The sequence below is a fragment of the Emticicia soli genome (assembly GCF_037860775.1).
Taxonomy (GTDB): domain Bacteria; phylum Bacteroidota; class Bacteroidia; order Cytophagales; family Spirosomataceae; genus Emticicia; species Emticicia soli.
Genome location: NZ_JBBEWC010000012.1, coordinates 1 through 57,671 on the forward strand (window position 1 = coordinate 1; position 57,671 = coordinate 57,671).

Genomic DNA, 57,671 nt, shown 5'->3' on the forward strand with positions numbered 1-57,671 from the left:
GTCTTTAAATACTCTAAGTTACAATAGTATTCTCAAAATATTTATATCACACAAATCTAAAAGCGGCGGCCGCCGATATATCGTCCCTGACGGGACTGTAAAATATTGATGTGTAGTATTTTATTCTCTATTGTGCCTATCTCATTTCTCCGGCAAATGAACCTCGGCCATCATGCATCTGGCAGAGCCGCCACCACAGGTTTCAATGATATTCAAATCGAAATGGGCTATATCGGCGTATTCTTCCAGTAGTTTTTTCTGGTCGGCAGTCAATGAATCATAGGCACGGGTTGACATTACCAGAATTCGGTGTTCTTTCTGATTGGTAACGAGCAACATATTTCCGGCAAATTCATTCATTTGTTCCAGGGTAATCTCAATTACGTTTTTACCCGTGCTTTCAAGGCTTTCTTTCACCATTAGCCTTTCGTCAAGGTCAGCGATTGATTGCAGGCAAACCACGGCAAAATTATCGCCGATGCACATCATTACATTGGTGTGGTAAATCTCTTTTTCATTGGCATCTACGGCTCTGAACTTTACAATTTTGTAGCCGTTCATCTGTTCTTCCCAGGCTGTCAGTACTTCTTCGTTTGTACGAGGCGAAAGACAGGCATAGGCAATGCGGTGCATACGGTCGAGCACAAGGCTGCCTGTTCCTTCCAGAAATTTACCCTCCTGCTCAAAGCTGGTCAGGTCTATTATTTTTTCAACATGGTAGTTGGCACTTAATTCCTCTATAATATCGGTTCGGCGTTCCAGGCGGCGGTTTTCGGCCTGCATAGGGTAGAGGCAAACCTTACCACTATGGTGAAATGACACCCAGTTGTTCGGGAAAATACTATCGGGTGTATAGGGCTTTGGGGTATCGTCATATACCAAAACATTTACGCCAATGGCACGTAGTTGGCTTACCATTACATCAAACTCTCTTAAAGCATTTTCTTGCGTAATAGTAACATCTAATGCCTGAGAGTCGGTGTCCTGAAAAGCGTTACTTTCAGCAGTTTGCAGATTGAAAGCAAAATTTACAGGACGAATCATCAAGATATTTGAAGTGGTTTGGGCTTGCATGAAGTGTAAATTTTAAGTTCGCAAAATAAAAGTCTGGTGAGGTAGTCTTGAACTTTGATTTAGCGGTCCGCCGCCGCGGCTGATTTTTTTGATTTCACTGATAAATTGATTTTAATCATTAATAATATCATATTCAAATCAAAATCACTTTAATCAGTTAAATCAGGTAAATCAAAGTTCAAGACATATTCCTTACGCCATTTCCAGTTCTTCTTTTCTGATGCGGTGGCCGTCGAGGAAGAGCCTGATACGGCTGGAAGCTGTTTCGAGTTCTTCGGCCGATGGCAGAAATACGATACGGAAGTGGTCGTTTTTAATATAGTTAAAGCCTGTTCCTGATACAACCAGTACTTTTTGTTCTGAAAGTAAGTCGAAAACAAACTGTTCGTCGTCTTTTAATGAGAATTTCTTCAAATCGATTTTCGGGAATAAATACAAAGCACCTTTAGGCTTCACACAGGTAATGCCCGGAATATCGGTCATGCGGTAGTGAATCAAATCACGTTGTTTGCATAAGCGGCCATCTGATGCTACAAGGTCGTTGATACTCTGGTAGCCACCCAAGGCCGTTTGAATGGCATATTGCGTTGGCACATTGGCGCAAAGGCGCATACTAGCCAATAGGTTAAAGCCCTCAACAAACGATTTAGCTTTATGTACAGCACCGCTCAGAATCACCCAACCGCCACGAAAACCAGCCGCACGGTAGTTTTTAGAGAGGCCGCCGTAGGTCATGATAAACACATCGTCGCTCAGTGATGCAATCGGAATATGCTTCGTTCCATCATACAGGATTTTATCATAAATTTCGTCAGAGAACACAATCAGGTTGTGTTCGGCTGCCAATTTCACAATACCTTCCAATACTTCTTTGCTATAAACTGCTCCGGTTGGATTATTGGGGTTAATTACAACAATACCCTTGGTTTTACGGGTAATTTTACGGCGAATATCATCTAAATCGGGGTTCCAGTCTGACTCCTCATCACAGATATAGTGCACAGGCTTACCGCCAGAAAGCGCTACTGAGGTTGTCCAGAGCGGATAATCGGGCGATGGTAACAGAATTTCGTCACCTTCGTTCAAGAGTGCCTGCATGGTCATCACGATAAGCTCGCTTACACCATTGCCGATAAAAATATCATCAATCGTTACGCCATGAATACCCAATTGCTGGGTATAGTGCATAATGGCCTTACGGGCCGGAAAAATACCTAAATGATGTGAATACCCTTGTGCATTGCGGATATTCATAATCATATCATATATAATTTCGTCGGGAACATCAAAACCAAATGGTGCAGGATTACCAATATTAAGATTGATAATTTTTTGCCCCATGGCCTCTAATTGCTGTGCTTTGTCGAACACTGGCCCACGGATAGCATAACTGAGGTTATTGAGGCGATTGCTTTTATTAATAGACTGTTGCATACGCTTATTAAGATAAAATTGTGTGTAAAATTAGTTAAAATTTATCCGTTTTTAATGCAGTTGTTTAGGATTATTCCTTCATTTTATTTTAAAATCTGTACAACTTCAATAACAAAAAAACACAAAAAAGGTCGAGATGCAAGCATTCTCGACCTTTTTGTAGCATTTGTAACGCTTTTGCGCTACTTTTTTATTAATTGCGTAGTTTTTCTATCAATTTTTTGTTGAAACTCTGTTCTGTGCGTTTCAACTCGGCATATTGTTTTGGCGTAATTGTTTTGAGCAATTTGGCCATATATTCTTCATCAAGTTCTATTTCTTTCTTTCTGATAGCTAGTGCCTGGCGGTGCGAGCTAATCACTTTGTCGTCGCCGGTGGTGGTGGCATTAGCTTCATCAAGCGCACGTTTGATGCCTTTGCGTAGATCAAACTTTTTGCTTTGATACTCGTTGTAAACCGACCAGAACTGAGGTGCCTGTTCGGTTGTCAGGCTCAGGTTTTCGGTAATCAAACCGATTTTAGCGGTTTGTATTTTCTCGAATCTTTCGTCTCGCAAGCCTTGTCGGTTCTGGGAGAACGAAAACATCGGGATTATTAAAATGATAATTATTAATTGTTTCATAACTGTTGGTTTTTCATTTAGTTTATTGTGTCACGGCTATTCTAAATATCTTCTAAATCCTGGCTTTCCAGGTGTTCTATTATATCTTTTTTGTTAATCTCTAAATCGTCCATCATTTTGGTTTCAATGCCCTGTGGTAATGGGGTTTCTTTAGATGCAGCTACTTCGTATTCAACATAGCTCAGGTCTGTTGTTGAAAGATAAGAGCTTATGTCTTCCTGGCTCAATGCCGCAAATGCAGCCTCAGATTTAGATTGTGAGAATTGCGGTATAGCCAAGCCCACACCAATCATGAGCACAATACTTGCGGCGGCTGTCCATAGTACCCGGCCTTGTTGCCACCAGTTTACCTTTATTACCTTAGGTTCTTGTGTTTTGCTAAGAATACGGGCAGGCAGTTCGTCGAAATAATTGGCGGGTACTTCAAAAATGTTTTTCCGCTCAATACTTTCAACCGTTGCGTGGGCTCTGATGCTTTCTGCGGCATTCTCAAAATAGCCTTCTGGTACTTTAAACACATTGGCCTTTGGTAGTGTATTGAGGCTAATTGCTGTTTGCCCGATGCTGGCAATCCGATTCATGATTCTTGACGAAAGTGTATCGAAGTAATTGTCAGGCACACCAAAGTTTTGTTTTTTGCCGAAATTCACCACTGGCTCTTCTGAGAATGTTATCCGTTCCTGAATAGACATAGGCAAAGTATCGAAGTAGCCCTCGGGTACTTTGAATACGTTTACTTTAGGAAGTTCGGTTATTTTGATAATCTGTTTCATTCTGTTGTAGAGAGCGAGTAGCGTTATCCGCTCTTTTTAAGCCTTTTAACTATTTTCTTATTAATTGTTTTTTTGACAAGTTAATTTTTAAAAGGTTTAAATAATTATGACTCTTTATTTAAAAATTCTTCAATTTTTTTCACAGCCAGGTGATATGAGGCTTTAAGCGCCCCTACAGAAGTGCCCGTTATTTCGGCAATATCTTCGTACTTCATGTCTTCATAATACTTCATATTAAAGACCAGACGTTGTTTGTCAGGAAGCTGCAACAATGCCTTTTGAAGTTTTAGCTGTATTTCGTCGCCCGAAACGTAATTCTGTGAAATAGAATTTTCTAAAGTATTGAGTAAGTCCAGGCTGTCGTCGTTTTCGAGCGGCACATGGTTCTGGCGGCGTTTCTTTTGTAGAAAATTTAATGATTCGTTGGTGGCTATGCGGTATATCCAGGTATAGAGCTGGGCATCGCCTCTGAAATTCTGTAAGCCCTGCCATACTTTTATAAATGTTTCCTGCACCACGTCGTCGGCGTCGTCGTGGTCAATTACCATTTTACGGATATGCCAATAGATTTTTTGCTGATATTTTTTTATCAGTTGTTCAAAGCCTTTCTGGCGGTTCTCAGGGTCTAGTATTAATTTTACTAATTCTGGGTCTGAAATCTGCATTTTTCAGTAAATAAGTTGAACGTGTGGTATAACCCCACCCCGTTCCCTCCCCAACTGTGGGGAGGGTGTTAAACCCTTCTTTTAGAGACGGAATGTCTGTTAGAGAAGAATTTGGAGCGACCTGACGGGAGGGGAGATGATTCGCTCACGAGTATTTAATATAATAAAACAACACAGTTGTTTTATTGTTTTCTTTGAATTGCTTTCAGGGCTTTTTCAACGATATTTTTTGCTGAAAGACCGTATTTCTCCATCAACTGAGCAGGTGTACCTGATTCACCGAAAGAGTTGTTTACTGCTACGTACTCTTGTGGTGCCAAGAAATTCTGAGCCAAAGTTTGAGCTACCGCATCGCCTAGGCCACCATTTGCCTGGTGCTCTTCGCAAGAAACCACACATTTAGTTTTACGAACGCTCTTTAAGATAGCTTTTTCGTCTAAAGGTTTAATGGTGTGTATGTTCAGAATCTCGGCGCTGATGCCTTGTGCTTCCAGTATTTCGGCAGCCTGAATAGCTTCCCATACCAAGTGGCCAGTAGCTACAATGGTTACATCTTTACCTTCGCTTACCATCCATGCTTTACCGATTTCAAAAACTTGGTCGGGCGCTGTGAAAACAGGCACAACCGGACGGCCAAAACGCAAGTAGATTGGGCCTTTCCAGTTAGCTGCTGCAATTGTAGCGGCTTTTGTCTGGTTGAAATCACAAGGGTTGATAACCGTCATGTTTGGCATGGCACGCATCATGGCCAAATCTTCAAGAATCTGGTGCGTAGCACCGTCTTCGCCAAGCGTAAGCCCTGCATGAGAAACGGCAATCTTAACGTTTTTATCTGAATAAGCTACCGACTGACGGATTTGGTCGTAAACTCTACCCGAGCCAAAGTTAGCAAAAGTAGTAGCAAACGGAATTTTACCGCCAATAGTCAATCCGGCTGCTACACCAATCATGTTGGCTTCAGCAATACCGCATTGGATAAATCTTTCAGGATTTTCTTTAATAAAAGTATCTATTTTCAGAGAGCCAACAAGGTCGGCGCAAAGCGTTACTACATCGGGGTTAGTTCTGCCTAATTCGGTCATACCTGCACCAAAGCCCGAACGTGTATCTTTTTTCTCGGTGAATGTGTATTTTGTCATAAACGCTGATTAATCTTTAATGAATTTTACTTAATGATTGTAATTTGTTTATAAAATATTTGGCACTCGGGCAGTTTGGGTGTTTTGCTGCGTTTTCGATAGAAAAGCCGTATTTTAGCATGATGCCAGCAAATATCAGTTTATCACTAATGCCTCTTTTTCGAATTTCTAAACTTTTGGTTTTTAAAAATTGAAAAGGCTTATCAATGCTTTCAGGCGAATCATGAGAAAAATTTTGTCCGAAATAAGTAGTTAATGTATCGTTATCAGCTATGAACCAAGATTCGATGGCTTTCACAACAATAACCTTAACAACTTCATCAGCTTTAATTTCGTCTCTCGCTTTTATTACGCAATCTAAGTCTTCTAAATCACGGATAATGAAAATATGCTCAACGCCTTTATCTTTTAAGATATTGATATAAGCTTTAACCTTTTCGGCATCTTGAAAAATATCTTTTCCTCTTCCTCCTTTGGGAGGGAAAATATCTGCGGCAACCTCAATATTATTTCTGTGACAGAATTCTTTGAAGTTATCAGATGCGATAATTTTCTTTTCAGTATCGCCTTCTACCAGAAAGCCCACTTTTACCATGGAGTACCCCCTCCTAAAGCGCCGGATAACCAAAGTTCAGACATATCAAGACCATGTAAATCCATGCCCTTAAATTGCTTAACCTGAGTTTCACCATTTACTTTATCAACCACAATTAATTCTTCTGGTTTAAGGCTTTCAACTAGAGTTTGTGAATGAGTATTAAGCCATATATAATGCCCTTTTTCTTCACAAGACTGTCTGAAAAAATCAACCAGTTTTCTGATTACAAAAGGATTTAAACCATTTTCAGGCTCTTCAATACATAAAAACTGAGGTTCATCTGATTGAAGCACTGCTGTTAGTAAGCATAGAATGTTATATGTGCCATCAGAAATTAACTCTTTATTGAAAGGTTTGTCATAGTGTTTCTGATAGATTAATAAATCTTCATTACTACTAAATTCACTTTTACGGACTTCAATATTCTCAAATTCGGGCAGAAATAAAGAAAGCCATTCAAAAATTTCCTCTTTTATTAGGCTATTTTCTAAAAGTCTTTTCAGTACTTTCTCTAAATTATCTGCATCAGTATTAAGTTTTTGGGAGTCAATAAAGTTTTGTCTATTTTTATTTTTTGTACTAGGGAAAATTCTGCTAAACTCTGTGAAAAATTGTTTATACTCAGAATTGTTCTTAAAATCAGAAGGATTTTCCTCAGAAGCAAAAGGATAGAGAGAAAACTTAAAGTTTTTAGTTATATACGATCCATTTCTTCTGTAATGGAAGATAAAATCTTTACCTACTGTCGCCCCTTTATTAGTATTGGAAGAGAAATGATTATCTCCTCCCTGATGGACTTTTAAACTAGAATTTAAGCTTTGAAATTGAACTTCAAACCCAAAATCAAATCCTTTAAGATATTTCCCTTTAAAGAGTTCAGAGAGATCAATACCTCTGGTATCTAAGTATATGTTTTTATTGACAAACTGATTTTGTCCACCAAATAGACTTTCAACAGTTTCGAAATCATTTTTAGAGTAGTAAGAATATAACTCCAAAGCCTCAAAAATATTAGATTTTCCGCTTCCATTGGGGCCAACAAAAACCGTAAAGGGGTTTGGCTCGTTGATGGTTATATCAACAATGGATTTGAAATTCTTGATATTTAAAGAAGTGATTTTCAAACGAATACTCTGGTTAAATCAATTGCTAATTCTGGAAATATAATAGAATACAAAGTTTCGTCTTCTATGAAAGGACGATGCCCAATGAACTTACCTTGCTGGTCTAATGTATAAACCAATACTATTTTATCGGCTATATCAACCATCCAGTATTCCCGAACACCTGTTTCTTCATATATCTCAAACTTTTCTTTCATTTCCTTTTTGGTATTACCCGGAGAAAGAATTTCTACAATTAAATCAGGAGCACCAATACAGCCACGTTTGTCTAATTTTGCTTCATCACAAACAACGCATATATCAGGTTGAACAACGGTATATACTTCTTTATCGTTTTTTTCATCGAACCGAGGTAGCCTCACATCAAAAGGAGCATGGTATATTTCGCATGGTGTCCCATAAAAATACTTATCCATTTCTCTTTCTAAATTCCATGAAATTTTCTGATGTTCTCTGGAAGGAGCCGACATTCTCATGATATAGCCCTTGATTAACTCCAAACGCTCACTTATCTGCCATTTTAAATAATCGGCATAGCTGTATCGTTTAGAAAAATCAAGTTGTTCGATGCTCGTTATCATTGTGTCTATCTATCAATAATCTCCGATAGTACCAGTAGTTACCAGTTGGTCAAGTGCTTTTTGTAATTGTTCGTCGTTTGGTGCTACGCCGTGCCATTTGTGGCTGCCCATCATGTAATCTACTCCTGCGCCCATTTCGGTTTTCATGAGTATCATAATTGGTTGGCCTTTACCTGTCAGACGTTTCGCTTTGCGAAGTCCGGCTACAACTTGTTCCATGTCGTTGCCGTCTTTTATTTCCATTACATTCCAGCCAAAAGCTTTGTACTTAGCTTTCAGGTCACGGTTGCTCATTACCTTTTCGGTTGGTCCGTCAATCTGTTGGCCGTTCAAATCTATTACTGCAATCAGATTATCTACTTTATGGTGAGGGGCCGCTTGTGCTGCTTCCCATACTTGTCCTTCTTGTTGTTCGCCATCACCCATTAAGCAATAAACCAGGTTTTTATCACCATTCAGGCGTTTTGCCAGGGCTGCGCCGATGGCTACCGAAAGCCCTTGACCTAACGAACCCGATGCAACACGGATACCCGGAAGGTGCTCGTGTGTAGTAGGGTGGCCTTGTAGTCTTGAGTCAATCTTACGGAATGTTGCCAGTTCTTTTACGTCAAAATATCCTCTACGAGCTAAGGTTGAATAAAAGACAGGCGAAATATGGCCGTTTGAAAGAAAAAATAAATCTTCACCTTTTCCGTCCATATTAAAAGATAGATAAGTGTCTTTACCTTTTCGATTGTTGATTTTCATTTGTTGAAAATATAGCGCAACAAATAAATCGGCACAACCTAGAGAGCCTCCCGGATGGCCGGACTGGCAGGCATGCACCATTCTAACAATATCCCGGCGTACTTGTACCGCAATGTCTCGTAATTCTTGGGTTTGCATTTAAAAAGATTATTAAGTGTCAAAAAAACAATTAATACAAAAGTAGTTAAGAAAATGATTAAATTGTGGTTTTGTATTAATTTTTACAAAAGTACATAATACATCTTGGTTTTTATATAAAGTATTGTCTTAAACTTAACGTTTATAGGGGAAAATAACCGTTTTCAATCAGTTTTTATCAAAATGCTATAATAATAAGCTCTCGGTTGTAGCCAATAAATCAGTCGGTCGTTGTGCTTGGTGTTTAAGAAAACAGAGATTACATAATTTATCTATGTGCCGATTCGGGTCGGCACATAGATACAATCTATAACCTGAGAGTTTTGTAGAGGCTATCTGATAGAGTAAAGCCAGTTTTAATCGGCATGATTATTAAGAAATAGGCATGAAGAAATGCCTGATATCGTCTACTAGTAAATCAGGAACTTCCATAGCCGGGAAATGACATCCTTTATCATAAAAAGACCATCTGTCAGGTTCACCCATGAAAGAAGTGAGCTTTCTGAGCAGGGTTTCATCTTCTTTTTTACCAAAACACGCAATGGCCGACGGAACCTTAGGTGGTGTCCATTGATTGGCCTCTTGTGAATTTTCTTCACCCCAGTTAAAAGCCATATTCATATTTTCGGAGAGGATTTCAGCACTTGACGCACCCAATTGATTGAACCAGTACAAAGATACATTGGTTAACATTTGGTCAAGCCCAATAGCATCTTCTGGTAGTTCTTTGTCTTTATCGGTCCACTCTTTATATTTTTCAGCCATCCACGCCAGTTGTCCTACCGGGCTGTCGGTCAAGGCAATACCTATTGTATTGGGTCTGGTAGCTTGTATTTCCAGATAGGCCGTACCATCTTTTTTGTATTGTTTCATTTGTTCCAGCCCGATTTTTTCGGCATCTGTCAAAGATGAATCATTGGCAGGAAACATGCCAAGCCCTGCTACTGCAAAAAAGTCGGAGTTAATATGTGTGCCTATCAAGTTATAGGGAGCAATGCCTGACATAATGCCGGCGATACCAGCACCCATATCGCCTCCATGCACAGCAAATTTTTTGTAGCCCAGCTTATCCATTAAGGTAGCAAATGTTGTAGCAATTTTGAACATATTATAACCTTTAGCTACAACAGGCACCGAAAAACCAAAACCCGGAATGGAAGGAATAACAAGGTCAAAGGCTATTTGGCTGGCATCTTCAGGATTTGTAAGAGGCTCAATAATGCTAATGAAATCGGCGAATGAGCCAGGCCAGCCATGAATCAGCATCAGGGGAACTGCATTTGCTTTGGGCGATTTAATATGTAAGTAATGAATATTCTGCCCTTCAATTTCGGTAATAAAATGTGGGTATTTATTCAGCATAACTTCCTGTTTTTTCCAATCAAATTTATTCAGCCAATAGTCGGTGATATGTTTCAGGTAATCAATCGGAACGCCCTTTTTCCAGCCGTTTTGTACGTTTTGCATTGGCCATCGGGTATTGGCAAGTCTTTGGTTGAGGTAAGCAATGTCTTTGTCGGAGATTTGAATTTTGAATTGTCGCATGATTTTGAATGTTGAATGTGAAACAGATAACATTACAAAGGTCGGCACCATGCATCCGACAGACGATAACAATTGTTAATAAATACTACCTTCTGTTTCTGATTCTACTCAGAGAAACCGAGGTGATACCCAGAAAAGAAGCAATGTAATGCTGGGGTATCCGTTGGAGAATTTGAGGGTGTTGTTCCAGCAATTCCTTGTATCTTTCTTCGGGGCTATTTTTGATTCGAGAAAGAAATAGTTTTTCGACCGACAGTAGCCTTTGAACTGTCTGCTCTTCCAATGCCTCCTTAATTAAGGGCGAAGCTGCGATAATCTCGGAATAGTCTTTCTGGGTGAGCGTATGTATAATGGAAGGCTCAAGGCTCTCGATTGAATAAAGACTTGGTTGGTTGTAACGGAAACTTTCTGCCGAGGAAATAGCCTCGCCTTCGAAGAAAAACTGAAAAGTAATATCTTTGCCATCTTTATTGAAAGAGAGCCTGAGGCATCCTCTTTCAATAAAGTAAACCTTTCTGGCAACTTCGCCCTCATTGAGCAGTACTGTTTTTGCAGGTATTTCCTGCTGCCTGAACAAGTGGCTGAATTTACCCCATTCAGCCTGTATAGATTGGTCTGTCATGAATTTTGTTTAATTCAAACCCAATTTACTTCAATATCTGCTGAGTGTGGTTTTTTGAATCAACTTTTGAGATTATTTCTTCAATAATACCGTTTTCGTCAATGATAAAAGTTGTACGAAACACGCCCATATACTTGCGCCCATACAATTGTTTTTCGCCCCAAACGCCAAAATCTTCGGCTATTTTATGTTCGGGGTCGCTTAGTAAATCGAAAGGCAGATTATACTTTGCAATAAATTTCTGGTGCGATTTCTCGCTGTCTACACTTATGCCTAGCACCACATAACCTTTTGCCAGAAGTGCTTCATAATTATCTCTTAAATTACAGGCTTCTGCGGTGCAGGTGGGGGTATTGTCTTTCGGATAAAAGTATAAAACTATTTTTTTGCCTTTAAAATCGTTCAGGTCAATTTCATCGCCGTTTTGATTTTTTGCCTTTAGCTGCGGAGCCGGATTTCCTACGTGCAGGTGCATGTGTCTTTTTTGGTTTGTTTGTTTGTTGTTTAATATACTCATCAATATTAACCTGATAAGTACCTACATTGCCTACATTATCTGTAACCTCTAATCTTAAGTTTCCACTAAATGTTTGCTCTGGGTCGAGCTTGATAGACCATATTTTGTTGCTTTTGTATTCATAATCCATCAGCACCCATTGGTCGTTTACATAGCAATTGAAGTTCTTGATACCTGAGAGGTTATCTGAAATAAGGAAACTCAGGTAATCGGAACTAATACGGGACGGGCGTATGGTTGGTGCTTCGTTGTCGCTGATTAGCTGAAAAGCACCCAAGCGACGGGTTTTAAACTGAATAGCACTGCCAACCCATGTGCCGCCCAGATAAGAGCGACCGCTGCTAATATCGTAAACCCCTGTTTTAGGCGACATTGAGATGCCAGAGGGTGTCCATAAGACAGTAATCATATCTTTCAGCGGCGTTTTTTCATTGTTAATCGCCAGGCGAGTGCCGCTTAATGAGGTAGAAAGATAGAGCGTATCGTATAATGCATTATTGAAATCAATGCGTAGGTTAGGCTCGGTATAAAACTGCCCTACTTGCGGTAATACCTCTTTTTTGATACCAATCAGTGCCGAACTGTTATCAACCTGTGCAAAGTCGGCAATGCCCTTGTTTAAATCATACAAATACACGGCTTCTTTGCTGGCAATGTACGATAATGGCACTTTGGTCGGAACACCCTTGTTCTGTAAAACCGCAAACGGTGCAGTAGTATTTTTAGCCCTGATAGCCAACGTATTTTCGGTAATAGAAGTTGAAATATTGCCTGCAAAAACGCTCTCTTCAGCTACAGATGTGGCCTCGTCGTTTTCCTGAAGAACAGCAGGTGCGCCTTGAATAGAAAACGAGAGTGTTGATGTATTGCCGTAGGTGTCTCGTACCTTTACATAGACGCTGTGTAACTGATTATCGTTGATAAATATTTTACCGTTGTTTACATCGGTTTCGTAGATAGTGATGCGGTTACCATCGGCTACATAACACTTATGAATGCGCACACCGTTGGTTTGCGACAACTCGTAATCTATATGCACGTTAATATCTTTCGAAACATCGAAAGGCATTTTTTCTAGGTTGAATTTATAGGTGCTTTTACCGTCAACCTCTACTTCGAGCTGGGTAATTCCGAGCCTGAAAGGAGACGTATTACTGCGGTCGTAGGTATTGAGTTCAAGACCGATAATGCCTTGTGCTTTTACGATGGCAGGCAACACATAGTCGCCACCGGCCGAGCGTTTGGGTGTCATAGAAACCCTGCCAAATTCGCCATTTACCCGTGAATAAGCATTTAGGGTTTTTAGTACTACTTTTTCTATTACTGGGGCTTGTGAGTCTACAATTTCGGGGAAACCGAATTTCATTGGGTTAATGGCATTTTCAAGCGCATCACGGATTTCGAAATGTAGGTGAGGGCCACCCGATGCACCCGTATTACCCGAAATAGCCACCACTTCGCCCTTGCGGACTTTTATTTCATTTGGGCCGGGCGTGAGTTCTATTTCCCATACTTTCTGGCTGTATTCACGCTGGCGCACATACTCTTCAATAACCGTATTATAATTTTTTAAATGGCCGTAAACAGTAGTATAGCCATTTGGGTGGGTTATGTACAACACATTGCCATAGCCGCCACGCATTACCCTGATACGAGACACATAGCCATCGGCAGCGGCATAAACACTCAGCCCCTCGGCTCCACCAGTGCGGATATCAAGCCCTGCATGGAAGTGGTTGGTACGGAGGTCGCCAAAACCACCTGACAGAGAAGCCTGCTTGCCCGGTTGTATCGGAAACATAAAGTAGCCTTTCGGGAATTGCTCTTTGGCTGCGGCATTGTTGTCTCTCTGGGCATAAGAGCTCGTAAGAGAAGCATCCGAAACCAGATAAACAATCAATAAGACTGCACTTAAAACTCTTGTGATAATCATGGATTTATTATTATTCATCACGTATTTGTAAGGGTTTGGTGGATATGGGCATACAACAATGCCTGTTGAATCAATAAACTCTAATTAGCATGGATTGTTCGATATGATAAACAGGCGGTGTTCGTCTTTTTTAAGATGAACGCTGGGGAGGATATATTAATAATTGCGTTATTGACGAACAATAATTAAGATAAGTGATATTATAAAAAAAGACCCCATCCCCAACCCTTCCCCAACAGTGGGGAAGGGAGATAAAAGCTCCTCTATATACTGTCAGTAAAGAAGAATTTAGCGGTATTAGCACCAAGTAATATTTTGTATACTTTTCTTTTAGAATTTCTACTTTTTGCTCCCTTCCCCACTGTTGGGGAAGGGTTGGGGATGGGGTCTTTTTTTAACAGCCTCCTTTATAAATAGTATATCTTCCTGCCAATGCTTATATCTTAAAAAACAATTGTCTTTTTCGCTTATTCTTACTCTTATTTTACTTCAAACTCAAGCATTTTTTCGCCTTCAATAAAGGCACTTAGTTTGTCGCCTACTTTTACAGGGCCAACGCCAGCGGGTGTGCCTGTAAAAATAATGTCGCCAGTTTTGAGGGTAAAATATTTTGATACAAACGAGATGATGTAATCGAACGAAAAAAGCATCAAAGACGTATTGCCTTGCTGACGAGTTTGTGTCTCACCGTTAGCGTCGGTAACATCCAGATTGAAATTTAGATTTTTTAAATCAGCAAACTTCGATTTAGATACAAACTCCGAAACAGGTGCCGAGCCGTTGAATCCTTTGGCTAAATCCCACGGTAAACCCTTCGCTTTTAGCTTCGATTGTAGGTCACGGGCTGTGAAATCTATGCCGATACCTATTTCGTCATAATATTTGTGTGCAAATTTTTCCTCAATGTTTTTACCCATTTTGTTGATTTTAAGCAAGATTTCAACTTCATGATGAATATCTTTCGAAAAATCAGGATAATAAAAAGGCTCTCCGTTTTTAGAAACAGCCGTATCGGGCTTTGTGAAGATTACCGGCTCATCTGGACGTTCGTTATTTAATTCTTTGATATGTTCGGCGTAATTTCGGCCAATTGCGATAATTTTCATACGATAAAAGCAGACTCTAAAGTTTAGATTTTGGTTTGAGTTATTTAATTTTTCTGTACTTTTGGGGCTCCCAACATTACGGAAATTTTACAAAAATAGGCAATTTTACTATTTCGCTTACAGATAATGGTCTGATTTTTTAGACTTTATCTGAAAATAAATATTTGTGATTTCGTTATATTCTCAACTATTTACGTCTAAAAAAAACGAGAACTAAATTTACTATAATACGATGAAAACCTTATTGAAATCTTCGGTAGCTGCTTGTTTATTATTCACATTAATCTGGTCTTGCCAGAAAGTACCACTTACCGGCCGTAACCAGTTTGTAGGCTTGGTTTCAAACGACCAGATGATACAAATGAGTTTTGCCGAGTACAAGGGCTTTATGGATACCTCGAAGGTAGTACCTGCCAACAATAACGATGCTGCAATGATTGCCAGAGTGGGCGGAAGAATAAAGACTGCTGTTGAGAATTATTTGATTCAGAACAATTACAGCGAGGTAATTAACGGTTACCAGTGGGAGTTTAAACTGGTACAAAGCAAAGAAGTAAATGCCTGGTGTATGCCGGGTGGCAAGGTTTGTTTTTATACAGGTATTTTGCCAATCTGTAAAGATGAAGCAGGTGTAGCAGTAGTAATGGGCCACGAAATTGCCCACGCTATTGCGAGCCACGGCCGTGAGCGTATGAGCCAGGCAATGGCCGCACAAGGTATAACAGCAATTGGTGCCGCAGGTGCAGGAATCTATACCGGAAACCAACAAGTGATGGATCTTGTAGGACAAGTATTAGGGGTAGGAGCAACTGTTGGTTATGTATTGCCTAATAGCCGTAAACAAGAGTCGGAAGCAGATAAATTAGGTTTGATTTTTATGGCAATGGCCGGCTACGACCCATCGAATGCAGTGGCTTTCTGGCAAAGAATGGCTGAGGCTGGTAAAAACTCACAAAAACCACCAAAATTGCTTTCAACCCACCCTGCTGACGAAGACCGTATTGCAGACTTGAAAAAGCAATTGCCACAAGCACAGAAATATTATACTTCGTATGCAAGTAAAAGATAATTGTTGATTTTATAAATCATCATAATAGAAGGGTACTGATTTTCGAGTCAGTACCCTTTTTTGTTTTTTAATAATTAAGGGAGTAGAGCCTGTTTTCTAGATCGTACACGTAGAGACAGGGCACTGCCCTGTCTCTACCCAATTGAATATTTTTTAAACGATTATTATCTAATGTATCCTAAGGGAATTGTATTTCTCTGAAATAATTATTCTACAAAGCAGAATTAAAATCATGCTACAAAAAAATTTGTAAAGATTTTTTCTTTCATTACTTTTGCTTGTATAGACAAGTTGCTTGTTTGATTGATTAAACGTCGGTAAAATAAGATGCTAAGAAACAAGAAAATAGTTATTATTGGTGGCACAACGGGCCTTGGTTTATCGGCTGCCAAAGCCTTTGTAAAAAGTGGGGCAAAAGTAGTAGTAGTTGGTCGGAATCCTGAAAGTTGTGTGGCTGCCGAAATAGAACTGGGCGAAAATGCACGGGCCATGAGTGGCGATGCCGCCAACCCCGATACCGCTACCAAAGCCATAGATTTAGCTATACAAGATTTTGGCGGTTTTGATGGACTTTACCATGTAGCAGGCGGCAGCGGACGCAAATTTGGTGATGGCCCACTACACGAAATATCTTTAGATGGCTGGAACAAAACCTTTGAATTGAATCTTACTAGCCTGATGCTTTCAAATCAGGCGGCTATCCGTAAGTTTCTGGAACTCGGTAAGGGTGGTACTATTCTTAATATGGGTTCGGTGTTGGGTGTTTCGCCATCGCCGAAGTATTTTTCAACCCATGCTTATGCTGCTACTAAATCGGCAATTATTGGGTTTTCTAAATCTATTGCGGCTTATTATGCGCCCGATAATATCAGAATAAACGTATTGGCTCCGGCTTTGGTAGAAACGCCTATGTCGCAACGAGCATCAAAAGATGAAGTAATTCTGGATTTTGTGAAAACCAAGCAGCCTTTAGATGGTGGGAGAAACGGACAAGCAAGTGATTTGGATGGTGCTGCCGTGTATTTTATGTCTGATAGCTCAAAATTCACTACGGGACAAGCGCTTTTTGTTGATGGTGGTTGGGGAGTGAGTGAGGGGCAGTACTAATTTGACAAACTATTTTATTTACCACGGAGTAACACAGAGTAATCGCACGGAGTTTCACCAAGTTTTGCACTGATTTACTCCGTGAAACCCCGTGCAAAACTTGGTGAAACTCTGTGGTAAACTCCAATATTCGAAAATCGACAATAAATATGGCATACGTAATTGGTATTGATTTAGGGGGTACAAACATAAAAGGTTTGATAATCAACCAGAATGGGGAGGTGTTGAAACAACATTATATTCCGACCAAAGATACAGAAGATGGTTCTTGGCGTGAGAATGTGAAGGAAATGGTTGAGTACCTGAAAAACTATCTGCAACAACCTATTCTGGGTATTGGTTTGTCTGCTCCGGGCTTGCCAAATGAGCAAAACCAATGTATTGCTTACTTACCTAATCGACTGAAAGGCTTAGAGAATTTTATGTGGGGCGAGTACCTCGGCGATGCTACCTATGTGCTGAACGATGCTCACGCCGCACTGATGGCAGAAGCAAAATTTGGTGTAGCCAAAGACAAACGCAATGTGGTGCTGCTGACACTAGGCACGGGCGTAGGAGGGGGCATTTTAATCAACGGACAATTGTATCAGGGGCTTTCGCAAATGGCGGGGCACATGGGGCATATCTCACTCAATAGTCACGAAGAAACCCAGAGTATTGTGGGCATGGTGGGTAGCCTTGAGTACGCCATTGGCAATTATTCGATTGAAAAACGGAGTCATGGGCGTTTTACTTCAACCTGGGAGTTGGTAGAAGCCTATCGCAAAGGCGATTATTTTGCTTCATATTTATGGCTTTCGTCGGTCAGGAAACTGGCTATTGCCATCAGTTCTCTTGCCAATCTATTATCGCCCGAAATGGTGGTGCTGGCAGGTGGCATCACACTAGCCGAAGAATCACTTTTTGAACCGCTGGCTTCTTTTATGGAATTATACGAGTGGAGACCCGGCGACAAAAAAACGATAATCGAGCAAGCCTATTTTGGCGATATGGCAGGGGCTATTGGTGCTGCCAGTTTTGTATTAGCTAAATAAAATCAAACAAGAAATTATAGAAATGAGTGTTATACAAGATTATCTGAATAAATGTGCGGCAATTGTTGAAACCGTAAAGCAACAGGAAAACGAAATTCAAACAGCAGCCCGATGGTTTGCCGATTCGATTCTGGCAGGCCGTATGGTGCATGTCTTTGGCTCTGGGCATAGCCGTATCATGGTCGAAGAAATGTGGCCTCGCTATGGGTCTTTTCCGGGTTTTAATCCTATTGTAGAACTTTCGCTGACATTCCATAATCTGGTAGTAGGGGCAAACGGACAACGCCAGGCCATGTTCTTAGAAAATGTAAGCGGCCTTGCCGACCGTATTTTAAGAAACTTCGATTTTTCGACGCTTGATACGGCCTTAGTAATCTCGTCGTCGGGTACAAATATTGTTCCTGTCGAAATGGCTGAAATTTTTCAGCAAAGAGGTATTAAAGTAGTGGCATTGGTAACTAAAGAACATCTGGAAGCCAGTATTACCAAGCGTGCCGACCATAAAAAACTGTCTGACTTTGCCGACCTCGTGTTAGACACAGGCGCACCCGTTGGCGATTCGATGGTGTATGTGCCCAATCTTGATACGCCCGTATCGCCGGGCTCAACCGTAGGTGGGGCTATGATTATCAATAGTATTAAAGCACAGGTGGCCGACTACCTCACGCAAGCGGGGCATCCGCCAAAAGTACTTACGGCAGGGGCATTGGTAGGCCCACAAAAAGCCACCGAATTATTTGAAGCTGCCTACGACGAACACGCCCACCGCATAGCCAAGATGTATGCCAAGCTGGGAGTACCGAGTTATGTGTCAGAAAACAAAACCCAGAACGATTAACAGATTGTCAACCTATTTACTTTAACCTATGAAAAAGATTTTTTACCAATTGGCGTTGGCTGCATTGAGCCTCGGCAGTTTTGCGCAGAATTTTAAGGTACCTAAAACTACCGAGGTGTGGGAGCCTCTCCCCAAAATAGTTACACCTGCCACAACACCCGGCGGAGCACCTTCTGATGCTACTATACTTTTTGATGGCAGCAATATGAACGGCTGGCAGCATACCAAAGACAAGTCGGCATCGAAATGGCTTTTGAAAGATGGAGCCATGATAGCCAAAAAAGGTACGGGCGAGTTGATGACCAAACAGGAATTTGGTAGTTTTCAGCTACATGTTGAGTTTAATATGCCGCTTGATTCTAAAAAAGTGGGGTATCCTGACGGGGGTAATAGTGGGGTGTTTCTACATGGCAAGTACGAGATTCAGATTTTTGATTCCTACAATAACGAAGTGCCCATCTACGCCAATGGTATGGCGGGTAGTGTATATAAACAGGTGATTCCGATTGCGAACGCCATGCTGAAGCCAGGCGAATGGAACAGCTACGACATATTTTTTACTGCGCCAAAATTCAGATACAACGGCTCGGTTGAAACCCCTGCCTATGTAACGGTATTGATGAATGGCGTGATGGTGCTGAACCACTTCGAGATTCAGGGAACAATACAGTATATCGGCATTCCATCGTACGAATATTATTCGGGCAAGGGGCCGATTGCCTTGCAAGAACATGGCTCAGAAGTAGCATTCAGGAATATATGGATAAGAGACTTATAAGCACTGTGATAGAACTAAAACAAATACATGCAATTGAGACCTGGGGGCTGCGCCATAGAGTGATGTGGGCCGATAAACCACTCGACTTTGTGAAGCTCCCCAACGATGCACAAGGGCTACATTATGGGCTATTTGAAGACAGCAAACTGGTATCGGTTATTTCAATGTTTGTGAATGGTGAGCAGGCGCAATTCAGAAAATTTGCTACTGACATGAGCCGCCAAGGAAAAGGCTATGGCTCAAAGTTGTTGAATTTTATGATTGATGAAGCACAAAAGCAAGGTATAAAAGAACTTATCTGCGATGCGAGGGTTACGGCCATTGGTTTTTATGAAAAATTCGGAATGCAGATAGATTCAGATGTATTTCAGAAAAGTGGGAAGGATTATGTAAGGATGCGTTTGAAGATTTGATGATGAGTGTTTTTGGGTAATAAAGGTATTGCACAGCAAGCAGTAGCTTCGGTGAGGTAATTGATAAAAATAGGATAAGTTGGAAGGTTAAATGATAGATACTAATGAAAAATATATACTAATAAGCAGTCCAGTAAATCATGAGAATTTTGGGAGTAGGATTGTATTATTGGTAGTGTTGTTTGGCGTAAGCCTAACTTTTTTCTTTTTGGGTTTTTCACATGAACCATATATGGCGTTTGGGTATGTCATTTTGGGCTTAATATGCCTTATAGTTACCCTAATTGTTCTAAGGAGGGTGCTTAATTTGGAAATTTTAAAAATAACCAAAATAGCCATATTTTGGGAAAGTATTAGAGGGAAGTCAATAGTTATTAATAGAGAAGACATTGTCTCATTTCATGAAAAACATTTAGAGGAAACATCAAATAAGAGAGTAGACAAATGGGATGAATTATTGCTTTTTACCAAAGACGACTATATAACAGTATCTTCCAAAATACATCCAGACTATAAAAAGGTAAAACTCACTCTAACGGCGGGTTTAAAAGATTTCCTTAATGATTCTTTATATAGAACCTGTTTAAACTTATTTCTTTTGCCTGCAAATGATGCTTTTTCGATTATATTTCAGAGAAAAATTTCGAACGTAGTTCTACTACGTCCTCAACTTTTCCCTTCATCTAATCAAAAAATCATTCATTTTCGTCATTAAATAAAAAGTTTAAACAGGTTCATAGAAAAAAAAAGAAAATTAGAGAGAATCCTAGATATTCATTGAAACTATTTTTATTGGGGTTTTTATGTATTTCTTTTCCTTTTTTAAAATTCTTTTATTTTGAATATGCCGCTTCTGATATGAAATATAACCAATTAACGGAGATAAAGGGGAAAATAAGGCCTTATTCTGATGTAATAACAGAAAGCAAACCTAAAAAAGAAATTGGTTTGAAGTTTGAGTTAAATGAATATCCAAATATGGAGTTTAAATTATATAAAGAGTATTTTAAGGATATTGATTATAAAGATTTCAGCAACGCTTTGTATACAGATAATGAAGTTATTTTAAGTATTTCTTCAGATGAATACAGGAAAAAGTTTTCAGAGGAAATCCCCATAAAGTTTATGGATAAATATTTTAATTCTATCCAGGTATTCGGTGCTAAATTTGGCAATATAGAAATAAAGAGAATAAAAATTAGGCCAGCTAATAACTCTAAAAAAAATGAATTTAGCTATCTTGATGGTGTTAGCTCATATCTATTAATTGGTATATCGGCTCTTTTTATTTATTTAGGAACTCAACATTGGAGAGAATATAAGAAGTTGTTAGATGAGGATAAAGAAGCTTAGAAACTGTTTGAGTTAATCTTGTTGAATTGAAAAAGGCGATTTTTGTTCAATACTTCGCTCTAAAAATCCTCATTTAGCTCTGCTAAACTCCGGTTTTTAAATCTCGTCTTGAAGCAAAAATAGCTCTTTTCCATTTTCAAAATTTAACTCAAACAGTTTCTTAAAAACTATAAGTATTTTTTTAACAGAAATTAGTAGTGCCTTGCTTGAGACAAAAGAACAAATAATTCTAGTAAGTAACCCATTCAACATTAAAAGCTTTCTCAAACCGCTTTTACTATTGATGATTTTATTTGGTGCTGCTATTATATCTCTGCTAATAGGGTTTTGTGAGTCATCCGAAGAGGGCATTCATTTAATACTTGGGCCAATTTGTCTGGTTTTATTTTTGATAGTTTTTGTATATACACTTAGTCTTAAGGTTTTAACAATTACAGACCTAAATATAAGAGCCAAAGGTAAAGTAGGAAAAGAATTTGTGATAGAAAGGCAAAGGATAGTATCATTTGATGAAGAGCATTTCAAAACAGTATATAGACCACGGAAAGAATGGGATGAGTTGGTTTTATACACAGATAAAGGGTTTGTGAAAATTACATCATTTTCGTATGATGACTACGAAAAAATAAAGGAAATTCTAACACATGATTTACCCAAGCGTATAAACAAAGAGATAAATCTAAAAAACAAGAGTTTAAATGAGGCTTTGATTGAATCAAGAATATTAATAACCTTAGGAATTGCTTTTGCTCTTGGGCCAATGCTGGTTGTGGTTGATGTATTAAGCCATTTCTTTGAAGGAAATACACAAATATATAGATTACACGAAGCGAGTTTTTACTTATTAACTTTAAGTTTTGTGGGTTTTGCTTATGCAGCATACAAGCGACGGAGAAAATACAAAAGTTTATTGAGAGAAATGGGCGTAAGAGCGAAATTTTAATAAATCAGATAATGAAACAATCACTAATCAAACTATTAGACAGAGATTTACTAAGACTTAAAACCGAAATTGAAGCTTATACCGACGAAGCGTTGTTATGGGAAGTAAGCGGAGAAATCAGTAATTCGGCTGGAAATTTGTGCCTGCACCTGATGGGAAACCTGAATCATTATATAGGTGCGCAATTGGGTAATACAGGCTATGTACGGAATCGTCCTTTGGAGTTTTCGGATAAAAACGTTCCAAGAGCCACCCTGATTCAGCAAATTGAAGATACAAGAGAAATGCTTAAAGTGGTAATAGCTAACCTGAGCGAAGAAGACCTGGCAAGAAACCATGTAGAAGAATTTCATAGAGGCCAAGAGAGCAACGAATTTTTTCTGATTCATCTCTATGGGCATTTCAATTATCACTTAGGCCAGATTAATTACCATCGGAGACTTGTTAAATAATTTATGTAAACGTCTTGAACTTTGATTTACCTGATTTTATGATTTACTATGATTTAACTATATGTAATCATTACAAAATCAAAAAAATCAGTTTAATCAGGTAAATCAAAGTTCAGACAATTCACTCAATAAACACCTATTCATATGCAACCTATACCTATCAGAACAACCGTTGTAGGGAGTTATCCTTTTCCGGGTTGGCTTGAATTTTCTTCTATGAACCTCGATAAGTTTGGTGCGGCAGATATAGAAGAAATGATTGAAGATGCTGTGATTGCAGCTATTCACGACCAGACTACAGCAGGGCTTGACGTGATTACTGATGGCGAACAAACCCGCCTTGACTTTAACTTATCGTTCTACGGCTTTATTAAAGGGCTTGAACCTAATCATGCCGAAACCCGTAAGTTTGGGCCGCCTGCGCACGACCAACGGGGCAAACATTCAATTGTTGAGCCATTGACAGCCCCGAAAGGACTAGGGGCTGTGAAAGAATACCAGCGTCTGGCAAGGTTAGCTCCGCAAGGGCATACGCTCAAGGCATCGGTACCGGGGCCTTATACATTATCGGGACGGATGCTGCCCGATGGCAAAATCTACAAAGACCGCTTTGAGGTTACCGAAGGGCTTTTGCCTTTTGTAAAAAAAGAACTGGAAGATTTAGTGGCTGCGGGTTGCACCGAAATTACGGTCGACGAGCCGTCTATGTCGTGCTATGCCTATAAAGAAGACACCAAGCGCTTTGTTGATATTTTTAACCGTACTATTGAAGGCGTAGTGGGCAAAGCCCGGGTTTCAACACATTTATGCTTTGGTAATTTTAAGGGCCGTCCGGTGGGGTATCGGAAATTGCACCCGATGTTGCCCGATTTTCTGGATATGAATGTCGATGAGATTCATATCGAAATGGCAAATCGTGAGTTTGATGAGGTAGAATTATTGGCCGAGTTTGCCCAGAAAATGGACGTAGCCGTGGGTATTATTGATGTAAAAAACTATTACTGCGAAACAGTAAAAGACGTAATAGAGCGAATAGAACTTTGCCTGAAATACGTTCCGGCAGAAAAACTGGCAGTTGCACCCGACTGTGGCCTGAGCCAAACAGCCCGCTGGGCCTCTCGCCAAAAACTAAAAGCCATGTGCGACGGTGCAAAGGCGGTGAGGGGAAGGTAGTCTTGAACTTTGATTTACCTGATTTTTCTGATTTACCTGAGTTCTACGATTGTATTATGATTACTTCTGGTTTAATCATTAAAATCAGGTTAATCAGGTAAATCAAAGTTTAAGACTAAAAATCACTCAATTCTTAAGCAATCCTTCCGCTATTTTTTTCGGAATTTCTATTACGCTGCCGTGTCTCATGCCTTTCGGGAAGCGCATTTGTGCCGAAACCTCCTGCCAATCGTTTAAATCTTTTGAGCGATAAGCACCATAATAATGCGGCTTAGTGTAGTGGTCGAAATAGACATAATAGTAATCAGCGATTTTAATGGCCGATGGCCCTTCTACCCAACTGATGGTAAAAGGCTCTGTTACATTTTTGAATGGGCCGGCAGGGGTATCTCCAACTGCTATTCTAAGATTTTTCTTTACAGGTTTCAGGCGTTCATCTTTCAGAAACATATAAAACTTGCCTTTTTCTTCAAGCAAAGTAGCATCGATACAATTGAAGCCCGGGTCATAATAAAGCTTGGTTTCGCTGAAATTTACGAAGTCTTTGGTACGCACATAATAGAAGCGATGGCTGTATTTGCTTTCGCTCAGATTGGTGGTGTCTTCTGCATATTTACCTTTGACGGTCGACGACCAGAAAATAAGCCAGTCTTTTTGTTTTTTGTCGTAAAATAATTCAGGTGCCCATACATTCCGCACATTATCTTCGTTTTCCATTACCGGAATCGCCTTTTGGGGTGTCCAGTTGATGAGGTCTTTTGAACTCGAATACCCAATTATTTTACCATTATCTCCGTTCCATGATACCGTCCAGACCATGTGATACGTGCCGTCAGGGCCTTGTTTAATGGCCGGGTCACGCATCAGATTATCGGGGTGGTTAATCTGTGGTTTCAGAAACGACTGGTCGTTTTTGAGGGCTTGCCAATTGTAGCCATCTTGGCTTAGTGCCAGATGCAGGCCATCTTGCCCGTTGTCTCTGAACGAAGTAAATACATAATAAGATTTTTTCTGTGCAAAAACCTGCGTTGCGCCAAGCAGTAAGAAGAGTAAGAGGGTGTTTTTCATTAAATAGTGGTAGGGTGTTAAATTATTATACTCCCACAAAAATGCCACCTTTAGCGTTGCCTACCAAAATTTGAGCTGAATAATTTAGTGTAGCATACTTGATTTGAATTAGCCTGAGCCATAAATCTACGGCTCAGACTAAAAATATTTCTATATCACGTTCTCTCGCAAAATCGGTAAACTCATGCAATGCGAGCCACCTCTGGCTCTTGAAAGCTCGGCCGATGGCAGCATGATGATTGTATTGGTGAGTGTTTCGGGCGATAATTCGTTGTTTTCGAATTTCTGGAGCAAATCAATGGCATTGATTGTTTTGAAACCTGCGTTTCTGAATGCCTCGGCGGTGTGGTCGTTGCGGTCGTAACCTATGGCAACGCCTTCTTTCAAGGCCAGCAAATTACAAGAGTCAGTCCATTGTTCACGAGCACCATACGGGAACTGGTTATTGCCCGAATAAATAAATTTGATGTCATCATAACAATTCAAATCATCTCTCGTGATTGAGGTAAGTAAGTCTTCCAGATTATCAAAATCTTTGATTTTAACCCCATCAGCTTTATCGATGAATTGCTTAATGATAAGCGTTTCATAGCTTGGTTTCTGGCCGAGTTTTTCCCAGGTTTTCTGTTTTTCAGCTTCTTCTTTTACACGACCCAAAGAGCCTAGCAAAACCCATACATTGCATTTGATTTGTGTAAAAATGGTGTCAATGTGCATATAGTCCCGTTTTTGCGGAATCTTGATGATGGTTACTTTTTTCACAACTTTGCGTTCAAAAAGTAAATCAATGGCTTGGCGTGCTGCTTCCACTGATGTTCGCTCGCTTACGCCTATTAACAGATGGTTAGGTGCTACCATCATTACATCGCCACCTTCGAGGGTATTTAGTCGGTCTTCCTGTTCGTCTTCCGGCAGCAGAAAATGGTTTTCGTCTTCTGTTACTTCAATAATCTTGTTTCTTAAATCAGCAAAAATATCGTGGTTGAAAAATATGTATTTAGCCAGTAATGACTCCCTCGTGCGGGCATATTTGGCTGGTTTGTTAAGCAGCAGGTGGTCGTTTACCACAATACCAATATCACGGGTAAAAATGAGGTTTGGTATCGGTGGGAAGAGCATTTTGTTGTTGGGCATTGTACCTGTAATAAGCACCTTTGCCAGGTCAATCACAGCCATATCGGCCAGTTCTTTCTGAAACCCGAACGAGCATTCTTCAACTGCGCACACGGCCGCTATCAATTGGGTGCGCACTTCGGGCATAGCCAGAATATCAGCCAGCAGGGTTTCAAACTCTATTACTTTATCTGACCTGAAATAGTTTTTGTTTTCGGGCTTGTAGAAATCACGGCTTGTATCGGCATCAATTTCGTGTAGTTTGCCTTTTACTTTTTCGGGGTCAAGAAAATATAACAAAATCTTTACATAATAGTCGTACTCATCACGACGCATGGTTTCAAGGTGCACAATGTCTTCAAAAAGCCAGTCCTGGGCTTTAGATGGTACTACTTTGCCCAAACCACTATCAGGGCTATGGATAATCAAACGGCGTAATGTGCCTACTTCGGACGAAACAAATATATTTTGCATGTTTTTTACTGAACTAATGAGTGAATGGTGATTGAGCGATTATTTGCTTTACCTGTATTTATGTGAATGTCATAAGTGCCAGCGAATAAATTCGCCGTCTAATGTAACAAAGGTATTTTTTTGTATAAAACGCCGGACTTAAGCGACCGACGCCCGGTCCGGCTCACATATTAAAACATTCCTTTGTTTAATTAGGCACCGAATTCATTCGGTGTTAAACAATTGCATTGCAATGTTCAATACATCAAAACAACACAAACAGGCATTAACCTATATGCAATCACTAAATCGGGTTAAACTAATGAAGAAATATGCCATAAAGGCGTGCATAGCGCAGCGCATTAGTAAAACCCAAACTGTGCCATAAAGAACAATAGCTGAAAAAATGCTACCAGTATGGGCTGGGGTTTTGAGAAATGACACAAGCAGTTTTTCAGCGCAAATCCGTAGCCATTATCGGGGCGATAGTGCTTGTTTTTGGGTAGTGCGATATTTTCGTTGAAAAGTGCCATTTTATTTTGCAATAATACAAGTTATATCAAAGATTTCAAAATTGCCGGTTTTTTCGTGGCTCTTTCTTGGTCTCAAATTCGGAAACTTAATAAATCTTTAAAAAAACATTCCTAAATTGCGTAGTCCATTCTTAAAATACAAATGGTTGAAACTAAAAATATGAGTGGCATAGCCCAGACAGACGAACGCCCTAAAGAATCAAGACTGCTTATATTGTTTTTCCTACACAATTTCTTTATTAGTTTAGGAACCGTGTTAGTATACGTATCTGCGAACCTAATTCTGCTCGAACATCACCCTGAAGTATCGCTTCCTATTGCTTATATTGTTTCTACTTTTGCCATGATGGGCGTAGGGAAAATCTATGAGCATTATGAGCATAACCTGGTGCTCAAAAAGCTCAGTGTGCGGGTTTTGCTGGCGGTGCTGGTGTTGTCGGTTATTATGGGTACAATTTTGTTTTTTAATCACTCAACCATTGTAGCCATTGGTATCATGGTAGGGTTCAGAGTGATTTATTTGCTCGTAAATCTTGAGTTCTGGGGAGTTTCGGCTTTGGTTTTTGATGTGCGGCAGAGCAAGCGGCTCTTTAGCGTAATTGGTTCGGGCGATGTGCCTGCCAAGGCTATCGGGGCTATTCTGGCGGCATTAATCCATTCTACCTCGGTGCTGGCAATATTGGTGCTTGTGGCCTTTTTTACGTTTTTGCTGGCATTTTTAACACAAAAACGTACTTTTGAATTAACCGAGATTCCGAGCCATCATCAGAATAAAGTGCGCCGCCATACCGATTCCAAGATTGTAGAAACACTATTCGGTGGTAGCCATCTGGTTTTCGAAATGTGTATCGGTTTGGTTGCCATAGCGGCCTCGGCTACTTGGGTAGAGTATAATTTCTTCGTAAACGTAAAGTATAAATTCCATCATCAGCACGATGTAATTCAGTTTGTGGGCTATTTGCTGGCCATTACTTATACTATTTCTACTATTGTTAAATTAGTTTTATCGAGCAAAGTAATTGATAAGTTCGGGCTGAAAAATGTGCTTCTTTTATTGCCGATAGGTACATTGCTGATGTCAGTGTTGTTGGTCGGAATGTCGTCTTACCAACACGACGATAGCTCTTTACTCTGGGATTTCAGCGCGGCTTATTTGTGTTTTGAGGTATTAAGACGTACCGCCTTCGACCCCGTTTTTCTGGTTATGTTTCAGCCTTTATCAACCCAGCAAAGGCTTAAAGGGCATACTCTGGCCAAAGGGTTTTATGAGCCACTTGGTATGGGCTTGGCAGGTATATTGTTATTGATAGCCTATTATGCGCATTCTACGGCCATCTGGATAGCCTTTTCGTTTACGGTGGTGTTATCGTTAGTGGCTTTGTTTTTCCTGAATAAAGCCTACAAACGCTATATTATAGAGTTGAAAAATGCTTTGAGCAAGCGATTCCTGAAAAGCAACGAACTGGTTGTGCAAGGCGATGCCGTAGGTATTATACTGAAAAACCTCACGAGCGATAAGCCAGAAGAAGTAATCAGCGCCATTGACTGGATGGTGAAGTTTGAACCTAAGGTTATTCAGAATCAGGTATCGATATTGCTAAAGAATAAATCAGATAAAGTAAGGTTACATATCCTGACGGTTGTCAGAAACAGGCATTTGGTTTTAGATGAGCAGTTTTTAAAGATTTTCAACGAAAATGAGCCTAATCCGCTGGCTCGTCGTATTTCGGCCGAGATAGCCTGTACGTCGGCCACGTCGTCAGAACAACGCTCGTTTTACCTGAATTCTAAAAATATTTATACGCTCGAAGGGGCAATTATAGCCTGTTGGAAAATACAACGCTCTGAGGCAAAGGCCAAGCTGGATGAACTTTGTGAAAGTACAGAAACATCACGCTTGATTGTAGCACTCGAAATTATTGAGTTTTTACGCCTGAAAGAATACGAAACCTTTGTGCGGATATGCCTTGAAAAAGAGACCGGAGCCGTAAAAGAAAAAGCCATAGAAGTAGCAGGAGCCATTGATTCTTCGGTTTTAATAAAAGGGCTTGTACACTTATTAGAAGACCGTATATGGGGCAAGAAAGCCATTAACAGCCTGATAAAATCGGGGGGTAGGGGCTTTGCCGAGGTTGAGGCACTATCGAAAGGGGTTGATACGGGCTTGTTGCAGAAAGTGGTTTTGTTTAGCGAAAAATACCAGAGCCTTTCGAGCGAACGCTTGTTGATACGCCTGGTACAGAATGAGTCGCTTATTGTAAGACAAATGGCACTGAAAGTACTAAGCCGCCGCAATAATGCCGAAGATTACGAAGCACTATTTGAAAAACTTCTGGAGGAGGAACTGGCGCACGCTTACCAGGTATTGAATGGTTTTGGTGTGCTTGAAGATACCTTGTTACAATATGAATTGGGGCAGTCGTCGAACCGCATTTTTTATTTGTTGATGCTGCTTTATGACAAAGATATGGTGCAAGATGCCATGTTGGGTGTTGAGCATTCGTCGAAAGAGAAAAGAGCTAATGCGCTTGAGATTCTGGATAATATTATTCCGAGGTCTATTTATAAGTGTCTGCATGCGATACTCGACGAGTCGGAAATCGATAAGAAAAGAGCTGTTTTTGAGGCCTATTTCGATAAAGATATTGAGCGGATACCAATTGTGCAATATGTGCTCGACAAAGGAAGCCTTGCTTTTGGCGACTGGACAATTGTAGCAGCTATGCGTAAGTGGGATTTTAAGGCTAATAAAAATCATACACTTTTTGAAAAATATGTGGGGCATCAGAAAAAGTTATTTAATGAAGCCAGCAGAGAAATAATAGTAAAAGAAGCGAGTTTAACAGAAAAATATAAAGATATTTTAGCTATGCATCACGGACACCACGAAAACGAAATATCGGAGCTGGAGCGTGTAATTGTATTGAAAAACACACCATTGTTTTCTGAAACGCCAGAAAACGTGCTCACATCGATTGTGCCGATTATGAATGAGGTAACGTATCATGAAGGAGAGGAGATTTTTCAGAAGGGAGCAATTGGCAATTGTATGTATGTGATTTACTCGGGCGAAATCGGGATTGTTGACCACGAGGTGATTTTTGCCACAATGGGCAAAGGTGATATTTTCGGCGAGTTGGCTCTGCTCGATTCTGAACCTCGTTCGGCTACGGCTTTGGCAAAAACCGATGTGCTGTTATTCAGAATAGACCAGGACGATTTCTACGACCTGATGGAAGAGCGTGACGAATTGCTGCGCAGTGTGTTACGTATCTTGTGCCAACGCATTCGTCTGCAAAATGATAAATTGAAGCGATTGTCGGTACACTGAAAATTATTGTCGAATTTCGATTGCAGATTGTCGAGTTGGGGAAATTAGACCTTATAAAATAAGCATTTACTTTATCATTCCCTTCAATTCTTCAATACGCTTTAGTTTGTTGGGTTGGCGCCATTGTTGGGCGGTTTTGGTCCAGTATTGGTGGTTTTGCAGAAATTCTATCTGTAGTTTGTTCCAGGTATCGGTGTCTGTTACGAGTTCACGTTTGTTGAGTTCCTGATAAAGCGAATCTGAAATAGGCCAGAAATCGTCTCTACCCAGATAATCAAGGTCAGCATCGGCCAGAATCTCTTCTAAATGATTAGCAGGGGCTTGTGGTACTCTTGTAGCCATTATCAGGCCGCATATTTTCTCAATCTGTTCGTCGGTATAATCAAAATTCGGCAACGATACCCGTGCAAGGCGGCAGCCTTCTTCTTCGTGGCCTTTGTAGGTGCTTATAAAGCCCAGGTCGTGGTAAAGTGCAGCGGTTTGCAGTAGCAGCAGGGTTTCTTTATCGTGTATTCCCTCGGCTATGGCTATCTGTAAGGCGGCATTGCTTACATCAACAGTATGATGCACCCCATGATAAAACAGGGTATCTGATAAACTCTCTTCAAGTTTTTCAAAAACGTATGCTTCAGCCGCTTCAATATTCATCTGTCTGTTGGTTTTGCCTCTTTAATTTTACTTTTGGTTTCAGAGTGCAAATATTATCACAAATTTTATTCAAATAATTCTAATCAAGCGGTTTTTTCTGTTGAATTAAAGAAACAGGCTTCTGCGAAAGCCTTAAAATTGTATTTTGCAGGATTCTTCTCTATTTTTGGTTGAAAATGATTTAGTAGCTGTTGGATGAAGTTAAAAATATATTATCCCTACGGGATACAGATTTTGTGAACTTTTATTTTCTACCGATATACCATCCCTACGGGATATGAAATTTGAAATTTTTTAAGTTCCAGAGGAACGTTATATCGGTAGATAAATTATACATTTTGAATGTATGTATCCCGTAGGGATAATATATTTTCAATTTTAGTTAATAGATATGATTTATTATTACACAGCCAATTAAAACACTTAACTCTATTACTCCGAGAGCAATATGAAAGTTGATTACAGCGACATGGTAGAAAAGGGTCTTTTTACGTTTTTCGTGATACGTTTCCTCAGAATGTATTACGATACTCCCAAGCGATTTCCGGAGCAAGATAAACTACTTAAAAAAACATGGCTTTTTGTTATTCCGTTGTTTTTGGTGGCAAATATACCCGGCCTACGGTTTATTAATGATTGGTACTACCAGGTTTTTATATTGGTGGGGGCGTATTTTATCTACCGAGCCCGATACAACCGCAATACCCGTGTGCTGTTTACGGCTGTGCTGCCTGTTGTAATCATGATAGGTATCAACACTTTCTTTAAACTTATTTTTCCATCGTTTCATAAAGAGTACGACGAAATATTTGGTTCGGCGTATGGCTTTGCTTTCTTCTGGATGATTGGTTTTGGTTTTTATGCCCACAGGCAAAATAAAGAAGAGCAAACGCAAAGGCAAAAGGCAGAAGAAGAACGATTGAGAAGTGAGGCTAAAAAGCAGGAATTGGAGTATCAGGTAGCAGAGCGAACAGCCGAGCTGACACGCCAGAAAAACGAACTGGAAGAAACCATTGCCGAGTTGAAATCGACACAAAACCAGTTGGTGCAGGCCGAAAAAATGGCTTCATTAGGAGAACTGACGGCAGGCATTGCCCACGAGATTCAGAATCCGCTCAACTTTGTAAATAATTTCTCGGAGTTGAGTGTAGAACTAGCCAAAGAGCTACAAGAAGAGCTCGACCGTGAAGACCAGGATAAAGATTTGATTGTTGATTTGGTAAGTGACTTGGTACAAAACCAAGAGAAAATAAACCATCATGGCAAGCGTGCGGCAAGTATTGTAAAAGGTATGTTGCAGCACTCACGTGCCAGCACAGGGCAAAAAGAAGAAACTGACATGAACGATTTGGCTGATGAATACCTGCGCTTGTCGTATCACGGGTTAAGGGCGAAAGACAAAACTTTCAATGCCGACTTCAAGACACACCTTGACCCTAAAGTGCCAAAAGTTAGCATAGTGCCGCAGGATTTCGGGCGGGTATTGCTTAATCTCTTTAATAATGGCTTTTATGCTGTGCAACAAAAGGCCAGAATGGGTATTGAAGGCTACAAGCCATTGGTAGAAGTAAGCACCGAATTTGTAGAAAAAGACCAGGAAATTGTGATAAAAGTAAGCGATAACGGCACCGGAATCCCCGAGAGTGTAAAGAACAAGATTTTTCAGCCTTTCTTTACTACCAAGCCAACAGGGCAGGGTACGGGGCTGGGTTTATCGTTGGCTTATGATATTATCGTAAAAGGGCATAATGGTACCTTAGAAGTAAACTCAAAAGAAGGCGAAGGCACCGAGTTTGTGATTGTAATACCTGTGAATTGAGAATATCTTGAACTTTGATTTACCTGATTAATCTGATTTTACTGATTCTAGTTATTGAAGTGCTAAATTTCTCCGTGCTTGATTTCTATAATTCGCTTTACTTTAATGATGTCAATTATGAATTTAGAAAATAATAAATCATATTAGGTCAGGTAAATCAGTAAAATCAGCTAAATCAAAGTTCAAGACTAAAAGACATTACTCAAATAAAGACACTTACCAATTTAATGAAGCATTTTTTAGTTGTTTTTATACTTCTTTTAAGCTTTCAGGTGCAAGGGCAAAAGAAGTTTTCGCCACTTGATTCGATTCCAGTGTATGGTTATAACCTTAGCAACCATTGGAAATGGAAGACGGGTGATAATCTGCTTTGGGCAAAACCCGATTTTGACGACAGCCAATGGGAGAGAATGGATATTAGTGAATCTATTGAAGAGTTTCCAAAACTCCGAGAGGCCGAAATAGCCTGGTTCAGAAGACCCATACAGGTAACAGAGGCCTTAGTAAACCAAACACTTTCTATCAGTGTCAGGCAAATGGGTGCATCTGAGATATACCTCGACGGTAAACTGGTCTACAAGCTAGGCGTAGTAAGTAAAAAAGCCGAGGTAGAAAAAACACTCTCGGAAGTAGATGCGCTGCCCATTGTTTTAGCAGATACCAACAAGCACATATTGGCCGTTCGTTATTCGTTTTCCAAGAGTAATTTCTATTATCCGGGTACTAATTCAAGCGTGTTTACTCTGAAAATACACGATGCCCGTACCATAGGTCAGTTTCTTGAAGAGCAAACAAACCGCTCCGCCGGGTTTCTGTATTTCTTTACTGGCATTTTTCTGCTTTTCGCTATTCTGCACTTTTCGTTCTATGCCTCAAACAGAACCAGAAAAGTGAGCCTCAGCCTGGGCATAAATATGCTTGTGCTTACGCTGGCTTTCTTTTTGCGAAGCATAGAAAGTTATCAGTATAACACAAGCACCCGAGAGATATTCGGCTTGCTTTCTATTATTGCAACTTATGTAGGTATTTTCCTGATTAATGTATCGTTGTATAAGTATCTCAACCAGAAATTCGGTGTTATTTTTTACATCTTGGCTTTTTTGGTGTTGGGTGGCTTACTATCTTACATTTTTAACTGGAATCTGCCTTATGCGCTTGATTCGTGGCCGGCATTTTTATTACTTTTTGTCGATTTCATCAGGGTAAGCATTCTGGCCGACCGCCGCAGAGATGCCAACGCCAAAGTGCCTATTTATTCGCTTATTGTAGTGGCAGCGTGTGCTGCTGCAGGTATCATTATCATCATGATTGGGGGCTCGGTTGGCACGTTTAATGGTGGTTCTTCAAGTATTATTTTAAGTGTGGGCGTACTGGTTATTATAATCATGTTTTTCAGTATTCCAATCGGGCTGTCGTTATCGTTGGTGAGAGAATATACAAGAACACATCAGGCGTTGAGCAAAAAACTGGCTGAGGTAGAGAAATTATCAGCCGAAAATCTTAGACATGAGCAAGAAAAACAACAATTATTGGCCGCTCAGAACGAAATACTAGAGCGGCAGGTATCAGAGCGCACAGCCGAATTGGCGCAGTCGCTCGAAGACCTGAAAGCCACACAAACCCAATTGATACAGAGCGAAAAACTGGCATCGCTGGGTGAGCTTACGGCAGGTATTGCCCATGAGATTCAGAATCCGCTGAACTTCGTAAACAATTTCTCGGAACTGAGCAGAGAACTGATTGAGGAACTACAAGAAGAAAGAAGCAAAGACAAAGCCGACAGAGACGAAGGGCTGGAAGAAGAACTGCTCGGCGATATTTCGCAAAACCTTGAAAAAATAAACCATCATGGCAAGCGGGCAAGTAGCATTGTAAAAGGTATGCTTGAGCACTCAAGGGCAAGTTCGGGCAAAAAAGAGCCTACCGATATAAACGCATTGGCCGACGAATACCTGCGCCTGGCGTATCATGGCATAAGAGCCAAAGACAAGAGTTTTAATGCCGACTTTAAGACTGAGCTAGAGCCAAACCTACCAAAAGTGCCTGTTATTACGCAAGATTTTGGGCGGGTATTGCTCAACATCATCAACAATGCCTTTTATGCCATAAAAGACAAAACTGGCAAAGGGCAGGTAATTGTAAAAACAAGCAAGATTGATGATGAAATTGAGATAAGAATCAGCGACAACGGCACGGGGATACCTGAGCACGTAAAAGCCAAGATTTTCCAGCCGTTTTTTACTACGAAACCTACGGGGCAGGGCACGGGGCTGGGGCTTTCGCTGGCTTATGATATTGTTAGCAAAGGACACGGCGGCTCGCTTGAAGTAGAAACAAAAGAGGGCGAAGGAACAACGTTTATCATCAAATTGCCTTATCTTTGACATATATTAATCGCTTAACCCAGTTTTTATGAAAATTTTAGTAGTTGATGACGAAGAAGATGTAAGAGTTTTATTCCAACAACGTTTTCGTCGGGAAATCAGGGCGGGTGAGTTTGATTTTAATTTTAGTGGCTCTGGCGAAGAGGCATTGAGCTATCTGGAAGGGCAGGATTCACAGGCGGTTCTGATATTATCAGACATTAACATGCCGGGCATGAGTGGCCTTGAACTGCTGAAACAGATTCGGACCAAATCGCCAAGTGCACCCCCGGTTGTGATGATGATTACGGCTTATGGCGACCAAGAAAGCCATGCACAAGCCATGAGATTAGGAGCTAACGATTTCCTGACCAAGCCTTTAGATTTTGCAGAACTGAAACAAAAACTTAAAAGTTCGATATGAACGCTAAGATAATGGTTGTAGACGATGAGGCTGATTTAGAAACGCTCATCAAACAGAAATTCCGCCGACAGATTCGAGAGAAAACCTATGAATTCAGCTTTGCACAAAATGGTGCCGAAGCCCTAAAGCTATTGCAGGAGGTTCCGGATATTGATATGATATTGAGTGATATTAATATGCCAGAGATGGACGGCCTCACGCTTTTGAGTAAGATTTCAGATAATCACCCTTTGCTAAAGGCTGTGATTGTATCGGCTTATGGCGACATGGAGAACATCAGAGTTGCCATGAACAGAGGTGCTTTTGACTTTTTAACTAAACCTATCAATTTCGAAGATTTAGAGCTAACAGTACAAAAAACCATTAAGCACGTTACGCAACTGCGCCAGACCTTACAGGCTATTAAAGAAAACAATATCCTGAAAATGTATGTCGACGAAACAGTGCTGAAATTCATGAACAGCCAGGAGTTTGAGTCGTCGCTTACGGCCAACGAAACCATTCAGGCATCGGTTGTTTTTATTGATATTTGCGGTTTTACCTCTATTTCAGAGAAAGAATCGCCCGATACAGTTGTAAACCTCATCAACAAATACTTTGATGTAATGGTGAAGGGTATCATAGACCAGGGCGGCTACGTAGATAAGTTTATGGGCGATGCCGTGATGGCGGTTTTCAAAGGTGAGTATCACCTTGACCGTGCCATTGAAGCCTCGTTGGCTGTACGCTCGGCTATCGATAAAATTGAAGAGGTGTTGCCAAACCATTCAACCTATCTGCCTAAGGTATCAATCGGTATCAATACCGGCGAAATGATTTCGGGCAATATTGGTTCGGCATCATTGAAACGCCTTGATTATACCGTAATAGGCGATACCGTAAATACGGCACAACGCTTGCAGTCGGCAGCTAAACCAAGCCAGATTATTATCAGCGAAGCAGCCTACGAGAAAGTGAAAGAATCGTTTAATTGTAAAGAAGTAGGAGAGGTAGCACTCAAAAATAAAGCACAGAGCATAAAGCTCTATGAGGTAGTAGCTTAACAGCTATTCGTAAAGCTCTTTAATAAGCCGCATAATGCCGATAAGGCTATTTATGCGGCTTATTTATTTGCATATAATTGCCTCACAATAAAGCTTCTAAGCCAATATATGTGGTTTTTGCTACGTATATATTAAATTTATTGGCAAAAAGGAACGAGCAAGCACTATTTAGGGTTATTATAATAAAATTAAGAATAGCATCTTGGCTATTTTGGTTGTATCTTTGCAGCCTGATTTTTTATATCTATCAGAGTATACATACTAATCAGTAGTCAGAAATCATTTAAAATAAAGCTTAAAAATGCTCACTATCAGTAATTTACATGCAAGAATTGAGGAGAAAGAGATATTACGAGGAATAAATTTTGAGGTAAAACCAGGCGAGGTACATGCAATCATGGGACCAAACGGCTCTGGCAAAAGTACACTTGCTTCGGTTCTTGCAGGTAGAGAATACTATGAAGTAACCAACGGTACTGTTGAGTTCAAAGGTAAAGATTTATTAGATATGTCTCCGGAAGAGAGAGCCGCCGAAGGTATCTTTCTTGCATTTCAATATCCTGTTGAAATTCCGGGTGTTACCACCGTTAATTTTCTTAAAACTGCTTTGAACGAAATCCGTAAATATAACGGAGAAGAGCCTCTTGATGCGGCTCAGTTCTTGAAAAGAATGAAGGAAAAAGCGAAGTTGGTTAAAATTGACGATACGCTTTTGAGACGCTCGTTGAACGAAGGTTTTTCGGGCGGTGAAAAGAAACGTAACGAGATTTTCCAGATGGCAATGTTAGAACCACAATTGTGTATTCTTGACGAAACCGATTCTGGTCTTGATATTGATGCCCTTAGAATTGTAGCCGAAGGCGTAAACAAACTAAGAGACGAAAACCGGTCGTTTATTGTAGTAACCCACTACCAACGTTTGTTAGACTATATCGTGCCTGATTATGTGCATGTATTGTACAAAGGCAGAATCGTGAAGTCGGGTACAAAAGAACTTGCACTTGAGCTAGAAGAAAAAGGTTACGACTGGATTAAAGCCGAAGTTGATTCGCTTGAAGTAGCTTAACCAATCAGATCAGCCAACCACTCCATGACAATCATTCAGGTATCTGACAGCCCTAAACCCGTAGGCCATTATTCGCACGCAATTGTGAGCAATGGGCTGGTGTTTACATCGGGTATTTTACCTATCAGAATAAAAACTGCCGAAAAGTTGCCTATCGAATCGTCGATGGAAGAGCAGATGGCAGTAGTTTTTGATAACCTGAAACAGGTGCTTGCAGAAGCCGGAAGCAGTATAGATAAAGTTGTGAAAGCAACGGTTTATATTGCCGATGGTGATAACTGGGGGATTGTCAACCAATTGTATGCCGATTTTTTCGGAAACCACCGACCAGCCCGGTCGATTATTCCGGTAAAAGAGTTGCACTTTGGCTATAAAATAGAATTAGAAGCAGTAGCAGAATTATAAGATGAGTTCTATACAAAATACAGAATTAAAAAATCAATTAGTTGCTGATTTTCAGACTTTGCAAACACAACTCAACGGCAAAAGCACTTTGCCTGTAAATGTGTTGCGTAGCGAAGCCATGAAGAATTTTGATAGATTGGGTTTCCCGTCTATTCGCCATGAAGAATGGAAGTACAGCAATGTTTCGACACTGGCGAAACAAAACTACAATTTCGAGGCGGCCTCTGATTTCAGCAATGAAGATTTAAAAGAAATACATCTGCCAAACCTGAAAGGCAATGTGCTTTATTTCGTCAATGGCGTATTTCATGCAGAATTGTCGCACATCGAAAGCCCAAGCGAGCACTTGCAGGTTGTAACTTTTGCCGAAGCGCAAGAAAAAATGCCTGAAGTAATTGAGCGTTATTTTGCCCAATATGCCGACTACAAAAACGATGCCTTCACGGCCTTGAATACAGCCCTTGCAAAAGATGGTGTAGTAGTGCATATTGCCGACAACAAAACGCTTGAAGAACCTGTTATTCTGCGTTTTATTGGCGATACCCGCAAAGAAGACGTAGGCTCTCAGGTACGCAACCTGATTGTAGTAGGCAAAAATGCCGAGGTGAAAATTGCTGAGGCATACCGCACAATTGGCGATAACAAGTATTTTATCAATACTGTTACAGAGTTCGTACTTTTTGAAGACGCAAGAGCCGATTACTATAAAGTACAAAACGAAAGCGATAACACGCACCATATTGGTACTACACAGGTTTACCAAAAAGACAGAAGCTATTTTTATGCAGCAACTGTTACGGTAAATGGTGGTTTTGTAAGAAACAACCTGAATATTGCTTTAGACGGCGAGCGCATCGAAAGCCATTTGTATGGCCTATATGTGCCAAGCGGTAAGCAACACATTGATAACCATACACTTGTTGACCACAGAAAACCTAATTGCGAAAGCAATGAATTGTATAAGGGTATTCTGATGGATAAATCGACGGGGGTTTTCAATGGTAAAATATTTGTGCAGGAAGATGCACAAAAAACCAATGCTTACCAGAATTGCCGCAACGTAGTAACGAGCGACGAGGCAACCATGAATACCAAGCCACAGTTGGAGATTTGGGCCGACGACGTGAAGTGTTCGCACGGTACTACTACCGGAAAGCTAAACGATGAGGCTATTTTCTATATGCAGTCGCGTGGGATTCCGAAAAAAGAAGCCATTCGTTTGCAATTGCTAGCCTTTGCCGAAGACGTAGTTTCTCAAATCAAAATCGATTCTATTAGAGAATACCTTGAAGGCTTGATTGTTGACAAACTGGCTGATTTAGGTAAGTAAGAAATTAAGATATTGATATAGATATAAATCCCTGTAGCTTGCTATGGGGATTTTTTATTTGTGTTTTGCCGCTTAGTAAAAACTTTTCTCATAAAATTAAGGTTTTGTCGGTTTTGTAGATGGCACTTTCTATTTTACGAAAAAAAACACTTTATGAAAAACATTCTATTTGTTGTATTAATTACTTTAGGGTCTTTCAGCGTTTGGGGGCAAAGTACCAGCGATATGATGAAAGCCATGGGCAGTGGTAAAAAAGTAAAGCCAAAGCCTGAGTATAATTTTGTAGGAGCACTCAAATTTCAGTCTTCTGCTATGCACGAAGGCAAACCGTTTAAAGGCGAACAATGGTGGTATTTTCCAGCCGGAAATGAGAATATTTTTGCTTTTAAAATGAGTATGCCCAATTCGCCGTCTGTATTAAGCGTGATTGATTATAAAGAAAAGGCCATGATTATGTTTATGGAGCAACAAAAAATGGTAATGGGGATTCCGCTAGATATAGATAAGAGCATGAAAGATGTGCAAGACGACCCTAAAACCAAAATAAGTACACCCAAGAAAACAGGCCGCACCAAGAGTATTCTAGGCTATGTGTGTGACGAATGGTTGGTTGAGAGTGCAGAAAATACCTCAACAATGTGGGTAAGCCAGAAGCCGCCATTTGCCTCAGCCGGATTTTTCAAGGTAATGTCGCAGCAATTGCTTACCAGTACAGGCATGCCATTACCAGCCGATATGAAAGGTATTCCTCTGGAAATACAATCTATTGATAAAAAAACGAAAGAAAAGTTTAGCATGGTTTGCACTGAAATCAGTAACAAACCAAGCAAGTTTTCAACGGCAGGTTATAAAACCATGTGAGGTTGCCTTTGCAGGTAATTCTCAATTTTGGCAATTATTTCTTTCTGACGGTAAGGTTTTGGCAGATAATCGTCAAAACCTGCCTCTTCAAGCGTACTTGAGTCTTTCAGGAATACATCGGCTGTTAGAGCAATGATAAACGGCTGGTCGGTATCCTGATACGTTTCTCTGATGAGTTTCGAGGTCATGATACCATTGATACCCGGTAGCTGAATATCCATAAAAATCAAATCATATTTGTTTTTCTGAGCCTCGGCTACGGCTTTTTCGCCTGTATCTACAATATCAAAGTTATCCATCACGCCTTCCAGAATCCGTTTCAGAATCTTCTGGTTAAATTCGTTGTCTTCAACCACCAGCACTTTGTGGTTCGATAGAATCTTCTGCGGTTTATTGGTTTCTGGTTGTACGGTAGCCTGCTGAATCACTGTTTTGAATATCCATTTTTCAACTACTTTCATCAGATTTTTCAGCTTCATGGGCTTAATCATCATATCGCTGTAGTCGAATGTTGCATATTCTTTAGCATCTTTTTCGTGGCTGTATGCCATTACTACCACAGGCACATTGGCTGGTACGCCGTTGTCTCTGAACACCTTGATGGTTTTCTCTAACTGGCAGCCAATCTGCATTGAGTCGACCAGTATCAGCGATGGTGTCGGGTGGGGTTCTACAAAGAATTTTTCAGGGGTATCAAACGAAACCAGTTTAAGTTTTTTATCTTTAAAATATTCCGAAAAAGTCTCAACAGCCTCTTTTGAATCGAGTGCCCAGATACAAGAGTCGGTATTAGCATATTTCGTAAATAAATCGCCCAGAATAACAGGTTTGGTATCGGTGTTTTGGAATGGTACTTCAAAGAAAAACTCTGCACCTTGGCCAATCTTGCTTTTCACGCCAATTACGCCACCCATCATTTCGGTCAGGCGTTTACAGATAGCAAGACCTAGTCCGGTTCCGCCCGAATGCTTATTGGTAAGCTGCTTAAAGCGGTCGAATATTATTTCCTGCTCGTTTTCGTCAATACCCTTGCCTTTATCTATTACTTTACAGGTGAGAATAGATTTGCCGTTGACAATTTTTGTAGAAACTTTAATGGTTACCCAACTGCCATTCGGTGAGAATTTTACGGCATTCGAAATAAAGTTCAGTATAATCTGGCGTAGGCGGTTTCTATCTGCCTTGATATACACCGGCAGGTTAGGGTTCAGCATCAGGCGCAGTTGAATACTCTTCTCAAGAGCCGTAGCATAGAATACGTCAATGCAGTCGTCAAATAACTCAACCGACGAAAATACCTCTTCCTGAATAAGCAGTTCGCCTGCTTCAATTTTAGAATAATCTAATATATCGTTAATCAAAGAAATGAGGCTTTCGCCACTTTTCTTGATAATATTTACTAATTCAAATTGCTCGTGCGATAAAGCAGTGTTTTCGAGCAAGCTCACGGCACCAATCACGCCATTCATAGGCGTGCGAATCTCGTGGCTCATATTGGCCAGAAAAGTAGTTTTCATGATATTATCACGTCTTTCTTTTTCTGCCAGATGAATCAATTGATGGTTAATAACCTGCAAGCGTTCTTCTACCCGTTCTTCAATGGTAACATCTTCAAAAATCCAGATACGGCCTGTGTAGCGGTTTACATGAATCAACTGTGTGATAACATTGTAAGTGCGGTTGATGGGCGAGCCGAATTTCCATCGCCAGCGGTCAATAGAGTTTGAGAACATCAACTCCTGCATTTTGCTTTGTACTTCTTCTTTGTTCTGCAACATATTGATAAGGTTGCTGAAACCCTCGGCGATTTTTTGTGCCGTAATGGGCGCATCAGAAGAGAAACCAAACAAATCGTAGGCTTTGGTGTTCATAAAAACGCCATTGGCGCTTTCGTCGACAAACACAATCGGAATCGGGCTTTTGCTAAGAATAGATTCAAAGCGGATATTGAGCTCGGTTAGCTGTGTGGTTGTCTGGTAGGTAGAAACGATTTCTTCGAACCTGATTTTGCATAGGAGCGAAAAATAACGGTATGAACTATGTATTAGGGCATCGGGTTCACATATTTTTACGAGCAAGCCGGTGCTATGCTCGGTTTTTATAGCCTGAATGATAACTTTTTTAGGTGCTTGCTCAAAGCTGAATGCGCTTGTATCTTCTTCAATTACCTTGAAAGTATTTTCGCTGAAGTTGTGAGAGGAAAGAAAAGGGATTTTTAAACCAACCAGCGATGAATCGGTGCTATAAGCGATTTCGGCAACATTAGAAGGCAAAAAGTGTACATAGTATATTTTTTCGGCAACATCGAGTTTTTTCAATGTTTGCAACAACACACTCATAATCTTGTCGATGGTATCGTTTATGCCAATGGTTGTTTTAAAGAACCTGACATATTTATTCGACCAGATTGTTTGCTCTTCTGAATCTATCATTGGTGCATTGTTTTGTAAGGTCATTGGGGCATCTTTTACTAGAACTAAGACATCTATTACAAGTAAAATAATGCAAAAATCAAGCCAAAATAATGCTATCGGAAAGGTCGTATCCGCTTGATAATTTTTTTTTATATTAAGATTAAATTATTAGAAGAAGAAAGCGTTTGTGTAGATAGGTGCCTGATTATTGCTAACCAAGGCACCCTGAAAATTGTAGATAGATACGTAAAAAACTAGCTTAATTGCTCGTGTTCTTCTTTAATAATACCAATAAAAGCATCTAGTTGGTTGATGAGTGCGGTCGATTCTTCGTTAGTGATGTCGAAATCGGGGTCGTTTTTTGCTTTTACCTCAAATCTCTTCATTTGGTCTGAGAGCTCAGTACCACCTACAAAACCTACTGCCGAGCTAATAGCGTGAATTTTTTTCACTACTTTATCTTTATCTCCTTCGGCTTGTCCGGCTCTGATTTCTTGTATTTCTTCGGGCATAAGCGCTAAAAAATCACCAAAAACTTCTACAAGATACTCTTGTGTATCATAATTTTCCATTAAAAACTCTTTATCAAGAGTTTCATTAAACTGATGTGTTTCAAACATAATTGGTTTGGCAGGACTATTAGTGCCCGTTATTAATTCTTGCAATAAAACAAAATCAATTTTAGTTTAAGCAAAATAAGCGTAAGAATAGAAAGGTAATAAACGTGGGTCAAAAATTATACCATGTGTAAGTTTCTTAGCCGAAACTTGCGCAAAGTTATAAAATTTAATTTATGTCTTGGTATCATATTTTTTCAGGTAGGCACTTGGGGTCATTTTAGTTCGGTTTTTAAACTGGCGGTTAAAGTTAGATACGTTGTTAAAGCCATTGGCAAAACAAATTTCTAACACGCTGGTATCGCCACTCTGTAACATACGGCAAGCATGGCCTATTCGGATGTCGTTCAGAAACTCAGAGAAGGTTTTTCGGGTACGTAATTTAAAAAAACGGCAAAAGGCATTGGGGGTCATGTTTACAATTCCGGCTACTTCTTCCAAGTTTATTTCTCGCTCATAGTTGCGCATCAGAAACTCAAAAACATCGTTTATGCGCTGGTTGTCAGTCTCTTTTTGTGTACTCTGGTAAGTAATACCCGATAAAAATTCTTTGTCGGCCGATACAGAAAGGGCGTTGAGTATTTCAAGAAAAGTAAGCAGTTTTTCGAAGCCTTTTTTATTGATAATAGACGCAACAAGTGTGGTAAGCGCATTTGCTTCCCGGTTTCGGATTCTGAAGCCCCTCGAGGCTTCGTTGAGCAGGTTTTTGAGGTGTAGCGTTTCGGGAATATCAAAGAAGTTTTCGCCCAGAATATCGCCTCTGAAATAAATAGATATAGAATGTGCCCGTAGGTTTTCGGTATAATATTCGGCATCACTTCGGAAAACGTGCGGCAGATTACTGCCAAGCAGGTAAATATCGTAGGGCTGAAAACGGTCTATGTTATCGCCCACAAATTGTGTTCCGGTACCTTCAAGCATCAGGGTTATCTGCCACTCGGGGTGAAAGTGGAGCGTATCATAAAAATAAGGTAAGTCATCAATCTGCACACGAAACGATTCTGTTTCTGTTTTAGGTATTCGGAAGAGTAGGGGTTTCATGTTTTAATGGTGATACCCCATCCCCAACCCTTCCCCAACAGTGGGGAAGGGAGTTAAAGCCCATCTCCCCACTGTTGGGGAGAGGGGTTGGGGAGTGGGGTTTATGTTAAGATTAAACATTTTAAAATAAATACTAATTTACCTCTATATTATATACTGTACAAATATATGGGGTAAAAAAGTATAAGTAATGGCGAAATGAGAATAAGTTTTTTTGTTTTTTGTATGCTAGCTTTGTATCAGTAAAATAGAACCAATCATAATCTAATACTACTTATATGAAACCTTCGTGGACAGGCGTTTATCCGGCAGTAACTACTAATTTTTTTCAGGACGAAAGTCTTGACCTGAAAACCTTTGCATTCAATATCGAAGAGCAAATCAAGGCAGGTGTGCATGGTATTATTATCTGTGGCTCATTGGGCGAAAACGGAACTTTGACCAAAGAAGAAAAACTTACTTTGCTCGATACCGCTAAAACTGCTATTGCCGGCCGTGTGCCTTTGGTTATGTGTATTGCTGAGTGTATCACACGTGAGGCAGTTGCTTTTGCCAAAGAATGTGAGCAAGCAGGGGCAGAAGGCTTTATGTTGTTGCCGCCGATGCGTTACCCGTCTGACGACAGAGAGACCTTACATTATTTACATAAAGTAGCCGATTCGACCGATTTGCCTGTAATGGCTTACAACAATCCGTTGGCTTATAAGACTTTTATCTCGATTCCGATGTTTCGTGAATTAGCGGCGAATCCGCATTTTGAATCAATGAAGGAATCAACAGGTGATATTCGTTACATGACAGATATTATCAACGAATTTGGTGGAAGATTCAAGATTCTATCAGGCGTTGATGACCTTGCTTTCGAAAGCCTTATTATGGGTGCTGATGGTTGGGTTGCAGGTTTGGTTGATGCCTTCCCTCGTGAAACGGTTGCTATTTATGAATTGGTAAAACAAGGCCGTATTGAAGAAGCCCGTGCTATTTATCGTTGGCATTTCCCGTTGATGCACTTAGATGTTTCAACTAAATTTGTACAGAATATTAAATTGGCCGAGGTTGCAACCGGGCTAGGTACTGAGTGGGTTCGTGAGCCACGATTACCATTGGTAGGCGAAGAGCGTGAGCGTGTGTTGAAAATCATTAACGATTCGTTGGCAACCAGACCAGTATTACCTCAATTCTGATAAAGACATGGTAAAAAGCTTTTTTTGTGTAGATGCTCACACCTGTGGGAATCCGGTGCGCTTGGTGGCCGGTGGTGGCCCTGTGCTTGAAGGAAAGAATATGTCGGAGAAAAGACAGCATTTTTTGCGTGAATATGACTGGATACGCAAAGGATTGATGTTTGAACCCCGAGGACACGACATGATGTCGGGTAGTATTCTTTACCCACCGCATGACCCCGAAAACGATGTTGCCGTGCTGTTTATCGAAACCAGTGGTTGCTTGCCTATGTGTGGGCATGGCACTATTGGTACTATTACAATTGCCATTGAGCATGGCCTGATTCAGCCTAAAAAGCCTGGTTTTGTACGTATGGAAGCACCTGCGGGTTTGGTAATGATAGAATATACGCAAGAAGGCAATAAGGTGAAAACCGTGAAGCTGACAAATGTGGCTTCGTTTCTGGCTGCTGAAAATATAGAGGTTGAATGCCCTGAGCTTGGTACGCTGAAAGTTGACGTAGCCTATGGTGGTAATTATTATGCCATTGTTGATGTACAGGAAAACTTTCCGGGTTTAGAACATTTCAAAGCCGACCAACTGATTGCATGGGCAAGGGTGCTAAGAGAGCGTATCAACGAAAAACATACGTTTGTGCACCCCGAAAACCCCACTATCAATGGCCTAAGCCATATTGAGTGGACGGGCAAGGTTATCGACCCGACATCAACGGCTCGTAATGCTGTTTTCTATGGCGATAAAGCCATTGACCGCTCGCCATGTGGCACGGGTACATCGGCCAGAATGGCGCAATGGGCTGCTAAAGGTAAGCTGAAACAAGGGGATGAGTTTGTGCATGAGAGTATCATTGGCAGTAAATTCATTGGCCGTATTGAAGGTACTACCAAAGTAGGCGATTTTGATGCCATTTACCCAAGTATTGAGGGTTGGGCGAGAATCTACGGTAACAATACCATTACGATTGACGACCAGGACGACCCTTACGCATTTGGGTTTCAGGTGATATAAATACTAAAATAAATTAAACCATTTCCGTAGAGACGACATGTTGGCGTCTCTACGATATGGTATTTTTTTAGCGTATTTATTTACCAAAACAGGTTGATTTATATAAACATTATACAAGCGCTAATAGAATATTCATGGCAACAGATTCAAAATCACCGCAGGTGGTAATTATAGGCAGTGGCATTATCGGGCTGTATTCGGCCTATTATCTGCTGCAAAAAGGGCATAAAGTAACTATCATTGAGCGTACCGATGGCGCCGACGGTTGTTCGTATGGCAATGCCGGTATGATAGTACCTAGCCATTTTATCCCTTTGGCTGTGCCGGGCATGATAGAAAAGGGTATCAGATGGATGTTTAATTCTGAGAGTCCGTTTTATGTAAAACCACGCCTTAACTGGGATTTGATTTCGTGGGGACTTAAGTTTTATCAGGCAGCCAACAATAAGCAGGTTGAGAAAGCCATGCCTGCCTTGCGAGACATAAGCCTGCTTGCCAAAAAGCTATATCAGGAGTTTGCCAAAGACGAAAACAACGATTTCGCCTTTGAAGAAAAAGGGCTGATGATGCTATGCAAAACAGCGCATAATTTTGATGAAGAAGCCGAAGTAGCCGAAACAGCCAATAAACTAGGTATTGAGGCCCGTGTGTTAGATATTGCCGCTTTGCACGCCTTAGAGCCAGAAGTAAAACCAGATGTAGCCGGAGCGGTGTATTATCCGGGTGATGCGCATCTGTACCCAAATGACTTGGTAAAAAAGTTGAAAGCATTATTGCAGAAGCAAGGTGTTACGTTTATGTATAATACCGAAGTAGTAGATTTTAGCTCCGAAAACGGAGTCATAAAAAGCATTAAAACCCAATCGGGTAATAGTATAGCTGTCGACGAATTGATAATTGCTACTGGGTCGTGGTCACCGATATTGGCTAAGCAATTGGGTATTAATTTGCCAATGCAGGCAGGTAAAGGTTATAGTACCACTTACCAACAACAAAAAGGTAAAAAACTGAATATTCCGTCTATCTTGCTTGAAGCCAGAGTGGCCATTACACCAATGGACGATAACCTGATTCGTTTTGGTGGAACAATGGAGATTGGCGGCATTAATCAGGATATTAACATGAATCGGGTGAGAGGTATCATTAAAGCCGTGCCTGAGTTTTTTCCTGATTACCCGATAGAAGTGCCTGCACAGCAAAAAGTATGGTCGGGACTTCGTCCTTGTTCGCCTGATGGCCTGCCTTATATTGGCCGCACAAAGAAGTACAAAAACCTTATTATTGCCTCGGGCCATGCCATGATGGGGCTGAGCCTTGCACCGGGTAGTGGAAAATTAGTACAGGAAATTGTTGACAATGAAAAAACAAGTATTGATATTTCGTTGTACAATCCTGAACGATATGATTAACCAGAAACATTTGTTTGCCTTAGAAGAAGGCATTACGTATCTGAATGGGGCGGCGTATGGCCCCATGCTCAGAACATCAATAGAAAAAGGAACCGAGGGTATGCTGCTGAAAGCCGAACGACCTTTCACAATAAATCCACACAGCCATTTTGAACCTGCCGAAAGGGTACAGCATTTATTTGCCCGATTATTAAACATCGATAACCCTCAACGGGTAGCCATTATCACAGCCGTGTCGTATGGCATGGCTGTGGTGGCAAACAACTTGCATCGCTTACCCAATATTGAAGCCAAAAAACATATTATACAAATTCAGGACGAATTTCCGAATAATGTATATGCTTTTGAAAGAGTGAGCAAACAACTTTCCCTTACTTATCACACAATTGCCAGGCCCGATGTTTTAGAAAACAGAGGGCAAATCTGGAACGAGCGCATACTGAACGCAATCAGCCACGAAACCGCTATGGTGGTTGTGCCTCATGTACATTGGATATACGGCGTGAAGTTTAATCTGGAAGCCATTTCGAAACGTTGCAAAGAAGTTGGCGCGCTGATGGTGGTTGACGGCACGCAATCGGTTGGTGCAATGGATTTTGATGTGCAGGCCATTCAACCCGATGCTGTGATTTGCGCCGGATATAAATGGTTACTCGGCCCCTATAGCATCGGACTCGCTTATTTCGGTGCGTTCTTTGATGAGGGTGTTCCGGTAGAGGAATCATGGTTGAACCGCATGAATAGCGAGAATTTTTCGCAGCTTATCAAGTACGAAAGAGCCTACCGGCCTTTTGCCCAACGCTACAATGCCGGAGAATACTCACAGTTTATCAATTTACCAATGCTCGAAGATTCGCTCACGCAGATTCTTGATTGGGGTGTAAATAATATTCAAGAGTATTGTAAGCAAATCACCCAAAAACCTTTGGAAGCCTTGGTAAGTATGGGCTGTAGCCTCGAAACAGAGGCTTATCGTGGGCATCATTTGCTAGGCATAAGTCTGCCGCAGGGGGTAGATAACGCAGGTTTTACCGAGCAATTATTAAGCAATAAAATCATTATTTCTAACAGGGGAGTAGCCATTCGGGTTTCGCCTAATGTATATAATACCGAAGCCGATATGTGGGCTTTGGTAGAGGTGCTGGAGAAGAGTTTGGGGTAAGTAACCCCACTCCCTAAATCCCTCTCCCCAACAGTGGGGAGAGGGACTTCACACCTTCCCCACTGTTGGGGCGGACGCCGCGCGGAATGGTTGGGGATGGGGTTTTATTTAAAGTATCGCAAGTAATCAACCTCAAACAGGCTGCGATGGCTGCAATTCACCTTCCCATTTGGCTACAATGGCAGTTGCTACGGCATTACCTGCTACCGAAGTAGCCGAGCGGCCCATATCAAGCAACCAGTCAACGGCAAATAGTAGAATCAAACCTTCGGCAGGTAGATTAAACAAAGCCATTGTACCTGCAATCACAACCAACGATGCACGAGGCACACCCGCAATACCTTTACTGGTTATCAGAAGGGTAAGCAACATTGTTATCTGTTGGCCCAGCGATAAATCAACGCCATAAGCCTGTGCAATAAAGCCTGTGGCAAAGGTCATGTACATCATAGAGCCATCAAGGTTGAAAGAGTAACCTAATGGCAATACAAAGCTCACGATACGCTCTGGTACACCAAATTTTTTCAATTGCTCAATCTGCAATGGCATTGAAGCCTCAGAGCTGGCTGTACTGAACGACAGGAACAAGGCATCTTTTACATAAGTGAGCAGTTTCCAGTATGGTACTTTGGCAAACAAGCATATAATAGGCAAGACAGCCAGTATAAAGAATGCCAGCGTGGCAAAGAAACAAATGATAAGGTATAAATATCCGCCCAGAATACCCAAGCCTTTCTGCGCAATTACGGCTGCTACTGCACCAAAAACAGCATAAGGCGCAAAGCCCATTACGTAGCCTACAATCTTAAACATTACCTCTGAAACGGCATCAAGCCCTTTGATAATAACCTTGCCGTGGTCGCCGATGGCGGCGGTAGCAATACCAAAAAAGATTGAGAACACAACTATCTGCAAGATTTCGTTAGTAGCCAATGCCTCAAAGAAACTTTGCGGAAAAAGGTGCGTAACAAAATTTTCTAAGGTCATTTTTTTCGATTCTATGCCTGTATCAGCACCAGTTTGCGGCAAGGCAATCTCCATCATTTTACCCGGTTTCAATACGTTTACTGCAACCAAACCTGTGATTAATGAAAGGATAGTAGCAAAATAAAAATAGCCAAGGGTTTTGGCACCAATACGGCCTACGGTTTTAAAATCGCCCAGCTTGGCAATACCTACCGTCAGGATTGAGAAGATTAAGGGCCCGATAATCATTTTAATCATTCGGAGGAACACCTTACTTAAAATATTTAAGTACTTGCTCCACGAATCGAGTGCTTCGGGGTCAGAAGTCAGATAGACATTCATCAGGTATCCGACAACGATACCGAGGGTCATGCCTATAAAAATTTTCCAGGTAATATTTAGTTTCATAATGAAGTTTGAATCCCTTTCCCTACAGGGCGGTATTGTTTAGGTTATGGCTCCGTATACGGATACTCTTTAGGGGTAGAGTGACAACGGGAATTTTTATTTATTACAATAATGGTTAAAAAATTCAAGTAGTCAAAATACTAGCAAGGCTAATGTTGGTTTATTTAAGCATTTTCTCTCAAATCTTCTATTTTTAAACGCTTTATGGCTTAAAAAAATGTTTTTTTTTAATTAATCGGGCATTTAAAACCATAGAATAAATTTTTTCGTATATCCTGTAACTTTTGCATGAATTTTACGTCATAGTAATAATAGTTTTGATGTAAAGAAAGTAGAGTTCTGCATCTCTGATTTTTGTGTTCGGTTATTTGTTACTAGCCTATTTGTTACGATTTTCTGATTTTTAGCGGCTCTTGAGGCTACCTTAAAAGAAAAATACCGTAGAACACGTATAAAGATTAGGGGTTTTTACGCTAAAATATTCCATCATAGTTTCAGACCTTTGTATTGTTCATTCAGCTTTATAATATTATAAGAAAATGTTTACGTTTTTAGAAGTCGGAAATAGTCTCAACAATATAGCCATGATTTACCCGCTACAAATCCTCATAGTTGGTATATTGTTGATTTTAGGGCTATATGTGCTGTATCACTCTACAGGCTTAGGTAGAGGATTCGGGCAAAGAAATAAATTTTTAAAGTAGACTTTTGTTTCATCATAGTGGTTAGGGTTGTAGCAAAAAGCCATCTCTTATGAGGTGGCTTTTTTGTTTGTGGGTGAGTTCGTATATAAGGTCAATTATTTAAAAATGTTTTACCACAGAGTTGCACTGAGTTTTGCACGGAGTTGCACAATGTATTTCTCTTAAAACTCCGTGTAACTCCGAGTGTTTTACTTCGAGAAACTCCGTGGTAAATTAGTGCTAATTAAATTATACCCTTACACAACACCTGAACACCAAAAATAGAATAATGCACATTGCCGCAGCGTTATAAATAAGTAATAGTTGCTTAGGTCGTTTTCGTATATGCCTCATTATCATGTATTAATGTTAACGATTGTTAATGATTAGTAATCGATTAAACTATTTGGTTAATATTAGCATCTATAAGCTATAAATAAGGAGAAAATGAAAAAGATAGAAAACAGTGCTATAAAACCCGCTCACTTTTTGGTAAAGAAAGGGGGTATTGCTGCTTCAATTTTATTGATGGCAGGTTTGAGTCTGTGCACATTTGATACTTTTGCGCAAAGGAGAGGCGAAGATGGCGGTGGCAGTAGAAGCGAAAGCAGAGGTGGTGGCGTGTCGTCAGAAAGCAGAGGTGGGCGAGTGTCGTCGGAAAGGAGTGGAGGCAACGAGCGGATTTCAATGAGCCGTAGCGGTGGCGAAAGCCGAAGCATGAGCAGCAGAAGTGCCGAGCCTAGAGGAGACAGAATGCAAACCCGAAGCGAGTCGCCGAGAATTGAGAGCAGAGGTAGAAGCGAAGTGGGCAGAACCGGCAGAGATGACATTAGTCTGAGCCGTCCTGACAGAGTTCAGCCTGATTATCGTTCTGAAACCAGAAGAGCAGAAACGCCAAGAACTGATAACACCAGAGGCGCAAGAGATAATAATGACCGAGGACAGGTATATACCAACCGAGACAACGATAATAGCAGAAGCAGTGCGTATCCGAGACGTAACGATGGCGATAGAAACTATGGCAGCAACGATAGAAACCGAGTTTATACCAGCCGTGACAACAATTATGGTAACAGAGGCGGATGGAACGACAGAGGCCGCAGAGACAACGACAGATATGACCGCCGAGGCTATGACAACCGCCGATTTGATGGCCGCTATGGCAGCCCAAGCTGGCGATATTACGACCTGCCACGCTACAGATCGGTAGTACGTGTGCTGCCAACGGCTTGTGTGCCTGTGTACTATGGTGGGGTTAGTTATAGTTATTACAATGGTATTTACTACCGCCCTTACCGTGATACCTACGTAGTGGCGTATCCGCCGATTGGTTTGAGAATCAATATATTACCAATCGATTGCCAGATATATACATTCTTTGGTCGCCCTTACCATTATTACAATGGTTCGTATTATCGCCCAATAGGTAATCAATACGAAGTTGTGCCGCCTCCGGTAGGTGCTTTGGTTGAAAGTTTGCCTGATGGCTACGAGCAATTAGTAATAGATGGCGAAACCTACTATATGGTTGACGGCGTACAATACAAAGCAGTAGTTTATGAAGGTGAGATATGGTTCGAGGTGATTAAAGTAAACTACTAAGCTGATTTTAGTGAAATATACCAGGGATGTGTCATGTGGCATATCCCTATTTTTTTATCCATGGGTCGAGTACTTTTAGCCAGCCTTTTTTAGTTTTCTGATAATCTTCAATACAACGGTTACTCATAGATATGGGCAGCATTTTCCGACGGATAAGCGCCTGGTGCTGATTTGGATTTGAGCCATAAAGCATACAAATGATATGGTAAAACCGCTGATGGTCGAGCGAGTGTTCATCCCACAACTGCAGGTTTTTTAGTGGAATATTCTGTTCTGATTCCCCCATCAGATAAAAAGCAATGGCACCATCAAGCACAGCTTTAGCACCTTTTCTACTCCCATCGGTCAGCAGGAAAATTGAAAAATTATCGACTGTATCTTCCTCTTTACCAGTTACCGGTAAATCCATGAGGTCAATCAAGGCATGGCCTAGTTCGTGATAAGCGATAAAAAGTGTTGTGTTAATCACCATTTCCCGAAGCTGTGCAGGGTCTTTGGTTTTTGTTTTAAACAGCTCGTAGAGATACGACACCATCTCATAACAGATGGTTACTTTTTTGCTGTGTTCGTCATAAAAGGCATTGCTTGTCTGGCATTCATCAAAAGTTATGTACAAGTCTTCTGGCAAAGCCAGATACCCGTTTATATCGTGCGCAATGGCCTCTAAGATTTTAGTCCGTTTGATGCCCTCCTGAAAATCTCTGAAAAAAGGGTCTTTAAGATAATCGTTCCAGACAACTTTCACATCGCCGTGGTCTTCCATGCTTGCCTGTTGAGCAAACACAGAAAAAGAGCAACAAATAAAAGCAATAATCCAGCCTTTCATCATTCTTGTGGCACAAACCTATGGTTTGTTTACTTTAATTTTAATATTGCAGAAGCATACATCGTTTCTTTCTAGAACGTAAAAAAATAAAATACCGTCACCAAGACCAACGATATTTTCAAGAATCGTGTGTTAAATAAAGTTAATTAGTCAGGTAGGCTACATAAATTTTTAAGTCATATTAAAGCCGTGTAAAGTTATAGAGTCAGTAAAAATTGTATATTTGTTATAAGAGAATATAATTAGTAAATGAGCGTCTCCATTAGTCTATAAACCCCAAAAAAAGATATTTGAGATGATAACAAGATAGATAAATCTCTAATTTTCACAGGCCCTTGGAGACGTATACAATACGTCTCTACGAAGCGGTTTAATTTATTTTAGTAACGTTTATACATTAGTTTGCAACAAGTTAAATCTTTACCAATCAACCAAATAACAACTAAAAATTGTAACCTTATATCATCATTTCCTGTTTGAGTACAGTTAAAAAACGAGGTTTAAATGATGTGAAAGGATTAAAAATTACGGTTTTTTAATTGTGCGAGTTTAAATGATGCCTGCTTTTTTGCGTTACTTTTTTTCAGGTAAAAAAAGTAACATCCTTCCAACTATAGAAACCTATAACTTTAATCGGTTGGATATAATAAAAGTATCAATGTCTAGTAGAAAAGATGTATTCTTAATTTCACACAACAAGTATAATTTTAACAATAAACCAACAATTCAACCTATAAAACCTACGATGAAAAAGATTTTCCTTTCTTTAAGCCTCTTGGCTTCTATTCAAACATTACAAGCACAAGACCGTGTTTACGGCAAAGTAGGTGCTACCCGTTCGGAGGTAATTGCTCAGAACGGTATGGCTTGCACCTCGCATCCGCTTAGCACACAAGCCGCCATTGAAATACTGAGAGCCGGAGGCAACGCCATAGATGCCGCTATTGCAGCCAATGCCATGGAAGGAATGGTTGAGCCTCACATGAACGGCATCGGCGGCGATTTATTTGCCATTGTGTGGGATGCCAAAACAAAACAATTATACGGCTTAAATGCCTCGGGACGCTCGCCATATACCTTAACCCTTGCCGAACTAAAAAAACGTGGACTTACGCATTTGCCTTCTACCGGCCCTTTGCCAATTAGCGTACCGGGCTGTGTTGATGGCTGGTTTGAGTTGCATAAGAAATTCGGTAAACTGCCTATGGATAGAATCTTGTCGCACGCCATTTCTTATGGCCGAAACGGTTTTCCGGTGCATGGCGAGTTGGCTAGTTCGTTGGCGGCTGTGCCAAGGTTGTATGGTAAATTTCCGAATGTAAAAGAGCATTATTATCCAAATGGCGAAGTGCCTAAAAAGGGAGATATATTCAAGAATCCGAATCTGGCTAATACGCTTGAGAAAATTGCCAAAGGAGGGCGTGATGCTTTTTATAAAGGCGAAATAGCGCAAACCATAGATGCCTTTATGAAGAAAAACGGCGGCTTTTTAAGTGCAAAAGACCTTGCCGACCATACTTCGACATGGGTAGAGCCTGTATCGACCAATTATCGTGGCTATGATGTGTGGGAGCTGCCACCAAACGGACAAGGCATAACAGTATTGCAAATGTTGAATATTCTGGAAGGCTACGATTTCTCGAAAATACCTTATGGCAGCACCGAACACGTTCATTTGGTTACGGAGGCTAAAAAACTGGCTTTTGAAGACCGTGCCAAATATTATGCCGACCCTGAATTTGCCAAGATTCCGGTAAAACAATTGATTTCGAAAGAATATGCTGCTGAAAGACGCAAACTGATTACCGATAGAGCCGCTGCCCGCTACGATGCCGGAAACCCTGCTTTAAAAGATGGTGATACGATTTTTCTGACGGTAGCTGATAAAGAGGGTAATATGGTTGCCTTGATTCAGAGTAATTACCGTGGGTTTGGCTCAGGCATGATGGCCGATGGGCTAGGCTTTATGTTTCAGGATAGAGGCGAAATGTTCAGCCTCACCGAGGGCGAAAACAATACTTTTGCGCCACATAAACGCCCATTTCATACCATTATTCCGGCGTTTATAACCAAAGATGGTAAGCCTTACATGAGTTTTGGGGTAATGGGTGGTTCTTTTCAGCCACAAGGCCATGTGCAGATAGTAATGAATATGGTTGATTTTGGCATGAATCCACAAGACGCCGGAGACGCTCCACGCCTAAACCATGAGGGTTCATCGGAACCAACAGGCGAAAAAATGATTGATGGTGGAATGATTACGATGGAGTCGGGGATTCCGTATGAAACCATCAGAGGCTTGATGCAGAAAGGGCACAAAGTGGGTTATATTTTAGGTATGTACGGGGGCTATCAGGCTATTCGCTACGATGCAGAACGCAAAACCTACACAGGCGCATCAGACCCACGAAAAGATGGGCATGCAGCAGGGTTTTAGAAATTTAGTGATTGAGTGATTGTTTTAATTGTGAATTGCGGATTAGCGAATGGTGAATAAAATAGTGTAACATAGTGCCTTTGTGTACATTGTGGCAAAATAATTGAAGAAATCAGCCACAATGTACACTATTTACACAAGGTTTCACGATTTTGATAAGAACGAATAGATAATAGTGTAACATAGTGCCTTGGTGTACATTGTGGCGAAAGAATAAGATAAACCAGCCACAATGTACACTAAGGAGCCACAAGGTTTCACGATTTTGATAAGAACGAATAGATAATAGTGAAACATAGTGCCTGTTGTGTACATTGTGGCAAAATAATTAAAGAGGTTAGCCACAGCGTACACTAAGGAGCCACAAGGTTTCACGGTTAAAGAGTACCAATTATAAATAATGCTGCTGCAGCTACGCCTACCAATGCCCAGATAATAAAGAATTTTTTGCGTTCTTTCTTCTTTTCCTGCGGAGTCATTAAAGAATTTGGCCTGACGGGATTGCTGAATGCTTTAATAAGAAAATAGATACCGCCAGCTAATATGCCTAGTACGGTTAAAAATAAAAGCACAGCCAGCACACCATACCCACCACAGGCCAGACTACAAGCCAGAAACACACCAGCATAACTAAGCCCAAGACTTGCTAAGAAAAGCAATATATATCCAATACGTTTGTTGCTATGTGGGTCGTCGTCGGCAGTAGTTTTCTTTGAGAATAAACGAAACTTATGTTTTTTGACTTGTTTTTTATCTTTTATATCATCGCTAGGCGCTGCTTGTACGCTATCAGCCGGAATCGTAACCGCTGCATTGGCTAGCTGCAGGCTATTGATATTGTAGCCCAAACCTTTGAAGTGATTACCCAAAAGCATAGACAAAAACAGGCTGCTTAAAAATATAATGCCGGTGCTGCGTAGCCTGAATTGTCGGTGTGCTTCTTTACTAAGTACCGGCGCTTTGTGTTTATAGTTATTTTGCACATAAGTTACCAGCAAAACCAGACTTAATACGGCTAACTCAATAAAAACAGGAGAGAGGGTGGGTATAAAATGCTGACCGATGTCGAAACCGATACCTAGTTTTAATACTTCAAAAATTATAATCAACAATATTGCCTTTTTGGTGTTACGGCTTGCCCAGATAGAAATTACATTCATAGCACGTTGTTTTTCGGTAAGGATTTATTGCTTAAAACAAATAGGGCTACGCTTTTGTTTTGCGTAGCCCTTAGCAGTAAATATCATTACTATTAATGTTCTTGTTCTTTAACTAAATCAGTAAGTAAGTCAATCCAGACAGCTGAGTCGTTGAGACTTTCTACCATTTGCCAGTGTTCTCCACCGTTTTCTTCAAACATTTCACGGTATTCTTCGGCCACTTCAATGGTGGTTTCAAGGCAGTCGGCTACAAAGGCTGGCGAGTAAGCTAATACTCTTTTGATTCCTTTTTGTGCCAGTTCTTTCACCACATTGTCGGTATAAGGCTGAATCCAAGGGTCTTTACCCAGGCGAGACTGAAAACTTGTGGTATAAGTGCCTTCTTTCAAGCCTAGTTCTTTAACCAACAAACGAGTAGTTTCAAAGCACGAAGCCCTGTAACAATGCTGATTTAAAGCATGGATACTATCGCAGCAAGAACCTAGCTTACAGGTGTTACCTGTGCAGTCGGCTTTAAT

At 40.6% G+C, this 57,671-nt stretch carries 52 protein-coding genes (1 of these 52 running past the window's edge); 26 read left to right on the forward strand and 26 right to left on the reverse strand.

Features of this window, described 5'->3' with window-relative positions:
- Window positions 1-141 precede the first annotated feature (141 nt).
- The 15 genes from ctlX to WAE64_RS18855 all read right to left on the reverse strand — a co-directional run bounded on the left by ctlX (window position 142) and on the right by WAE64_RS18855 (window position 14,618).
- Window positions 142-1,074, reverse strand: coding sequence for a citrulline utilization hydrolase CtlX (gene ctlX, locus WAE64_RS18785; RefSeq protein WP_340239160.1), 933 nt, complete (start codon window positions 1,072-1,074; stop codon window positions 142-144).
- Window positions 1,075-1,266: 192 nt separating this feature from the next.
- Entirely contained in the window at window positions 1,267-2,508 is a 1,242-nt protein-coding gene (locus WAE64_RS18790) for a pyridoxal phosphate-dependent aminotransferase (protein ID WP_340239161.1), read from the reverse strand.
- Window positions 2,509-2,701: 193 nt separating this feature from the next.
- The gene (locus WAE64_RS18795; protein WP_340239163.1) at window positions 2,702-3,130 is read right to left on the reverse strand and encodes a hypothetical protein; all 429 of its coding nucleotides are present in this window, start codon (window positions 3,128-3,130) and stop codon (window positions 2,702-2,704) included.
- Window positions 3,131-3,171: 41 nt separating this feature from the next.
- Window positions 3,172-3,903 (reverse strand): hypothetical protein, encoded by a 732-nt coding sequence (locus tag WAE64_RS18800; RefSeq protein WP_340239164.1) that lies wholly within the window; start codon window positions 3,901-3,903, stop codon window positions 3,172-3,174.
- Between the two features lie 104 nt (window positions 3,904-4,007).
- Window positions 4,008-4,562: an RNA polymerase sigma factor gene (locus WAE64_RS18805; protein ID WP_340239411.1), complete on the reverse strand. Its 555-nt coding sequence runs from the start codon at window positions 4,560-4,562 to the stop codon at window positions 4,008-4,010.
- Window positions 4,563-4,750: 188 nt separating this feature from the next.
- Window positions 4,751-5,707 (reverse strand): transketolase family protein, encoded by a 957-nt coding sequence (locus tag WAE64_RS18810; protein WP_340239166.1) that lies wholly within the window; start codon window positions 5,705-5,707, stop codon window positions 4,751-4,753.
- A gap of 16 nt (window positions 5,708-5,723) precedes the next feature.
- Window positions 5,724-6,302: a hypothetical protein gene (locus WAE64_RS18815; protein ID WP_340239168.1), complete on the reverse strand. Its 579-nt coding sequence runs from the start codon at window positions 6,300-6,302 to the stop codon at window positions 5,724-5,726.
- Window positions 6,296-7,429: an AAA family ATPase gene (locus WAE64_RS18820; protein WP_340239170.1), complete on the reverse strand. Its 1,134-nt coding sequence runs from the start codon at window positions 7,427-7,429 to the stop codon at window positions 6,296-6,298. The genes WAE64_RS18815 and WAE64_RS18820 overlap by 7 nt, the downstream gene beginning before the upstream one ends.
- Window positions 7,426-8,010 (reverse strand): Uma2 family endonuclease, encoded by a 585-nt coding sequence (locus WAE64_RS18825; RefSeq protein WP_340239172.1) that lies wholly within the window; start codon window positions 8,008-8,010, stop codon window positions 7,426-7,428. Before WAE64_RS18825 ends, WAE64_RS18820 begins: the two co-directional genes overlap by 4 nt.
- A 12-nt stretch (window positions 8,011-8,022) precedes the next feature.
- On the reverse strand, window positions 8,023-8,895 hold the full coding sequence (locus WAE64_RS18830) for a transketolase (RefSeq protein ID WP_340239174.1): 873 nt from the start codon (window positions 8,893-8,895) through the stop codon (window positions 8,023-8,025).
- Window positions 8,896-9,267: 372 nt separating this feature from the next.
- Entirely contained in the window at window positions 9,268-10,440 is a 1,173-nt protein-coding gene (locus tag WAE64_RS18835; RefSeq protein ID WP_340239175.1) for an epoxide hydrolase family protein, read from the reverse strand.
- A gap of 85 nt (window positions 10,441-10,525) precedes the next feature.
- Window positions 10,526-11,062: a Crp/Fnr family transcriptional regulator gene (locus WAE64_RS18840; protein ID WP_340239177.1), complete on the reverse strand. Its 537-nt coding sequence runs from the start codon at window positions 11,060-11,062 to the stop codon at window positions 10,526-10,528.
- A 25-nt stretch (window positions 11,063-11,087) separates the two neighbouring features.
- On the reverse strand, window positions 11,088-11,537 hold the full coding sequence (bcp, locus tag WAE64_RS18845) for a thioredoxin-dependent thiol peroxidase (protein ID WP_340239178.1): 450 nt from the start codon (window positions 11,535-11,537) through the stop codon (window positions 11,088-11,090).
- Window positions 11,476-13,512 (reverse strand): M23 family metallopeptidase, encoded by a 2,037-nt coding sequence (locus WAE64_RS18850; protein WP_340239180.1) that lies wholly within the window; start codon window positions 13,510-13,512, stop codon window positions 11,476-11,478. Before WAE64_RS18850 ends, bcp begins: the two co-directional genes overlap by 62 nt.
- Window positions 13,513-13,991: 479 nt before the next feature.
- A complete protein-coding gene (locus tag WAE64_RS18855; RefSeq protein WP_340239182.1) occupies window positions 13,992-14,618 on the reverse strand; it encodes a fumarylacetoacetate hydrolase family protein in 627 nt (208 codons plus the stop codon).
- A gap of 232 nt (window positions 14,619-14,850) precedes the next feature.
- Here WAE64_RS18855 and WAE64_RS18860 point away from each other — a divergent pair, with 232 nt between their 5' ends.
- The 11 genes from WAE64_RS18860 to WAE64_RS18910 all read left to right on the forward strand — a co-directional run bounded on the left by WAE64_RS18860 (window position 14,851) and on the right by WAE64_RS18910 (window position 23,778).
- Entirely contained in the window at window positions 14,851-15,687 is an 837-nt protein-coding gene (locus WAE64_RS18860) for a M48 family metallopeptidase (RefSeq protein WP_340239183.1), read from the forward strand.
- Window positions 15,688-16,014: 327 nt separating this feature from the next.
- The gene (locus tag WAE64_RS18865; RefSeq protein ID WP_340239185.1) at window positions 16,015-16,794 is read left to right on the forward strand and encodes an SDR family NAD(P)-dependent oxidoreductase; all 780 of its coding nucleotides are present in this window, start codon (window positions 16,015-16,017) and stop codon (window positions 16,792-16,794) included.
- A 149-nt stretch (window positions 16,795-16,943) separates the two neighbouring features.
- Window positions 16,944-17,828: an ROK family protein gene (locus tag WAE64_RS18870; RefSeq protein WP_340239187.1), complete on the forward strand. Its 885-nt coding sequence runs from the start codon at window positions 16,944-16,946 to the stop codon at window positions 17,826-17,828.
- A gap of 22 nt (window positions 17,829-17,850) precedes the next feature.
- Window positions 17,851-18,666: a sugar isomerase domain-containing protein gene (locus tag WAE64_RS18875; RefSeq protein WP_340239189.1), complete on the forward strand. Its 816-nt coding sequence runs from the start codon at window positions 17,851-17,853 to the stop codon at window positions 18,664-18,666.
- A gap of 28 nt (window positions 18,667-18,694) precedes the next feature.
- A complete protein-coding gene (locus WAE64_RS18880) occupies window positions 18,695-19,444 on the forward strand; it encodes a 3-keto-disaccharide hydrolase (protein ID WP_340239191.1) in 750 nt (249 codons plus the stop codon).
- The gene (locus tag WAE64_RS18885) at window positions 19,426-19,857 is read left to right on the forward strand and encodes a GNAT family N-acetyltransferase (RefSeq protein WP_340239192.1); all 432 of its coding nucleotides are present in this window, start codon (window positions 19,426-19,428) and stop codon (window positions 19,855-19,857) included. The genes WAE64_RS18880 and WAE64_RS18885 overlap by 19 nt, the downstream gene beginning before the upstream one ends.
- Window positions 19,858-19,948: 91 nt before the next feature.
- Window positions 19,949-20,572, forward strand: a complete 624-nt coding sequence (locus WAE64_RS18890; RefSeq protein WP_340239193.1) for a hypothetical protein — start codon at window positions 19,949-19,951, stop codon at window positions 20,570-20,572.
- A gap of 62 nt (window positions 20,573-20,634) precedes the next feature.
- Entirely contained in the window at window positions 20,635-21,210 is a 576-nt protein-coding gene (locus WAE64_RS18895; protein ID WP_340239195.1) for a hypothetical protein, read from the forward strand.
- Window positions 21,211-21,490: 280 nt separating this feature from the next.
- Window positions 21,491-22,153 (forward strand): hypothetical protein, encoded by a 663-nt coding sequence (locus tag WAE64_RS18900; protein WP_340239196.1) that lies wholly within the window; start codon window positions 21,491-21,493, stop codon window positions 22,151-22,153.
- Window positions 22,154-22,164: 11 nt separating this feature from the next.
- The gene (locus WAE64_RS18905; protein ID WP_340239198.1) at window positions 22,165-22,605 is read left to right on the forward strand and encodes a DinB family protein; all 441 of its coding nucleotides are present in this window, start codon (window positions 22,165-22,167) and stop codon (window positions 22,603-22,605) included.
- Window positions 22,606-22,749: 144 nt separating this feature from the next.
- Entirely contained in the window at window positions 22,750-23,778 is a 1,029-nt protein-coding gene (locus WAE64_RS18910; RefSeq protein ID WP_340239200.1) for a cobalamin-independent methionine synthase II family protein, read from the forward strand.
- Between the two features lie 126 nt (window positions 23,779-23,904).
- Here WAE64_RS18910 and WAE64_RS18915 read toward each other — a convergent pair whose 3' ends face one another.
- From WAE64_RS18915 to WAE64_RS18925, 3 genes are all read right to left on the reverse strand, one after another.
- Window positions 23,905-24,846, reverse strand: coding sequence for a glycoside hydrolase family 43 protein (locus tag WAE64_RS18915; RefSeq protein ID WP_340239202.1), 942 nt, complete (start codon window positions 24,844-24,846; stop codon window positions 23,905-23,907).
- A 150-nt stretch (window positions 24,847-24,996) separates the two neighbouring features.
- Complete coding sequence (locus WAE64_RS18920) at window positions 24,997-26,433, reverse strand: arginine deiminase family protein (protein ID WP_340239204.1); 1,437 nt, start codon at window positions 26,431-26,433, stop codon at window positions 24,997-24,999.
- 341 nt (window positions 26,434-26,774) lie between these two features.
- Window positions 26,775-26,945 carry a hypothetical protein gene (locus WAE64_RS18925; protein ID WP_340239205.1) on the reverse strand — a complete coding sequence of 57 codons (171 nt, stop codon included), beginning with the start codon at window positions 26,943-26,945 and terminating at the stop codon, window positions 26,775-26,777.
- A 160-nt stretch (window positions 26,946-27,105) separates the two neighbouring features.
- Here WAE64_RS18925 and WAE64_RS18930 point away from each other — a divergent pair, with 160 nt between their 5' ends.
- Complete coding sequence (locus WAE64_RS18930) at window positions 27,106-30,276, forward strand: cyclic nucleotide-binding domain-containing protein (protein ID WP_340239206.1); 3,171 nt, start codon at window positions 27,106-27,108, stop codon at window positions 30,274-30,276.
- A gap of 66 nt (window positions 30,277-30,342) precedes the next feature.
- Here WAE64_RS18930 and WAE64_RS18935 read toward each other — a convergent pair whose 3' ends face one another.
- Window positions 30,343-30,924, reverse strand: a complete 582-nt coding sequence (locus WAE64_RS18935) for an HD domain-containing protein (protein ID WP_340239207.1) — start codon at window positions 30,922-30,924, stop codon at window positions 30,343-30,345.
- Window positions 30,925-31,372: 448 nt separating this feature from the next.
- Here WAE64_RS18935 and WAE64_RS18940 point away from each other — a divergent pair, with 448 nt between their 5' ends.
- The 8 genes from WAE64_RS18940 to WAE64_RS18975 all read left to right on the forward strand — a co-directional run bounded on the left by WAE64_RS18940 (window position 31,373) and on the right by WAE64_RS18975 (window position 40,235).
- Complete coding sequence (locus WAE64_RS18940) at window positions 31,373-32,743, forward strand: sensor histidine kinase (RefSeq protein ID WP_340239208.1); 1,371 nt, start codon at window positions 31,373-31,375, stop codon at window positions 32,741-32,743.
- Window positions 32,744-32,970: 227 nt separating this feature from the next.
- Window positions 32,971-35,127 (forward strand): ATP-binding protein, encoded by a 2,157-nt coding sequence (locus WAE64_RS18945; protein ID WP_340239209.1) that lies wholly within the window; start codon window positions 32,971-32,973, stop codon window positions 35,125-35,127.
- 28 nt (window positions 35,128-35,155) lie between these two features.
- Complete coding sequence (locus tag WAE64_RS18950) at window positions 35,156-35,530, forward strand: response regulator (protein WP_340239210.1); 375 nt, start codon at window positions 35,156-35,158, stop codon at window positions 35,528-35,530.
- Window positions 35,527-36,573 (forward strand): adenylate/guanylate cyclase domain-containing protein, encoded by a 1,047-nt coding sequence (locus WAE64_RS18955; protein WP_340239211.1) that lies wholly within the window; start codon window positions 35,527-35,529, stop codon window positions 36,571-36,573. The genes WAE64_RS18950 and WAE64_RS18955 overlap by 4 nt, the downstream gene beginning before the upstream one ends.
- Before the next feature lie 301 nt (window positions 36,574-36,874).
- Window positions 36,875-37,639 (forward strand): Fe-S cluster assembly ATPase SufC, encoded by a 765-nt coding sequence (gene sufC / locus WAE64_RS18960; protein ID WP_340239212.1) that lies wholly within the window; start codon window positions 36,875-36,877, stop codon window positions 37,637-37,639.
- 24 nt (window positions 37,640-37,663) lie between these two features.
- The gene (locus WAE64_RS18965; protein ID WP_340239213.1) at window positions 37,664-38,044 is read left to right on the forward strand and encodes a RidA family protein; all 381 of its coding nucleotides are present in this window, start codon (window positions 37,664-37,666) and stop codon (window positions 38,042-38,044) included.
- Between the two features lies 1 nt (window position 38,045).
- Entirely contained in the window at window positions 38,046-39,374 is a 1,329-nt protein-coding gene (gene sufD / locus WAE64_RS18970) for a Fe-S cluster assembly protein SufD (RefSeq protein WP_340239214.1), read from the forward strand.
- A 153-nt stretch (window positions 39,375-39,527) separates the two neighbouring features.
- The gene (locus tag WAE64_RS18975) at window positions 39,528-40,235 is read left to right on the forward strand and encodes a DUF4412 domain-containing protein (RefSeq protein WP_340239215.1); all 708 of its coding nucleotides are present in this window, start codon (window positions 39,528-39,530) and stop codon (window positions 40,233-40,235) included.
- On the opposite strand, the gene WAE64_RS18980 is transcribed toward WAE64_RS18975, so the two are convergent.
- The 3 genes from WAE64_RS18980 to WAE64_RS18990 all read right to left on the reverse strand — a co-directional run bounded on the left by WAE64_RS18980 (window position 40,220) and on the right by WAE64_RS18990 (window position 44,307).
- Window positions 40,220-42,691, reverse strand: coding sequence for an ATP-binding protein (locus tag WAE64_RS18980; protein ID WP_340239216.1), 2,472 nt, complete (start codon window positions 42,689-42,691; stop codon window positions 40,220-40,222). The genes WAE64_RS18975 and WAE64_RS18980 overlap by 16 nt on opposite strands.
- A 212-nt stretch (window positions 42,692-42,903) precedes the next feature.
- Window positions 42,904-43,314: an Hpt domain-containing protein gene (locus WAE64_RS18985; protein WP_340239217.1), complete on the reverse strand. Its 411-nt coding sequence runs from the start codon at window positions 43,312-43,314 to the stop codon at window positions 42,904-42,906.
- Window positions 43,315-43,440: 126 nt separating this feature from the next.
- The gene (locus WAE64_RS18990; protein ID WP_340239218.1) at window positions 43,441-44,307 is read right to left on the reverse strand and encodes an AraC family transcriptional regulator; all 867 of its coding nucleotides are present in this window, start codon (window positions 44,305-44,307) and stop codon (window positions 43,441-43,443) included.
- 278 nt (window positions 44,308-44,585) lie between these two features.
- Here WAE64_RS18990 and WAE64_RS18995 point away from each other — a divergent pair, with 278 nt between their 5' ends.
- The 4 genes from WAE64_RS18995 to WAE64_RS19010 all read left to right on the forward strand — a co-directional run bounded on the left by WAE64_RS18995 (window position 44,586) and on the right by WAE64_RS19010 (window position 49,071).
- Window positions 44,586-45,491, forward strand: a complete 906-nt coding sequence (locus WAE64_RS18995; RefSeq protein ID WP_340239219.1) for a dihydrodipicolinate synthase family protein — start codon at window positions 44,586-44,588, stop codon at window positions 45,489-45,491.
- Between the two features lie 7 nt (window positions 45,492-45,498).
- Window positions 45,499-46,500: a 4-hydroxyproline epimerase gene (locus WAE64_RS19000; protein ID WP_340239220.1), complete on the forward strand. Its 1,002-nt coding sequence runs from the start codon at window positions 45,499-45,501 to the stop codon at window positions 46,498-46,500.
- Between the two features lie 134 nt (window positions 46,501-46,634).
- Window positions 46,635-47,909, forward strand: coding sequence for an NAD(P)/FAD-dependent oxidoreductase (locus WAE64_RS19005; RefSeq protein ID WP_340239221.1), 1,275 nt, complete (start codon window positions 46,635-46,637; stop codon window positions 47,907-47,909).
- Window positions 47,857-49,071: an aminotransferase class V-fold PLP-dependent enzyme gene (locus WAE64_RS19010; protein ID WP_340239222.1), complete on the forward strand. Its 1,215-nt coding sequence runs from the start codon at window positions 47,857-47,859 to the stop codon at window positions 49,069-49,071. The genes WAE64_RS19005 and WAE64_RS19010 overlap by 53 nt, the downstream gene beginning before the upstream one ends.
- A 132-nt stretch (window positions 49,072-49,203) precedes the next feature.
- Here WAE64_RS19010 and WAE64_RS19015 read toward each other — a convergent pair whose 3' ends face one another.
- Window positions 49,204-50,445, reverse strand: a complete 1,242-nt coding sequence (locus WAE64_RS19015; RefSeq protein ID WP_340239223.1) for a dicarboxylate/amino acid:cation symporter — start codon at window positions 50,443-50,445, stop codon at window positions 49,204-49,206.
- Window positions 50,446-51,575: 1,130 nt separating this feature from the next.
- Between WAE64_RS19015 and WAE64_RS19020 the strand changes: the two genes are divergently transcribed.
- Entirely contained in the window at window positions 51,576-52,730 is a 1,155-nt protein-coding gene (locus WAE64_RS19020; protein WP_340239224.1) for a DUF6515 family protein, read from the forward strand.
- Between the two features lie 46 nt (window positions 52,731-52,776).
- Here WAE64_RS19020 and WAE64_RS19025 read toward each other — a convergent pair whose 3' ends face one another.
- Window positions 52,777-53,559: a DUF4344 domain-containing metallopeptidase gene (locus tag WAE64_RS19025; protein WP_340239225.1), complete on the reverse strand. Its 783-nt coding sequence runs from the start codon at window positions 53,557-53,559 to the stop codon at window positions 52,777-52,779.
- A gap of 742 nt (window positions 53,560-54,301) precedes the next feature.
- Between WAE64_RS19025 and ggt the strand changes: the two genes are divergently transcribed.
- On the forward strand, window positions 54,302-55,993 hold the full coding sequence (ggt, locus tag WAE64_RS19030; protein ID WP_340239226.1) for a gamma-glutamyltransferase: 1,692 nt from the start codon (window positions 54,302-54,304) through the stop codon (window positions 55,991-55,993).
- 377 nt (window positions 55,994-56,370) lie between these two features.
- On the opposite strand, the gene WAE64_RS19035 is transcribed toward ggt, so the two are convergent.
- The gene (locus tag WAE64_RS19035; RefSeq protein ID WP_340239227.1) at window positions 56,371-57,153 is read right to left on the reverse strand and encodes a hypothetical protein; all 783 of its coding nucleotides are present in this window, start codon (window positions 57,151-57,153) and stop codon (window positions 56,371-56,373) included.
- Between the two features lie 92 nt (window positions 57,154-57,245).
- Window positions 57,246-57,671, reverse strand: the end of a protein-coding gene (gene hemH, locus WAE64_RS19040; protein WP_340239228.1) for a ferrochelatase. The gene runs 600 nt beyond the window's last position; only the last 426 of its 1,026 coding nucleotides appear in the window; its start codon lies off the right edge, out of view; its stop codon occupies window positions 57,246-57,248.

Coding starts and splice junctions, on each gene's coding strand:
- WAE64_RS18815 (WP_340239168.1), bottom strand. CDS start 6,302: ATGGTAAAAGTGGGCTTTCTGGTAGAAGGCGATACTGAAAAGAAAATT.
- WAE64_RS19000 (WP_340239220.1), top strand. CDS start 45,499: ATGGTAAAAAGCTTTTTTTGTGTAGATGCTCACACCTGTGGGAATCCG.
- ctlX (WP_340239160.1), bottom strand. CDS start 1,074: ATGCAAGCCCAAACCACTTCAAATATCTTGATGATTCGTCCTGTAAAT.
- WAE64_RS18965 (WP_340239213.1), top strand. CDS start 37,664: ATGACAATCATTCAGGTATCTGACAGCCCTAAACCCGTAGGCCATTAT.
- WAE64_RS18825 (WP_340239172.1), bottom strand. CDS start 8,010: ATGATAACGAGCATCGAACAACTTGATTTTTCTAAACGATACAGCTAT.
- WAE64_RS18880 (WP_340239191.1), top strand. CDS start 18,695: ATGAAAAAGATTTTTTACCAATTGGCGTTGGCTGCATTGAGCCTCGGC.
- WAE64_RS18830 (WP_340239174.1), bottom strand. CDS start 8,895: ATGCAAACCCAAGAATTACGAGACATTGCGGTACAAGTACGCCGGGAT.
- WAE64_RS18950 (WP_340239210.1), top strand. CDS start 35,156: ATGAAAATTTTAGTAGTTGATGACGAAGAAGATGTAAGAGTTTTATTC.
- WAE64_RS18915 (WP_340239202.1), bottom strand. CDS start 24,846: ATGAAAAACACCCTCTTACTCTTCTTACTGCTTGGCGCAACGCAGGTT.
- WAE64_RS18865 (WP_340239185.1), top strand. CDS start 16,015: ATGCTAAGAAACAAGAAAATAGTTATTATTGGTGGCACAACGGGCCTT.
- WAE64_RS19025 (WP_340239225.1), bottom strand. CDS start 53,559: ATGATGAAAGGCTGGATTATTGCTTTTATTTGTTGCTCTTTTTCTGTG.
- WAE64_RS18840 (WP_340239177.1), bottom strand. CDS start 11,062: ATGACAGACCAATCTATACAGGCTGAATGGGGTAAATTCAGCCACTTG.
- WAE64_RS18890 (WP_340239193.1), top strand. CDS start 19,949: ATGATAGATACTAATGAAAAATATATACTAATAAGCAGTCCAGTAAAT.
- WAE64_RS18930 (WP_340239206.1), top strand. CDS start 27,106: ATGAGTGGCATAGCCCAGACAGACGAACGCCCTAAAGAATCAAGACTG.
- WAE64_RS18855 (WP_340239182.1), bottom strand. CDS start 14,618: ATGAAAATTATCGCAATTGGCCGAAATTACGCCGAACATATCAAAGAA.
- WAE64_RS18920 (WP_340239204.1), bottom strand. CDS start 26,433: ATGCAAAATATATTTGTTTCGTCCGAAGTAGGCACATTACGCCGTTTG.
- WAE64_RS18935 (WP_340239207.1), bottom strand. CDS start 30,924: ATGAATATTGAAGCGGCTGAAGCATACGTTTTTGAAAAACTTGAAGAG.
- WAE64_RS19015 (WP_340239223.1), bottom strand. CDS start 50,445: ATGAAACTAAATATTACCTGGAAAATTTTTATAGGCATGACCCTCGGT.
- WAE64_RS18870 (WP_340239187.1), top strand. CDS start 16,944: ATGGCATACGTAATTGGTATTGATTTAGGGGGTACAAACATAAAAGGT.
- WAE64_RS19010 (WP_340239222.1), top strand. CDS start 47,857: ATGAAAAAACAAGTATTGATATTTCGTTGTACAATCCTGAACGATATG.
- sufD (WP_340239214.1), top strand. CDS start 38,046: ATGAGTTCTATACAAAATACAGAATTAAAAAATCAATTAGTTGCTGAT.
- WAE64_RS18945 (WP_340239209.1), top strand. CDS start 32,971: ATGAAGCATTTTTTAGTTGTTTTTATACTTCTTTTAAGCTTTCAGGTG.
- WAE64_RS19005 (WP_340239221.1), top strand. CDS start 46,635: ATGGCAACAGATTCAAAATCACCGCAGGTGGTAATTATAGGCAGTGGC.
- WAE64_RS18850 (WP_340239180.1), bottom strand. CDS start 13,512: ATGATTATCACAAGAGTTTTAAGTGCAGTCTTATTGATTGTTTATCTG.
- WAE64_RS18835 (WP_340239175.1), bottom strand. CDS start 10,440: ATGCGACAATTCAAAATTCAAATCTCCGACAAAGACATTGCTTACCTC.
- bcp (WP_340239178.1), bottom strand. CDS start 11,537: ATGCACCTGCACGTAGGAAATCCGGCTCCGCAGCTAAAGGCAAAAAAT.
- WAE64_RS18990 (WP_340239218.1), bottom strand. CDS start 44,307: ATGAAACCCCTACTCTTCCGAATACCTAAAACAGAAACAGAATCGTTT.
- WAE64_RS19020 (WP_340239224.1), top strand. CDS start 51,576: ATGAAAAAGATAGAAAACAGTGCTATAAAACCCGCTCACTTTTTGGTA.
- WAE64_RS18905 (WP_340239198.1), top strand. CDS start 22,165: ATGAAACAATCACTAATCAAACTATTAGACAGAGATTTACTAAGACTT.
- WAE64_RS18910 (WP_340239200.1), top strand. CDS start 22,750: ATGCAACCTATACCTATCAGAACAACCGTTGTAGGGAGTTATCCTTTT.
- WAE64_RS18995 (WP_340239219.1), top strand. CDS start 44,586: ATGAAACCTTCGTGGACAGGCGTTTATCCGGCAGTAACTACTAATTTT.
- WAE64_RS18860 (WP_340239183.1), top strand. CDS start 14,851: ATGAAAACCTTATTGAAATCTTCGGTAGCTGCTTGTTTATTATTCACA.
- sufC (WP_340239212.1), top strand. CDS start 36,875: ATGCTCACTATCAGTAATTTACATGCAAGAATTGAGGAGAAAGAGATA.
- WAE64_RS18790 (WP_340239161.1), bottom strand. CDS start 2,508: ATGCAACAGTCTATTAATAAAAGCAATCGCCTCAATAACCTCAGTTAT.
- WAE64_RS18875 (WP_340239189.1), top strand. CDS start 17,851: ATGAGTGTTATACAAGATTATCTGAATAAATGTGCGGCAATTGTTGAA.
- WAE64_RS18925 (WP_340239205.1), bottom strand. CDS start 26,945: ATGGCACTTTTCAACGAAAATATCGCACTACCCAAAAACAAGCACTAT.
- WAE64_RS18810 (WP_340239166.1), bottom strand. CDS start 5,707: ATGACAAAATACACATTCACCGAGAAAAAAGATACACGTTCGGGCTTT.
- WAE64_RS18795 (WP_340239163.1), bottom strand. CDS start 3,130: ATGAAACAATTAATAATTATCATTTTAATAATCCCGATGTTTTCGTTC.
- WAE64_RS19035 (WP_340239227.1), bottom strand. CDS start 57,153: ATGAATGTAATTTCTATCTGGGCAAGCCGTAACACCAAAAAGGCAATA.
- WAE64_RS18940 (WP_340239208.1), top strand. CDS start 31,373: ATGAAAGTTGATTACAGCGACATGGTAGAAAAGGGTCTTTTTACGTTT.
- WAE64_RS18980 (WP_340239216.1), bottom strand. CDS start 42,691: ATGACCTTACAAAACAATGCACCAATGATAGATTCAGAAGAGCAAACA.
- ggt (WP_340239226.1), top strand. CDS start 54,302: ATGAAAAAGATTTTCCTTTCTTTAAGCCTCTTGGCTTCTATTCAAACA.
- WAE64_RS18975 (WP_340239215.1), top strand. CDS start 39,528: ATGAAAAACATTCTATTTGTTGTATTAATTACTTTAGGGTCTTTCAGC.
- WAE64_RS18800 (WP_340239164.1), bottom strand. CDS start 3,903: ATGAAACAGATTATCAAAATAACCGAACTTCCTAAAGTAAACGTATTC.
- WAE64_RS18885 (WP_340239192.1), top strand. CDS start 19,426: ATGGATAAGAGACTTATAAGCACTGTGATAGAACTAAAACAAATACAT.
- WAE64_RS18955 (WP_340239211.1), top strand. CDS start 35,527: ATGAACGCTAAGATAATGGTTGTAGACGATGAGGCTGATTTAGAAACG.